Annotated in this window: 49 protein-coding genes, 1 tRNA gene and 2 pseudogenes (1 of these 52 cut by a window edge); 28 read left to right on the top strand and 24 right to left on the bottom strand. The window is 71.4% G+C overall.

Translation table 11 applies throughout. The features are described 5' to 3' along the window. Positions 1-18: 18 nt before the first annotated feature. From pth to OG242_RS12225, 5 genes are all read right to left on the bottom strand, one after another. The gene (gene pth, locus OG242_RS12245) at positions 19-612 is read right to left on the bottom strand and encodes an aminoacyl-tRNA hydrolase (RefSeq protein ID WP_405898184.1); all 594 of its coding nucleotides are present in this window, start codon (positions 610-612) and stop codon (positions 19-21) included. A 102-nt stretch (positions 613-714) separates the two neighbouring features. Further along, the gene (locus OG242_RS12240; protein ID WP_405898183.1) at positions 715-1,299 is read right to left on the bottom strand and encodes a 50S ribosomal protein L25/general stress protein Ctc; all 585 of its coding nucleotides are present in this window, start codon (positions 1,297-1,299) and stop codon (positions 715-717) included. Positions 1,300-1,492: 193 nt separating this feature from the next. Then, positions 1,493-2,467, bottom strand: a complete 975-nt coding sequence (locus OG242_RS12235; RefSeq protein WP_018524797.1) for a ribose-phosphate diphosphokinase — start codon at positions 2,465-2,467, stop codon at positions 1,493-1,495. A gap of 120 nt (positions 2,468-2,587) precedes the next feature. Continuing rightward, positions 2,588-4,036: a bifunctional UDP-N-acetylglucosamine diphosphorylase/glucosamine-1-phosphate N-acetyltransferase GlmU gene (gene glmU, locus OG242_RS12230; RefSeq protein ID WP_405898182.1), complete on the bottom strand. Its 1,449-nt coding sequence runs from the start codon at positions 4,034-4,036 to the stop codon at positions 2,588-2,590. Positions 4,037-4,145: 109 nt separating this feature from the next. Continuing rightward, positions 4,146-4,217: transfer RNA gene (locus tag OG242_RS12225), tRNA-Gln, on the bottom strand. A gap of 169 nt (positions 4,218-4,386) precedes the next feature. Here OG242_RS12225 and OG242_RS12220 point away from each other — a divergent pair. Then, entirely contained in the window at positions 4,387-5,727 is a 1,341-nt protein-coding gene (locus OG242_RS12220) for a sensor histidine kinase (protein WP_405898181.1), read from the top strand. A gap of 62 nt (positions 5,728-5,789) precedes the next feature. Here the strand turns inward: OG242_RS12220 and OG242_RS12215 are convergent, their stop codons facing one another. Together OG242_RS12215 and OG242_RS12210 are read right to left on the bottom strand one after the other, a co-directional pair. Next, positions 5,790-6,323, bottom strand: a complete 534-nt coding sequence (locus OG242_RS12215) for an SUKH-3 domain-containing protein (protein ID WP_405898180.1) — start codon at positions 6,321-6,323, stop codon at positions 5,790-5,792. An 8-nt stretch (positions 6,324-6,331) separates the two neighbouring features. Further along, positions 6,332-6,865: a YwqJ-related putative deaminase gene (locus OG242_RS12210; protein ID WP_405898179.1), complete on the bottom strand. Its 534-nt coding sequence runs from the start codon at positions 6,863-6,865 to the stop codon at positions 6,332-6,334. 311 nt (positions 6,866-7,176) lie between these two features. Between OG242_RS12210 and OG242_RS12205 the strand changes: the two genes are divergently transcribed. The 3 genes from OG242_RS12205 to OG242_RS12195 all read left to right on the top strand — a co-directional run bounded on the left by OG242_RS12205 (position 7,177) and on the right by OG242_RS12195 (position 11,711). Continuing rightward, on the top strand, positions 7,177-8,154 hold the full coding sequence (locus tag OG242_RS12205) for an SMI1/KNR4 family protein (protein ID WP_405898178.1): 978 nt from the start codon (positions 7,177-7,179) through the stop codon (positions 8,152-8,154). A 5-nt stretch (positions 8,155-8,159) separates the two neighbouring features. Further along, entirely contained in the window at positions 8,160-10,622 is a 2,463-nt protein-coding gene (locus OG242_RS12200; RefSeq protein WP_405901585.1) for an SUKH-4 family immunity protein, read from the top strand. Between the two features lie 195 nt (positions 10,623-10,817). Further along, positions 10,818-11,711, top strand: a complete 894-nt coding sequence (locus OG242_RS12195; protein ID WP_405898177.1) for a cellulose-binding protein — start codon at positions 10,818-10,820, stop codon at positions 11,709-11,711. Positions 11,712-11,721: 10 nt separating this feature from the next. Here OG242_RS12195 and OG242_RS12190 read toward each other — a convergent pair whose 3' ends face one another. Continuing rightward, positions 11,722-12,177, bottom strand: a complete 456-nt coding sequence (locus tag OG242_RS12190; protein WP_405898176.1) for a MarR family winged helix-turn-helix transcriptional regulator — start codon at positions 12,175-12,177, stop codon at positions 11,722-11,724. A gap of 149 nt (positions 12,178-12,326) precedes the next feature. On the opposite strand from OG242_RS12190, the gene OG242_RS12185 reads away from it, so the two are divergent. After that, a complete protein-coding gene (locus OG242_RS12185) occupies positions 12,327-13,781 on the top strand; it encodes an MFS transporter (protein WP_405898175.1) in 1,455 nt (484 codons plus the stop codon). Positions 13,782-13,805: 24 nt separating this feature from the next. On the opposite strand, the gene OG242_RS12180 is transcribed toward OG242_RS12185, so the two are convergent. Further along, positions 13,806-14,726 carry a LysR family transcriptional regulator gene (locus OG242_RS12180; protein WP_405898174.1) on the bottom strand — a complete coding sequence of 307 codons (921 nt, stop codon included), beginning with the start codon at positions 14,724-14,726 and terminating at the stop codon, positions 13,806-13,808. 70 nt (positions 14,727-14,796) lie between these two features. Here OG242_RS12180 and OG242_RS12175 point away from each other — a divergent pair, with 70 nt between their 5' ends. Together OG242_RS12175 and OG242_RS12170 are read left to right on the top strand one after the other, a co-directional pair. Further along, entirely contained in the window at positions 14,797-15,738 is a 942-nt protein-coding gene (locus tag OG242_RS12175) for an NAD-dependent epimerase/dehydratase family protein (RefSeq protein ID WP_405898173.1), read from the top strand. Positions 15,739-15,749: 11 nt separating this feature from the next. Further along, on the top strand, positions 15,750-16,643 hold the full coding sequence (locus tag OG242_RS12170) for an aldo/keto reductase (protein ID WP_405898172.1): 894 nt from the start codon (positions 15,750-15,752) through the stop codon (positions 16,641-16,643). On the opposite strand, the gene OG242_RS12165 is transcribed toward OG242_RS12170, so the two are convergent. The 3 genes from OG242_RS12165 to OG242_RS12155 are packed head-to-tail and all read right to left on the bottom strand — an operon-like array spanning position 16,633 to position 18,661. Continuing rightward, complete coding sequence (locus tag OG242_RS12165) at positions 16,633-17,517, bottom strand: haloalkane dehalogenase (RefSeq protein WP_405898171.1); 885 nt, start codon at positions 17,515-17,517, stop codon at positions 16,633-16,635. The genes OG242_RS12170 and OG242_RS12165 overlap by 11 nt on opposite strands. A gap of 50 nt (positions 17,518-17,567) precedes the next feature. Then, positions 17,568-17,972 carry a pyridoxamine 5'-phosphate oxidase family protein gene (locus OG242_RS12160; protein ID WP_405898170.1) on the bottom strand — a complete coding sequence of 135 codons (405 nt, stop codon included), beginning with the start codon at positions 17,970-17,972 and terminating at the stop codon, positions 17,568-17,570. Continuing rightward, entirely contained in the window at positions 17,969-18,661 is a 693-nt protein-coding gene (locus OG242_RS12155) for an NAD(P)-dependent oxidoreductase (RefSeq protein WP_405898169.1), read from the bottom strand. Before OG242_RS12155 ends, OG242_RS12160 begins: the two co-directional genes overlap by 4 nt. A 76-nt stretch (positions 18,662-18,737) precedes the next feature. Between OG242_RS12155 and OG242_RS12150 the strand changes: the two genes are divergently transcribed. The 6 genes from OG242_RS12150 to OG242_RS12125 all read left to right on the top strand — a co-directional run bounded on the left by OG242_RS12150 (position 18,738) and on the right by OG242_RS12125 (position 28,860). Next, positions 18,738-19,328: a TetR family transcriptional regulator gene (locus OG242_RS12150; protein ID WP_405898168.1), complete on the top strand. Its 591-nt coding sequence runs from the start codon at positions 18,738-18,740 to the stop codon at positions 19,326-19,328. Between the two features lie 348 nt (positions 19,329-19,676). Beyond that, a complete protein-coding gene (locus OG242_RS12145; RefSeq protein WP_405898167.1) occupies positions 19,677-20,465 on the top strand; it encodes an ABC transporter ATP-binding protein in 789 nt (262 codons plus the stop codon). Continuing rightward, a complete protein-coding gene (locus OG242_RS12140; RefSeq protein WP_405898166.1) occupies positions 20,462-23,041 on the top strand; it encodes an ABC transporter permease in 2,580 nt (859 codons plus the stop codon). The genes OG242_RS12145 and OG242_RS12140 overlap by 4 nt, the downstream gene beginning before the upstream one ends. Positions 23,042-23,278: 237 nt before the next feature. Next, the gene (gene mfd, locus OG242_RS12135; protein WP_405898165.1) at positions 23,279-26,809 is read left to right on the top strand and encodes a transcription-repair coupling factor; all 3,531 of its coding nucleotides are present in this window, start codon (positions 23,279-23,281) and stop codon (positions 26,807-26,809) included. A 72-nt stretch (positions 26,810-26,881) separates the two neighbouring features. Further along, positions 26,882-27,487, top strand: a complete 606-nt coding sequence (locus tag OG242_RS12130) for an ArsR/SmtB family transcription factor (RefSeq protein WP_405898164.1) — start codon at positions 26,882-26,884, stop codon at positions 27,485-27,487. Positions 27,488-27,558: 71 nt separating this feature from the next. Beyond that, a complete protein-coding gene (locus OG242_RS12125) occupies positions 27,559-28,860 on the top strand; it encodes an MFS transporter (RefSeq protein ID WP_405901584.1) in 1,302 nt (433 codons plus the stop codon). On the opposite strand, the gene OG242_RS12120 is transcribed toward OG242_RS12125, so the two are convergent. Then, positions 28,861-29,898, bottom strand: coding sequence for a methyltransferase domain-containing protein (locus tag OG242_RS12120; RefSeq protein WP_405898163.1), 1,038 nt, complete (start codon positions 29,896-29,898; stop codon positions 28,861-28,863). A gap of 124 nt (positions 29,899-30,022) precedes the next feature. Next, positions 30,023-30,472, bottom strand: a complete 450-nt coding sequence (locus OG242_RS12115) for an ATP-binding protein (protein WP_405898162.1) — start codon at positions 30,470-30,472, stop codon at positions 30,023-30,025. A gap of 161 nt (positions 30,473-30,633) precedes the next feature. On the opposite strand from OG242_RS12115, the gene OG242_RS12110 reads away from it, so the two are divergent. Both OG242_RS12110 and OG242_RS12105 read left to right on the top strand, forming a co-directional pair. Continuing rightward, entirely contained in the window at positions 30,634-31,176 is a 543-nt protein-coding gene (locus OG242_RS12110) for a GntR family transcriptional regulator (RefSeq protein ID WP_405901583.1), read from the top strand. Beyond that, complete coding sequence (locus OG242_RS12105) at positions 31,173-31,952, top strand: GntR family transcriptional regulator (RefSeq protein ID WP_405898161.1); 780 nt, start codon at positions 31,173-31,175, stop codon at positions 31,950-31,952. The genes OG242_RS12110 and OG242_RS12105 overlap by 4 nt, the downstream gene beginning before the upstream one ends. 3 nt (positions 31,953-31,955) lie before the next feature. On the opposite strand, the gene OG242_RS12100 is transcribed toward OG242_RS12105, so the two are convergent. Then, the gene (locus tag OG242_RS12100; protein ID WP_405898160.1) at positions 31,956-32,528 is read right to left on the bottom strand and encodes a TetR/AcrR family transcriptional regulator; all 573 of its coding nucleotides are present in this window, start codon (positions 32,526-32,528) and stop codon (positions 31,956-31,958) included. A gap of 108 nt (positions 32,529-32,636) precedes the next feature. Between OG242_RS12100 and OG242_RS12095 the strand changes: the two genes are divergently transcribed. The 4 genes from OG242_RS12095 to OG242_RS12080 all read left to right on the top strand — a co-directional run bounded on the left by OG242_RS12095 (position 32,637) and on the right by OG242_RS12080 (position 36,282). Beyond that, a complete protein-coding gene (locus OG242_RS12095; RefSeq protein WP_405898159.1) occupies positions 32,637-33,503 on the top strand; it encodes an SCO6745 family protein in 867 nt (288 codons plus the stop codon). A gap of 147 nt (positions 33,504-33,650) precedes the next feature. Continuing rightward, on the top strand, positions 33,651-34,076 hold the full coding sequence (locus OG242_RS12090) for a hypothetical protein (RefSeq protein ID WP_405898158.1): 426 nt from the start codon (positions 33,651-33,653) through the stop codon (positions 34,074-34,076). 49 nt (positions 34,077-34,125) lie between these two features. Further along, on the top strand, positions 34,126-34,857 hold the full coding sequence (locus OG242_RS12085; protein WP_405898157.1) for an HNH endonuclease family protein: 732 nt from the start codon (positions 34,126-34,128) through the stop codon (positions 34,855-34,857). Between the two features lie 72 nt (positions 34,858-34,929). After that, complete coding sequence (locus OG242_RS12080; protein ID WP_405898156.1) at positions 34,930-36,282, top strand: hypothetical protein; 1,353 nt, start codon at positions 34,930-34,932, stop codon at positions 36,280-36,282. A gap of 67 nt (positions 36,283-36,349) precedes the next feature. On the opposite strand, the gene OG242_RS12075 is transcribed toward OG242_RS12080, so the two are convergent. The 3 genes from OG242_RS12075 to OG242_RS12065 all read right to left on the bottom strand — a co-directional run bounded on the left by OG242_RS12075 (position 36,350) and on the right by OG242_RS12065 (position 40,268). After that, positions 36,350-36,949, bottom strand: coding sequence for a DUF6262 family protein (locus tag OG242_RS12075; RefSeq protein WP_405898155.1), 600 nt, complete (start codon positions 36,947-36,949; stop codon positions 36,350-36,352). Beyond that, positions 36,946-38,973: a tyrosine-type recombinase/integrase gene (locus OG242_RS12070; RefSeq protein ID WP_405898154.1), complete on the bottom strand. Its 2,028-nt coding sequence runs from the start codon at positions 38,971-38,973 to the stop codon at positions 36,946-36,948. The genes OG242_RS12075 and OG242_RS12070 overlap by 4 nt, the downstream gene beginning before the upstream one ends. 173 nt (positions 38,974-39,146) lie before the next feature. Continuing rightward, positions 39,147-40,268: a tyrosine-type recombinase/integrase gene (locus tag OG242_RS12065; RefSeq protein ID WP_405898153.1), complete on the bottom strand. Its 1,122-nt coding sequence runs from the start codon at positions 40,266-40,268 to the stop codon at positions 39,147-39,149. Positions 40,269-40,390: 122 nt separating this feature from the next. Here OG242_RS12065 and OG242_RS12060 point away from each other — a divergent pair. From OG242_RS12060 to OG242_RS12050, 3 genes and pseudogenes are all read left to right on the top strand, one after another. After that, a pseudogene (locus tag OG242_RS12060) lies at positions 40,391-40,621 on the top strand (HNH endonuclease family protein); the annotation flags it as partial. Between the two features lie 18 nt (positions 40,622-40,639). Beyond that, positions 40,640-41,446 (top strand): HNH endonuclease family protein, encoded by an 807-nt coding sequence (locus tag OG242_RS12055; RefSeq protein ID WP_405898152.1) that lies wholly within the window; start codon positions 40,640-40,642, stop codon positions 41,444-41,446. A 66-nt stretch (positions 41,447-41,512) separates the two neighbouring features. Further along, positions 41,513-42,643, top strand: coding sequence for a DUF6183 family protein (locus OG242_RS12050; RefSeq protein WP_405898151.1), 1,131 nt, complete (start codon positions 41,513-41,515; stop codon positions 42,641-42,643). Positions 42,644-42,677: 34 nt separating this feature from the next. On the opposite strand, the gene OG242_RS12045 is transcribed toward OG242_RS12050, so the two are convergent. Genes OG242_RS12045 through OG242_RS12030 form a run of 4 tightly spaced genes read right to left on the bottom strand, consistent with a single transcriptional unit; the run spans position 42,678 to position 48,506 of the window. After that, on the bottom strand, positions 42,678-43,193 hold the full coding sequence (locus OG242_RS12045; RefSeq protein WP_405898150.1) for a hypothetical protein: 516 nt from the start codon (positions 43,191-43,193) through the stop codon (positions 42,678-42,680). Further along, positions 43,190-45,322, bottom strand: a complete 2,133-nt coding sequence (locus OG242_RS12040) for a hypothetical protein (protein ID WP_405898149.1) — start codon at positions 45,320-45,322, stop codon at positions 43,190-43,192. Before OG242_RS12040 ends, OG242_RS12045 begins: the two co-directional genes overlap by 4 nt. Next, positions 45,319-47,130 (bottom strand): hypothetical protein, encoded by a 1,812-nt coding sequence (locus OG242_RS12035; RefSeq protein ID WP_405898148.1) that lies wholly within the window; start codon positions 47,128-47,130, stop codon positions 45,319-45,321. The genes OG242_RS12040 and OG242_RS12035 overlap by 4 nt, the downstream gene beginning before the upstream one ends. Continuing rightward, the gene (locus tag OG242_RS12030; RefSeq protein WP_405898147.1) at positions 47,127-48,506 is read right to left on the bottom strand and encodes a tyrosine-type recombinase/integrase; all 1,380 of its coding nucleotides are present in this window, start codon (positions 48,504-48,506) and stop codon (positions 47,127-47,129) included. The genes OG242_RS12035 and OG242_RS12030 overlap by 4 nt, the downstream gene beginning before the upstream one ends. Positions 48,507-48,700: 194 nt before the next feature. On the opposite strand from OG242_RS12030, the pseudogene OG242_RS12025 reads away from it, so the two are divergent. Then, positions 48,701-48,898, top strand: a pseudogene (locus tag OG242_RS12025) (HNH endonuclease); the annotation flags it as partial. 62 nt (positions 48,899-48,960) lie between these two features. Here the strand turns inward: OG242_RS12025 and OG242_RS12020 are convergent. After that, positions 48,961-49,734: an SDR family oxidoreductase gene (locus tag OG242_RS12020; RefSeq protein WP_405898146.1), complete on the bottom strand. Its 774-nt coding sequence runs from the start codon at positions 49,732-49,734 to the stop codon at positions 48,961-48,963. Between the two features lie 78 nt (positions 49,735-49,812). On the opposite strand from OG242_RS12020, the gene OG242_RS12015 reads away from it, so the two are divergent. Then, the gene (locus OG242_RS12015) at positions 49,813-50,442 is read left to right on the top strand and encodes a TetR/AcrR family transcriptional regulator (RefSeq protein ID WP_405898145.1); all 630 of its coding nucleotides are present in this window, start codon (positions 49,813-49,815) and stop codon (positions 50,440-50,442) included. 62 nt (positions 50,443-50,504) lie between these two features. Here OG242_RS12015 and OG242_RS12010 read toward each other — a convergent pair whose 3' ends face one another. Beyond that, positions 50,505-51,356 (bottom strand): DUF4190 domain-containing protein, encoded by an 852-nt coding sequence (locus tag OG242_RS12010; protein WP_405898144.1) that lies wholly within the window; start codon positions 51,354-51,356, stop codon positions 50,505-50,507. Positions 51,357-51,611: 255 nt separating this feature from the next. On the opposite strand from OG242_RS12010, the gene OG242_RS12005 reads away from it, so the two are divergent. The 4 genes from OG242_RS12005 to OG242_RS11990 form a co-directional block, all read left to right on the top strand. Continuing rightward, the gene (locus OG242_RS12005) at positions 51,612-53,699 is read left to right on the top strand and encodes an N-6 DNA methylase (RefSeq protein WP_405898143.1); all 2,088 of its coding nucleotides are present in this window, start codon (positions 51,612-51,614) and stop codon (positions 53,697-53,699) included. 188 nt (positions 53,700-53,887) lie between these two features. Continuing rightward, a complete protein-coding gene (locus OG242_RS12000) occupies positions 53,888-54,433 on the top strand; it encodes a hypothetical protein (protein WP_405898142.1) in 546 nt (181 codons plus the stop codon). Beyond that, on the top strand, positions 54,430-55,962 hold the full coding sequence (locus OG242_RS11995; RefSeq protein ID WP_405898141.1) for a protein kinase domain-containing protein: 1,533 nt from the start codon (positions 54,430-54,432) through the stop codon (positions 55,960-55,962). The genes OG242_RS12000 and OG242_RS11995 overlap by 4 nt, the downstream gene beginning before the upstream one ends. Positions 55,963-56,066: 104 nt before the next feature. After that, positions 56,067-56,506, top strand: the 5' portion of a protein-coding gene (locus OG242_RS11990; RefSeq protein ID WP_405898140.1) for a glycosyltransferase family 2 protein. It continues 529 nt past the right edge of the window; the window shows 440 of its 969 coding nt (coding positions 1-440); it begins with the start codon at positions 56,067-56,069; its stop codon lies off the right edge, out of view.

Below are 56,506 nucleotides of genomic sequence, written 5' to 3'. Positions count from 1 at the left end.
AAGCCGGACCCGCGCCCCTCACGTGTTGTACGCGGACTGTGCCCGCTCCAGACCCTCGGCCAGCAGACACTCCACCGCGTCCGCCGCCCGGTCCACCTCGTACGCCAGCTCCTTGCGCTCCGCCGACGAGAAGTCCTTCAGCACGAAATCCGCCACCTGCATCCGCCCCGGCGGCCGCCCGATCCCGAACCGCACCCGGTGGTAGTCCGGACCCATCGCCTTCGTCATCGACTTCAGCCCGTTGTGCCCGTTGTCCCCGCCACCCAGCTTCAGCCGCAGCGTCCCGTAGTCGATGTCCAACTCGTCATGGACCGCCACCACATGGCCGAGCGGCACCTTGTAGAAGTCCCGCAGCGCCGCCACCGGACCCCCGGACAGGTTCATGTACGACATCGGTTTCGCGACCACCACGCGCCGGCTCAGCGGCCCGGGCGGACCGATTCGCCCCTCCAGCACCTGCGCCTGCGCCTTCGGGGCACGCTTGAACCTCCCGCCGATCCGCTCGGCGAGCAGGTCGGCGACCATGAAACCGACGTTGTGCCGGTTCGCCGCGTACTCGGGGCCGGGATTGCCCAGCCCCACGATCAGCCAGGGGTCGGTGGCGTCGGACATCGCGCGAAGTCTCCTCGTACAGGGGAAGCGGACAGGAGAACGGGGCGGCGGCTCCCGGAAAGGGAGACCACCGCCCCGTCAGTCAAGCAGGCGGGAAGAGGCTCAGGCCTCCGCGCCCTCGGAGCCCTCGGCGGACGGCTCCTCGGCCTGCGCGGAGACGACCTGGAGCACGACGGAGTCCGGGTCGGCCTCGGCCAGCACCGAACCGGACGGCAGCGGGATGTCCTTGGCCAGGATCGACGCACCGGCGTCCAGGCCCTGCACGGAGACCGTGACGGACTCGGGGATGTGGGTGGCCTCGGCCTCGACGAGCAGCGTGTTCATCACGTACTCCAGCAGGTTGCCGCCCGGGGCCAGGTCGCCCTCGACGTGCACCGCGACCTCGACGTTGACCTTCTCGCCGCGCTTCACGGTCAGCAGGTCGACGTGCTCGATGTCGCCCTTGAGCGGGTTGCGCTGCACGGCCTTCGGGATGACCAGGGCGTCCTTGCCGTCGAGCTCCAGGCCGATCAGGACGTTGGCCGTGCGGAGCGCGAGCGACAGCTCGTGGGCCGGAAGCGTGATGTGGACGGACTCGGCGCCGTGGCCGTAGACGACCGCGGGGACCTGCTGGGCACGACGCGCGCGACGGGCTGCACCCTTGCCGAACTCGGTACGGATCTGGGCGGCGAGCTTGATCTCGGCCATGGTGGCACTCCTCGTGAGGTGACGGTACGAACGGACGGTCACCCGGCCCACTACAGGCCTGCTACGAAGAGCGCGCCGATAACGGAGCGCCGTACATGAGTACGGCCTCCCTCGCCGAGCAACTCGCTGAGTCTACCCGGCGGGGAGGCCGCACCCCAAAGTGGATCAACGGCGACGCGGTCGCCGTCCGGTCCTACTGCTCCTCGAACAGGCTCGTGACCGAGCCGTCCTCGAAGACCTCGCGCACGGCGCGGGCGATCGTCGGGGCGATCGACAGCACCTTGATCTTGTCGAGCTCCAGCTCACCCGGGGTCGGCAGAGTGTCCGTGAACACGAACTCACTGACCTTCGAGTTCTTCAGGCGGTCCGCGGCGGGGCCTGACAGCACACCGTGCGTCGCCGTCACTATGACGTCCTCGGCGCCGTGCGCGAACAGGGCGTCCGCGGCGGCGCAGATCGTGCCACCCGTGTCGATCATGTCGTCGACCAGGACACAGACCCGGCCCTTCACATTGCCGACGACCTCGTGGACCGTCACCTGGTTGGCGACGTCCTTGTCACGGCGCTTGTGCACGATCGCCAGCGGGGCGTCCAGACGGTCGCACCAGCGGTCGGCGACGCGCACCCGGCCGGCGTCCGGCGAGACGATCGTCAGCTTGGAACGGTCCACCTTCGCGCCCACGTAGTCCGCCAGGATCGGCAGCGCGAACAGGTGGTCGACCGGGCCGTCGAAGAAGCCCTGGATCTGGTCGGTGTGCAGGTCCACGGTGAGGATGCGGTCCGCACCCGCCGTCTTCATCAGGTCCGCGATCAGACGGGCCGAGATCGGCTCACGACCGCGGTGCTTCTTGTCCTGGCGGGCGTAACCGTAGAACGGCACGATCACCGTGATCGAACGGGCCGACGCGCGCTTCAGCGCGTCCAGCATGATGAGCTGCTCCATGATCCACTTGTTGATCGGAGCCGTGTGGCTCTGGATCAGGAAGCAGTCCGCGCCACGCGCCGACTCCTGGAAGCGGACGTAGATCTCACCGTTGGCGAAATCGAAGGCCTTCGTCGGCACGAGGCCCACACCCAGCTGGTGCGCGACCTCCTCGGCCAGCTCGGGGTGGGCGCGGCCGGAGAAGAGCATCAGCTTCTTCTCGCCGGTCGTCTTGATCCCGGTCACAGCACAGTCTCCTCAGACGTGTTCCTGGCGCCGCACGCAGATGTCCCGATGTGCAACGAGCCAGCCGAAATGGGGTGAGCATCTATCACGGTACGCGGTGCGCGACGCACCTGTTTCCGGTCAGCTTTCGCCGGCCGGCTCCTCCACTGCCGCCTGAGCCGCCTGCGCGGCGGCGCTTCCGGGACGCTTGCGCGCCACCCAGCCCTCGATATTCCTTTGCTGGCCCCGGGCCACGGCCAGCGAACCGGACGGTACGTCCTTCGTGATGACCGAGCCCGCGGCGGTGTAGACGCCGTCCCCGACCGTGACGGGCGCCACAAACATATTGTCCGACCCGGTACGGCAGTGAGACCCGATCGTCGTGTGGTGCTTGGCCACGCCGTCATAGTTCACGAAGACGCTCGCGGCGCCGATGTTGGTGTGGTCGCCGATGGTCGCGTCCCCCACGTACGACAGGTGCGGGACCTTCGTCCCCTCGCCGATCGTCGCGTTCTTCATCTCCACGTACGTACCGGCCTTGGCCTTCGGCCCGAGCTTCGTCCCCGGCCGCAGATAGGCGTACGGACCCACCAGCGCACCCGGGCCCACCTCGGCACCCTCCGCCACCGTGTTGTCCACCCGCGCGCCCGCGTGCACCACGGTGTCCGTGAGCCGCGAGTTCGGGCCGACCTCGGCGTCCTCCGCGAGGTGCGTGGCACCCAGCAGCTGCGTCCCGGGGTGCACGACCGCGTCCCGCTCGTACGTCACCGTCACGTCGATCAGCGTCGACGCCGGGTCCACCACGGTCACCCCGGCGGTCATCGCCCGCTCCAGCAGCCGCTGGTTCAGCAGCCGACGGGCCTCCGCGAGCTGCACCCGGTTGTTGATGCCCAGGATCTCCCGGTGGTCGCCCGCCACCGACGCGCCGACCCGGTGCCCGGCCCCGCGCAGGATCGACAGCACGTCGGTGAGGTACTCCTCGCCCTGGCTGTTGTCCGTCCGCACCTGCCCCAGCGCCCCGGCGAGGAGCTTCCCGTCGAACGCGAACACCCCGGAGTTGATCTCCCGGATCGCCCGCTGCTCGTCGCTCGCGTCCTTGTGCTCCACGATCTCGGTGACCGCACCGCTCGCCGCGTCGCGCACGATCCGCCCGTAGCCGGTGGAGTCGGGGACCTCGGCGCTGAGCACGGTGACCGCGTTGCCGTCGGCGGTGTGCGTCGCGGCCAGCGCGGCCAGCGTCTCCCCGGACAGCAGCGGGGTGTCCCCGCACACGACGACCACGGTGCCCTCGACGGCCCCGCCCAGCTCGTCGAGCGCGACCCGCACCGCGTTCCCGGTGCCCTTCTGCTCGGCCTGGTAGGCGGTACGCACCTGCGCGTCCGCGCCGGTGAGGTGAGCGGTGACCTGCTCGTGCGCGTGGCCCACGACCACGACGAGGTGCTGGGGGTCCAGCTCACGGGAGGCGGCGACGACGTGACCGACGAGCGAGCGCCCGGAGATCTCGTGCAGAACCTTGGGGGTCTTCGACTTCATGCGGGTGCCCTCACCCGCTGCGAGGACGACGACGGCTGCCGGGCGTACGGAGCTCACGGATAGGCCCTTCGGCTTCGGGTGGTGGACATCCGCAGGATACCGGGGGGCGTCGGGCCGGACATGGGCGCGGGCCCCGACCGGGGTGGTCGGGGCCCGCGTACGAAGGCTCCCCCGCCAGGACTCGAACCCGGACAGATGGCACCAAAAGCCACAGTGCTGCCAATTACACCACGGGGGAATAACTCCGGCCGAAACGGACATTGCGCCGGATCGCCGGAACGGCACCCAACACTATGCCGTACCAAGTGCCTTGTACGCGACGAGGATGCGGATGCCCCCGGTCGAACGTACGACGTGCTGTGCAGGTCACCCGAAAATGGGATGCGGGCGCCCGTACGCTGGATGCCATGACCGCAACGGGGGAAGACCGGGAAGCGGCGGGCCTGACCACCCGTGGCTACTGGTGGTGGGAACGGCGGCGGAGTGTCGCGCTGGATGTGGGGCTCGCGCTCGGTTCGGCGGTGGAGTGCGGGTTCGAGGGGGTCGCCTTCGCGGGGGACACCGGGCTGCCGGTGGCCTTCGGGGTGGTGTTCGGGGTGGTCGCGGGGGCCGTGCTGCTGGTGCGGCGGCAGTGGCCGATCGCCGTGGTGCTGGTCTCGATCGCGACGACGCCCGCCGAGATGGGCTTCCTGATGGGCCTGGTCGGCCTGTACACGCTGGCCGCGTCCGAGGTGCCCCGGCGGATCACCGCGGTGCTGATGAGCATGTCCCTGGTGGGGACGTTCATCGTGACGTACGTACGGCTGCGCCAGGGCGTCGACGAGAACGCCGACTTCGGGCCCGGCGACTGGTACGTGCCCATGCTGTCCCTCTTCATGGCCGTCGGGCTGACCGCCCCGCCCGTGCTGTTCGGGCTGTACATAGGGGCCCGGCGCCGGCTGATGGAGAGCCTGCGGGAGCGGGCGGACTCGCTGGAGCGGGAGCTGTCGCTGCTCGCGGACCGGGCCGAGGAGCGGGCCGAGTGGGCGCGTACGGAGGAGCGGACCCGGATCGCCCGCGAGATGCACGACGTGGTCGCCCACCGGGTGAGCCTGATGGTCGTGCACGCGGCGGCCCTCCAGGCGGTGGCGCCCAAGGACCCGGCGAAGGCCGTGCGCAACGCGGCCCTGGTCGGTGACATGGGGCGCCAGGCCCTCACCGAGCTGCGCGAGATGCTGGGCGTCCTGCGCACCGGCGATCCGGCGCCGCGCCGGGTGGAGCAGGTGCCGCTGGCCTCAGTGGGCCGGGCGGCCCAGGCCGCGGCGGAGGACGGGCCCCGGCTGGACGAGGTCGAGGCGCTGGTCGGGCAGTCGCGCGCCGCGGGCATGACCGTCGAGCTGTCGGTAGAGGGCTCCGCGCGGGCGTACGCCCCCGAGGTGGAGCAGACGGCGTACCGGGTGGTGCAGGAGGCCCTGACCAACGTGCACAAGCATGCGGCGGGTGCCAGGACGTGGGTGCGGCTGGCGCACCGGGGCGCCGAGGTCGCGATGCAGGTGGAGAACGGTCCGTCGGACGCGGCGACGGCCGACGCGGGCCTGCCCAGCGGCGGCAACGGCCTGGTCGGCATGCGGGAGCGGGTGCTCGGCCTGGGCGGTGTCTTCGTCTCGGGCCCGACCGACAAGGGCGGCTTCCGGGTGTCGGCGGTCCTGCCGGACGAGAGCGGCAACCCCAGCCCGTCCGGCGACACCCCCAGCCCGTCCGGCGTTTGAGGACGGAACCCTCGCGGTGGTGACCGCCCGCCCGGCGTGAACCGGCGCGCCGGAGACCCCGATCAGCCCGAGACCAGCCGCTCCGGCTGCAGCCCCGTCACCAGCGTCGCGAGCGCCGCGTCGATGTCGTGGCCCAGGTACCAGTCCCCGGTGTGGTCGATGGAGTACACCCGTCCGGTCAGGTCGATCGCGAGGACGGCCTGGCCGTCCCCCTCCTCGCCGAGCGGCGCGACCTCGGTCGCCAGCGCGCGGCCGAGGTCGCCCAGCGTGCGGGCCAGGTGGAGTCCGCTCAGGGGGTCGATGCGGATGGCCGGCGGTGCGATCTGGCGGCCGGGTGCGGTGGCGGTGATGTGGAGGCCGCCGAATTCGGCCCAGGCCTCGACGGCGGCCGGGAAGACGGCGTGCTGGTGGCCGGCGGGGGAGGCGTGCGAGCGCAGGGCGTCGGCCCATTCCTCGGCCTGGCGGATGTCCCAGCGTCCGGGCTGCCAGCCGGCGGCGCGCAGGGCGGCGTCGACGGCGATGGGGAAGCGGGTGGCGGACTGGCGGTCGCGGCCCGCTGGCCCGGCCTGGGCGGGGAGGTCGGTGGGATCGTGCATGGGCGCGGTCAGCTCTTCTCTGCGGTGGTGGCCGCGCCGTTCGGGGTGAGGTCGACGGGGCGTACGCCGAAGTGGGCGAGCATGACGGCGCAGGAGCGGCAGGGTGCCGCGTAGGTGCCGTGCAGGGGGTCGCCGTCCTCGCGGATGCGGCGGGTGGTGAGCCGGGCGTGCTTGAGGGCGCGGCGGGCCTCGCCGTTGGTGAGGGGCTTGCGCTGGGCGCGCTTGGAGCGGTCGGCCTCGGCGGCGGTGAGGTGGCGGGAGAGCAGTATGGCCTCGGGGCAGCGGCCGGTGAACCGTTCGCGCTGGCCGCTGGGGAGGGTGTCGAGGAAGTCCTGGACGAGGTGGTGCAGGACGGGTGGCTGGTCGCCCTTGCCCGCGGTGCAGGTGAGTGTCTCGCCGCGGACGGAGAGGGCGGCGGCGACGGCGGGCAGGATGCCGTCCCGGCGCTGGCCGAGGCGGGGCGCGGGGCCCTTGTCGGTGGTGCTCCAGTTGAGTCGTGGGTCCCCGGTGGTGACGGTCTGTGCAGAGTGTGCGGTGTGCATGGTGCTGTGTCCCTCCCGTGCCCGCAGCGGCCGCTGCCTTCTGTGCACGCCCCCGTGTATGCGGGTGACAGCCTGCCAAATGTGTCGGGTCCTGTGAAAGCTGGGTCGGTGAAACGTGTCTGCGTGTCGCGGTTCGGTGGCCTTCTCGTAGCTCGTCCGTCACATGGGTGTGACGGTTGGTGACGGTTGTGGTCCGGGTTGGCGGGGCCGGTCCTCGTACGGGTGACACCGCTTAGGCTGTGCCTGGACCGCCGGACACGCCCTTGGGCGGATCGGTCCTCATCAGCCAGACGCAGCAGGGGGCAACCGCCATGACGACAGGTCGGCTCGGGCAGCAAGCCGCGCCACCGAACGCGGCCTACGCCGGGCAGCTCGTGCACTTCCCGGACCCGGTCCGGGCGTCCCGTCATCCCAGAGGGGTGCGGATGGACGGGAACGGCTGTCCGGATTTCTCGCCGTACGCGCGTGCGGCGGCGGAGATCGCGGAGCCTCCGCAGGGTTTCGGCGTGGACGAGTTGAGGCTCACGGACTATGTGTCGGCGAACGCGGCGCTGGCCGCGGCCGGGCACGAGCTGTGGGACACGATCCCGGCGGTGGCGACGCCGCACGGCTGGACCTGGCACCACGTGCCGGGTGGCCGGCGGATGGAGCTGGTGCCGGTCGAGGTGAAGGCGCTGCTGCGCCACCACGGGGGTCTCGCGTCGACGGAGGTCGATCACGACAAGCGGGGTACGCGTCCGTTGCAGGAGACGCGGCCGGCGCATTTCCGGCTGCCCAAGGGGGCTGTGGCGGTGAGTGAGCAGCAGGTCCTGGGTGTCGAGGAGGACCTGGGTTACCGGCTGCCGGGTGCGTACCGTTCGTTCCTGAAGGCGGCCGGTGGTTCGGCCCCGGTGGGTGCGGTGCTGGACGCGGAGCTGGGTCTTCTGATCGACCAGCCGTTCTTCACGGTGCGCGAGGAGGCCGCCGTGAACGATCTGGTGTACGTCAACAAGTGTCTGCGGGACCACCTGACGAAGGATTACCTCGGGGTGGCGTTCGTCCAGGGCGGTCTGCTCGCGGTGAAGGTGCGGGGCGAGTCTCTGGGTTCGGTGTGGTTCTGCGCGTACGACGACGCGCGGGACCGGGACGGCTGGACGGTGCGGGAGCGGGTGGACCGGTTGCTGTTGCCGTGCGGTGAGGACTTCGACGTGTTCCTGCAGCGGCTGGCGGGCAATCCGCCGGAGCTGGAGACGGTGGCGAACCTGATGGTGGACGGCGGCTTCGCGCAGGCCGTCCCGGTGGAGGGGTGAGCGCGGTGGTGACCTTCGCGCAGGCGCAGGAGCGCGCGGACGAGTGGGTGAACGGTGACGTTCCGGCGTATCAGCACCGCGAGGTCCGGGTCCGTGAATTCGAACTCGGATTCGTGGTGTGGGCCGAGGACCGTGTGGATGGTCCGGTGTCGGACGGGGGCCGTCAGCGGCTGGTGATCGCGCGGGACAGCGGTGAGGCGACGCTGTGGCCCGGGCTGCCGGTGGGTGAGGTGATCCGGCGGTACGAGGAGGAGTACGGGGCGCAGGACGTGGAGCCGGCGGCTCCGGCGCCGCCCGAGCGGGTGGACCTGAATCAGACGTCGTTCCTGTTGAGTCCGCCGGAGTGGCTGCAGGAGGCGGCGGACAAGCTGGGTATCCCGGACCGGCGTGCGGCGCGGGAGGAGACCCCGCCGCCGGCTCCGGAGGCCCCGTCGTCCTTCCCGCCGCCGGCCCCGATCCCGTCGCCGTCGTCGTCGTCGCAGGGCGGTTCGGTGGCGTACGAGCCGACCGCGTCGGACGGCGTACCGGCGTCCTCGCTCCAGCCGCCGGTGGGTGCCACGCCGTGGGCGGGGACCGATGTGAACGCGGATTCGGACGACGCGGAGGTGGCGTTGCCGGCGACGGTGTTCGCGCCGCCGCTGTCGGGCGCCGATGACGAGGAGGAGCTGCCCCCGGTCGTTCCGGCGGACGCGCCGACGGCGTTGATGTCGGGCGGCAGCCAGCTTCCGAAGACGGCGATCGCGCCGAGCCTGGGCGGCCGCCGGGAGGAGCCGGCACCGCCGGTGCCCGGTCCGCCGGTGCCCGGGACCGGTGTGCCCGGTCCGCCGCCGGTGCCCGGTACGGGTGTGCCCGGTCCGGTGCCTCCGGGGCAGCGCACCCCGCCGCCCGGTCCGCCCGGCGGGCCCGGGGACATCGCCGACGCCGCGACGAGCAAGGCGGCCGTCACGCCGCGTGCCCAGCGGGGGAGTCCGCCTCCGCCGCCGCCCGGTGCCCCCGGCACGCCGGGTGCCCGGCCGGGTGGACCGGTGCCGCCGCCGTCCGGCCCGGGTGCGCCCGGTGCTCCGGCGGGCGGCTATGTGCCGACGCAGCTCGTCTCGCAGCTGGGCCCGCCCGGGGCCCCGCAGCCGCCCGGTCCGCCGACGCCGCCGCCTCCCGGTGGCGGGGTGCACCAGGCGGCCACGATGTTCGCCGACCCGAACGCGTCGGGTCCGGGTGTCCCGCAGCCGCCCGGCCCGCCGGGTGTTCCGGGTGCGCCGCAGCCGCCCGGGCCTCCCGGGGTCCCCGGTGCGCCCGTCGGGCAGCAGCCGCCTCCGCCGCCGGGTGCGACGCCTCCGCCCGGTCCGGGCGGGGTGCATCACGCGGCGACGATGCTCGCGGGGCCGGCGCAGGCCGGTCCGGGGGCGCCGCAGCCGCCGGGTCCGCCGATGGGCGCGCCGCCCGCCGGGCACGTCCCGCCGCCGGCGTACGGCTATCCGCAGGCGCCGCCGGCCGGTCAGCCGACCGTGGGTCCGGGCTACCAGGCGGTGCTGCGCTTCCGGGCGCCGGACGGCAGCGAGCAGCAGCTGATCCGCCGCTCGGCGCCGGGTACGCCGCACCCGGAGTGGCAGATGCTGCACGAGCTGCGGGCGATGAACGTAGCGCCGCAGCAGGTGATCGAGCTGCACACGGAGCTGGAGTCGTGTGAGCTGCCCGGTGGTTACTGTGCCCGGATGATCCGGGAGACCTGGCCGCAGGTGCGGATCACGTCGGTCGCCCCGTACGGGACGGATCATGCGAGCCGGCAGCAGGGGATGCAGCATCTGCTGACGCATCAGGGTGAGTTGCACCAGGTGGCGGACGGTCCGGCGCGGCCGGCGCCGGTGCGGGCTGCGCTGCCGCAGATGCAGCCGGTGCCGCCGGTGCCGCCGGAGGCGCTGGCCGAGGAGATGATGCAGACCTTCGGTCCGCAGGGTGTGCTGCGCTTCGATCAGCGCGCGGTGTCCCGTCAGGGTGTGCCGGAGGTCGTGGCGCGGACGCTGGTGTGGGCGGGTCTGCCCGCCGACTTCGGGCCGTTCTTCTGGGCGCAGCCGGGTCAGCCGGTGGTGCCGACGCTGGCGGAGCTCGCGGCTCAGCGGCAGGTGCAGCCGGCGTCGGACGCGGGGTCGTACCTGGTGATGGGTTCGGACTTCGGCCGGGCGATCTGTGTCCAGTACGGGACGGCGCACATCGTGGCGGTGCCGGTGGAGGCGGGTCCGGGCGGTGCGCCGGTGCCGCCGCAGTTCGTGAACACGGGCCTGCCGGAGTTCGTGCGGTGCGTGGCGTTGCTGGGCCGGATGTGGCGGCTGCGGTACGGGTTGAACCCGGAGCAGGCGGGGCGCTGGACGGTGGACTTCCAGGCGCAGCTGGTGGCGCTGGACGCGGCGGCGCTGGCGTCGCCGGAGAGCTGGTGGTCGGTGTTGCTGGAGCAGATGTGGGACGGGCTGATCTGACCGTTCCGTTCGCGAGGCGTGGTGCGCGGTCCCTTTCGGGGGCCGGGCGCCACGCCTTTCCTGTGTGTGATGCCGGTCGCTTCCGTCCGGAAAGCGCCGCTGGGATTCAGACTTCCCGGCCAATTGCCGCATCCTTGACGTATTGCTCGGTGGTCGGAGCAGCGCAGTCGGGATGATCGGAAAGAGGCGTCAGGGATGAGTTCTGCACCGGGGTCCGCGTACGGGTTCGTCGGTGTACGGGGCCGTGGGTACCGTCCGGAGCAGGTGGACCGGGTGGTGGCGGGGCTGTCGGCGGAGCGGGACGAGGCCGTGGCGCGGGTGGCCCGGCTGACCGGGCTGGCGGAGGAGCTGGCGGCGGAGTCGGCCCGGCTGGACGAGGTCGTGGCGCGGCTGGCCCCGCAGGACTACGCGTCGCTGGGGGAGCGGGCGCAGCGGATTCTGGCGCTGGCCGACGAGGAGGCCGGCGCGCTCCGGGGTGCGGCGGGGGAGGGGGCGCAGGCGCTGCGGGACGAGGCGGACGCCGCGGCCCGGGCCCTGCGGGAGGCTGCGCGCGCGGACGCGGAGGCGGTGCGGGCGGCGGCGGTGCGCGCGGCCGGCGTGGTGGTGGGGGTCGCGGAGGCGGCGGCCGGTGAGGCGCTGGAGGCGGCTCGTACGGAAGGGGCCGGGCTGCGCGCGGAGGCGGAGTCCGGGATGGCGGCGACCCGTGAGCGTACCGCGAGTGTGCTGGCGCATCAGGAGCAGGAGCACGCCGAGCGGTGGAAGGCGGCGGAGCGGGAGATCGCGGAGGCGCAGGCGGCGCTGGCCGCGGAGCACGACGGTCTTCTTGAGCGCGCGGAGGCGGATCTCGCGGCCGCGCGGCGGGCGCGGGCGGAGGCGGAGGAGGCGGCGCGGCACGGGCAGGAGGATGCCGAGGCGCGTGCGGCGGAGCTGATCGCGGCGGCGCGGGTGCGTGAGGAGCGGGTGGTGCGGGAGACCGAGCGGATACTGCGGGAGCACGAGGAGGGCCGCGAGGAGGTCCAGGCCCACATGGCGCATGTGCGCAGTTCGCTCGCGGCGCTCACGGGGCGGGTGTCTCCCTCGGAGGGCTGACGGCGGGGCTTCAGGGGCGGGGCCAGGGGCGTCTGCTGAGTTGTTCGATGCTGCTGTTGAAGCGTTTGAGGTAGTCGGCGAAGGCGGCGATGTCGTCGTCCGGCCAGTCGTGCATGACCTGGTCCAGGGAGCGCACGACGCGTTCGCGTTCCGCGTCGAGGAGTTGCGCGCCCTCGGCGGTGATGCGGAATTTGCGGGCCATGCCGCCGTCGGGGTCGGGGATGCGTTCGGCGAGCCCGGCGCGGGTCACGGCGGCGGTCTGGCGGTTGAGGGTGGAGGCGTCGAGGCCGAAGGCGTCGCTGAGTTCGCCGTTGGACATGGGGCCCTGGACGCGCAGCCGGCTCAGCAGGATGTACGCGCTCCGGTCGAGCAGGGCGTACTTGTGGCGTCCGCCTCGGTGGTCGGCGAGGCTGTGGCGGCCGAGCAGCATCTGCTCGTACTCCACTTCTTCGGTGGGTCTGGGCATGGGCGGCCTCCTGCTTCTTCCGCTTCCGGGCTGCGGCTCATTCTCGCATGGAGTGTGTACGGGGCACATAATGTGTATGACACATTGGACATGTACGATGCATGTTGCTGTCCCGGCAGGCGGGACCTCGATCTCCAAGGAGCCCCCTGGTGGAAGCCACCCAGCCGCCGGCGAGGACGGGCGGCGTCGTCGCCACCCTCGCCTTCGCCGGCACCGTGGCAGCGATCATGCAGACGCTGGTCACGCCGCTCATCGCGGAACTGCCCAAGATCCTGGACACCACGTCCTCCAACGCCGCCTGGGTCATCACCGTGACCCTGCTGGTCTCCGCGGTGTGCGTGCCGGTCTCCGGCCGGCTGGGCGACCTGCTGGGCAAGCGGCGGATGCTGCTCGCCTGCTCGGTGCCGCTGATCGTCGGTTCGGTGGTCTGCGCGCTCTCGTCCTCCGTCGTGCCGATGATCGTCGGGCGCGGACTCCAGGGCATGGGCATGGGCATGATCCCGCTCGGCATCGCCCTGCTGCGCGACGTGGTGCCGCCCGAGAAGATGAGCTCGTCCATCGCCCTGGTCAGCGCCTCGCTCGGCATCGGCGGCGCGCTCGGCCTGCCGGTCGCCTCGGCGGTCGCCCAGTACGCCAGCTGGCGCGTGCTGTTCTGGGGCTCGGCCGTGCTGGCCGCCGCGATCTGCGCGCTGGTCTGGTTCGTGATCCCGGACGTCCCGGCCGGCGCCAAGGGGCAGCGCTTCGACGTGCCCGGCGCGCTCGGTCTGGCCGTCGGGCTGGTCTGCCTGCTCCTCGCCGTCTCCAAGGGCGCCGACTGGGGCTGGGCGTCCGCGACGACCATCGGCCTGTTCGTGGCCGCCGTCGTGGTGCTCCTCGCCTGGGGCGTCTGGGAGCTGCGCACCACGGACCCGCTGGTGGACCTGCGCACCACGGCCCGTCCCCGGGTGCTCATCACCAACATCGCGTCGCTCTTCGTCGGCTTCGGCATGTACGCCGGCATGCTGATCGCGCCGCAGCTGCTGCAGTTCCCCGAGGCCACCGGCTACGGGCTCGGCCAGACGATGCTCCAGGCCGGCCTGTGGATGGCGCCCGGCGGCATCATGATGATGGTCGTCTCCCCGTTCGGCGGGAAGCTCACCGACGCCCGCGGCCCCAAGTTCACCCTGATCTCCGGCGTCCTGGTCATCGCCGCCGCCTACGGCATCGGCATCCTGCTGATGGGCTCCGCCTGGGGCCTGATGCTCTTCCTCATGGTCAGCAGCAGCGGAGTGGGCCTCGCCTACGGTGCGATGCCGGCCCTCATCATGAGCGCGGTCCCGGCCTCCGAGACCGCCGCCGCCAACGGCTTCAACACCCTGATGCGCGCCCTCGGCACCTCGGTCGGCGCCGCCGTCATCGGCGCCGTCCTCGCCCAGATGAACACCGAGACGGCCGGCTACACCTTCACCTCCGAGGCCGGCTTCCGCATGGGCCTGATCCTCGGCTGCGGTGTCGCGCTCGTCGCGGTCGCCATCTCCGCGTTCATCCCGGCGGTGCGTGCCGCCGTCACGGGCGGCGAGTCCGACGCCCCCGCGGCCCCGGAGGTCGCCGCGGCCAAGGGCTGAGCGGTGCGAAACGGGAGCGGTCCGTCAGCCGGCGGGCCGCTCCCGCCATGGGGCGGCCTGTTTCCGCAGCGCCCGGATCAGGGCGGCGACCTGGGGGCGGGCGTGGGGATGGCCGAGGGTCGCGGCGCCGATGTGCCGTGCCGGGGCCGGACGGCTCACCGGGACGGTGCGCAGGCCGGGGATGTCCGGGGTCAGCGCGACGGACGGGATCAGCGAGACGCCCATGCCCGCGGCGACGAGCGAGCGGGCGAAGAAGTAGTCGGTCGTCGTGGCGCGGATGTCCGGGGCGAACCCGGCCCGCCCGGCGTAGCGGCGCAGGTACGCCTCCGTCTTCAGGCAGCCGAGCACCCAGGGCTCACCGGCCAGTTCGGCGATGTCGAGGGTGTCGCGGGCAGCGAGGCGGTGGCGGCTCTCCAGCACGACGTGCAGTGGGTCGTCCATGAGCGCGGTCCACTCCGGGGCGCGGCCCGGCCCCGGCCCGCCGGGCAGCGGGCCGTCGAAGTGGTAGGCGAGTGCGAGGTCCACGGCACCCTGGCGGACCAGCGGGAGGCTGTCCTCGGGCTCGTACTCCCGGATGTGGACGACCGTGCCGGGGTGGTCCGCCGTCAGTTCGGTGAGGGCGCCGGGGAGCAGCAGCCTGCCCCCGCTGGTGAAGGTGGCGACGGTGAGCTGGGTCCGGCCCGTGGCGAGTTCGCCGACCTGCCTTGTCGCGTGGGCGAGTTCGGCGGCGACCGACTCGGCGGCGCCGACCATGATCCGGCCCGCCCGGGTCAGGGTGACCCCGCGCGTGCTGCGCGAGACGACCTGGGTGCCGAGGCCGCGCTCCAGGGCGGCCACCTGCTGGGAGACGGCCGAGGGGGTCAGCCGCAGGGCGGCGGCCGCCCGGTTGAAGCTGCCGTGCTCGGCCACGGCCCGCAGCACGCGGAGCCGCTGCACATCGATCAACAGTTTTCCTTCATACGGGTTCAGCAAGCCGGTACTTCTGCTGCTGACGGTACGTCTCCAGGATGGAGGCATGCAAAGGATCTGCGTCGTCGGCGGAAGCCGGTACTTCGGAAAGCTCCTGGTCCAACGGTCGCTGGAGGCCGGGCACCGGGTCACGGTCGTGAACCGCGGCTCCGCCCCGCCGCCCCCGGGAGCCGAGCACCTCGTCGTGGACCGCGACGACGAGGCCGCCCTCACCGCCGCGCTCGGCGGCCGCACCTTCGACGTGGTCGTCGACCAGGTCTGCTACACCCCGGTCCAGGCCGCGAGCGCGGTCCGCGTCTTCGGGGACCGCGCCGCGCGGTACGTCATGACCTCCACCATCGAGGTCTACGATCCGGCGACGGCCGCGCTGCCGCCCGTCACCCCCGGCGTCCCCGTGGCGGAGGAGCGCGTGGACCCGGCCGGCTGGCGGGTACGTCCTGACCTGCCGTGGCACGACGCGGCGTACCTGGAGGACCACTACGCCGAGGGCAAGCGGCAGGCCGAGGCGGTGTTCACCCGGGAGGGCCCGTTCGCCTTCGCCTCCGTACGCAGCGCCCACGTACTCGGCGGCGGCGCGCAGGAGTTCACCGGCCGCCTGGCGCACTACGTGGAGCGCGTCGGCCGGGGCGAGCCGATCGCCGTACACCGCGAGGAGCAGCCCAGCGTCTTCATCCACTACGCGGAGCTGGCCGGCCTGCTCTGCTGGGCCGCCACGGCCACCGGCTTCACCGGTCCGCTGAACGCCTGCTCCGACGGCCTGCTCGACGTGACCGCCCTGACCGCCCTCGTGGCGGCGGAGAGCGGTGGGCGCCCCGTGCACCGGACCGTCGGCCCGGGTGAGCCGACGAGCCCGTTCTCCTTCGACCGGTTCTACGCGATGAGCAACCGCCGTGCGAAGGAGCTGGGTTTCGTCTTCTCCCGTACCGCCGACTGGCTGCCCGCCGCCGTCGCCGAAGCATCCGCCGCGGCCGCCGCCCCCGCCTCCTGAGGAGTACGCCCATGCGTTACCGCACCGTCGGAGAGCTGAAGGTCAGTGCCATCGGGCTCGGGGCCATGCCGCTCTCCATCGAAGGACGCCCCGACGAACGGCGGGCCCTGGCCACCGTCCACGCCGCGCTCGACGCGGGCATCACCCTCATCGACACCGCCGACAGCTACCACTGGCACGCCGGCGAGCAGGGCCACAACGAGCGCCTCGTCGCCCGCGCGCTGCGGAGCTACGGCGGTGACACCTCCGGCGTGCTGGTCGCCACCAAGGGCGGGCGCGGGCGGCCCGGCGACGGCAGCTGGACCGTCACCGGCACCCCCGAGCACCTCCGGCGGGCCGCCGAGGAGTCCGCCGGACGCCTGGGCGTCGAGGCCATCGGCCTCTACCAGCTGCACAAGCCGGACCCCGAGGTGCCATGGGCGGACTCCGTCGGCGCGCTGCGCGATCTGGTGGACGCCGGCACGATCCGCGCCGCCGGGATCTCCAATGTGACCACCGGGCAGATCCGCGCGGCGCGGGTCATCCTCGGCGACGCCCTGGTCTCCGTACAGAACCAGTACTCGCCCGCCGTGCGGGGCAGCGAGGCCGAGCTCCGGCTCAGCGAACGCGCGGGCCTCGCCTTCCTGCCGTGGAGCCCGCTGGGCGGCATCTCCCGCAGTGCGCTCGACGGCCCGTCGGGGCCGGCCTCCGAAGGCACCGCGTTCCACCGCGTCGCCGCCGCGCGCGGAGTGAGCCCCCAACAGGTCGCGCTGGCCTGGCTGCTGGCCCGGTCCCCGGCGATGGTCCCCGTGCCGGGAGCCAGCCGCCCGGCATCCGTGCGGGACTCGGCGCGGGCGGCCGAACTCGACCTGGGCGAGGAGGAGACGGCGCTGCTGGACGAGGCCGCGGACCGCCTCAGCCGGTGACCGGCCGCCGCCCGAGCCCGTGGCGGTCCGCCCAGTCGGCGATGGTCGACGCCAGCTCCCCGGGGCGGTCCTCCGGGGTGTGGTGCCCGGCGACGCCGTGCCGGGAGACCTCCAGGCCCGCGATGTTCGCCTCGCACCAGGCCACCGCTCCCGCGTCGGTCATGGCTCCGGGCCCCGGTTCGAACGCGGCCAGCAGCTTGGGGACTTCGGGGGTGGCGGCCAGCCAGGCGTCGTAGCGCTCGATCCGGGCCACGACACCGGCCGGCTCGCCGTCCAGCGGCATCATGCGCGTCCACGCCAGGACGGGCCGGCGGCTCTTTGGGGTGGGGAAGGGGCGGCGGTAGGCGTCGAGATCGGCCGGGGCGAGCGGGGTGGCGAGCGTGGCCGGCAGCCCGTCGATGAACGCGTCCTGTTCCAGGATCATGCTCTCGCCCACGCCCGGTGTACGCAGGAGAGTGAACAACTCGCGTCCCTCCGCCGGGAACTCGTCACCGTACAGCGGCTTCACGATCGTCTCCGTGAAGGCGAGCGCGCGGACGGCCCCGGGGAGGCGCGCGGCCCGGTCGAAGGCGAGCGCGCCGCCCCAGTCGTGGCCGACGAGCACGGCCTCGGTCAGGCCGAGCGTGTCGAACCAGGCGTCGAGGTGGCGGGCGTGGTCGTCGAAGGAGTACGCGAGGTCGGGTTTGCCGGACTCGCCCATGCCGATGAGGTCGGGGGCCAGCAGCCGGCGGCCGGGCGCGGCCACCCCCGGCAGGACGTTGCGCCACAGGTGGGAGGAGGTCGGATTGCCGTGGAGGAAGACGAACGGCAGGCCGTCGGGGTCGCCGGACTCGCGGTAGTGGACGGTGGTGCCGAGGACGGGAACGGTGGGCATGGTCTTGCGTCACATCACTTTCGGGACGGTGGATCTCGTGGCGTGCGGTCTCAGACGTTGAGGCTCAGGACCCGGTCGACGGCGATCTCGATGACCGCCAGGTCCGGCGGGCCGGGCGGGGCCGCCCCGTAGCGGGCGGTGTAGCGGCGCACGGCCTCCGCCAGGCGTACGGGATCGCCGGCCACCGAGGCCCGGCCTTCGAGGGTGATCCAGCGGAAGACGTCGGCCTGGCAGAGCGCGACCCGGGCCGCCGGGCCGCCCGCCGACACGTTGCGCGCCTTGCGGGCGCCGGCCCTGGTGGTCACCCGGGCCAGGCCCGTGGACGCGTCGAAGGTGAAGCGGACCGGGGTCACGTGCGGGGTGCCGTCGGGGCGCAGCGTGGTGAGGGTGGCCGTGCGGCCGAGGGCGAGGAAGTCGCGGGCGGTGGCGGTGAGCCGGGGGCGGTCGCGGCTCACTTCTTCTTCACACCCTCGTTCCAGATCAGCTTGGCGATGTTCGGCTTCACGGCGGTCGTGACGACGCCCATGGCCGTACGCACATGGCGCCGTTCCTCCAGTTCGCGCAGCATGCTCGCGGCAAGGTCGGAGCGGGCCGTGAAGACGCCGTCGGCGCTGGACGGGGCGGTGCGGTAGTCGGTGACGACGGGGTGCTCGAAGAGGCCCGACGGGCGCACCAGGGTCCAGTTGAGGGCCGTGCGGCCGACGACGTCCTCCATGCGGCGCATGTCCGCGTGCAGGGTGCGGCCCAGGCGCCGGTTCACCAGTGGGTCGAGCACATGGTTGAAGAAGTGCGCCCCGGTCGGCCGCCACTCGGGGTCGGCGATGCTGGAGCTGACGACCAGCAGCCGCCCCACGCCGTGCCGGCTCATGGCCCGGGTGATGGCCGTGGCGCTTTCCGAGTACAGGGTGACGGGCTGCTTGCTGAAGCGGGCGCCGAGCGCGGACAGGACCGCGTCCGCCCCCTCGACCGCGGCGTCCACGGCCGCCGGGTCGGTGGCATCGGCGACGGCCGGGGTGACCCCGGGGCGGGCCGGCAGCGAACCGGGGCGGCGGATGACGGCGGTGACCTCGTGACCGGCGGCGACGGCCTGCTCGGTGAGGTGGCGTCCGGTCGGGCCGGTGGCGCCGAAGAGCGTGATGCGCATGGTGTGGGCTGCTTCCTTCGGGGTGCGGTGGGAACGCCCTTGACTGTGCGGATCACGCGACGCAGGCTCAACGCTGATGAATAACGCCGTGGCCGCTCCCGCCCGGACCCGTGGCCGCCCCCGGGGCAATCCGCCGATCCGTGAGTCGCTCGTGGTGGCGGCGCGTGCGCTGTTCCTGGAGCGCGGCTACCGGGCGACCACGCTGCGCGCGGTGGCCGGTGCCGCCGGGGTGGACCCGGCCCTGATCTCGTATCACTTCGGGTCCAAGAAGGGCCTGTTCGCGGACGTGATGCAGTTCCAGTGCGCCAGTGCGCTCTCGGTGGACGAGGTGCTGGGCGGTGACCCGGCCACCCTGCCCGGCCGGCTGATCGACGCGGTGACGGACCTGTGGGAGGACGCCGACTTCCGGCGCCTGTCGACCCGGGGCGGGACCGCCGCCGAGGTCGTCCGCGAATACCTGGAACAGGAGCTGCTCGGGCCGCTCGTTGAATTTCTCGGCGGCCGGGACGCGACCGCCCGCGCCACCGCGGCCGTGACCGTGCTCGGCGGGATCATCTACACCCGCTACCTGAACCCGCTGCCGACCCCTGCCGCTCTCACCCCGGCGGAGACCCGCGCCGCCCTCACCCCCGCCCTGAGCGCCGCCCTCGCCCCGCGCCGCCGGTAGGGCCTCTTCCGGTTACGCCGGTCTCCGCCGGGCGGTGTGGACCCCTGGGTGCAGTCCCTGAGACGGGGGTCAACCCAGGGGTCCAGCCCCCTAGGGGGAGCTCCTTACTCCGGGCCAGGGGCCGTTCCTCCCGCCGGAGGACGTGCCCGGGCGGCCCCTTTCCGTAGCGTGTTCGACGTACCGCGGACGCACCGCGAACCCGCCGCCGAAGGGCGGACCGCAGGGGACGGGGTGGGGAAAACCCCACCGGAAGACTGCGCTGGGCACCAGCGCGCCGGACCCCCTCCAGCCAGCAGACTTCACAGCAGACGGCGACAACCCGTCGCTGACCGACATAGGAGAAAAACCGTGACAACGGCTGTAACCATTCCCAGGCACGGGGGCACTGGAGGGCGTACGGCCGTGGCTGCGCGGGCGCGGCAGGTCGTCAAGGCGTACGGGACCGGCGAGACCCGGGTCATGGCGCTCGACCACGTCGACGTGGACATCGCCCGCGGGCAGTTCACGGCGATCATGGGCCCGTCCGGCTCCGGCAAGTCGACGCTGATGCACTGCCTGGCCGGCCTGGACACCGTGACGTCCGGTCAGATCCACCTGGCCGAGACCGAGATCACCGGCCTGAAGGACAAGAAGCTCACCCAGCTCCGCCGCGACCGGATCGGGTTCATCTTCCAGGCGTTCAACCTCCTGCCGACGCTGAACGCGCTGGAGAACATCACGCTGCCGATGGACATCGCGGGCCGCAAGCCCGACGCCGGGTGGCTCAACCAGGTCGTGGAGACCGTCGGCCTGGCCGGCCGGCTCAAGCACCGGCCGACCCAGCTCTCCGGCGGCCAGCAGCAGCGCGTCGCCGTGGCACGGGCCCTCGCCGCGCAGCCGGAGATCATCTTCGGTGACGAGCCGACCGGGAACCTGGACTCGCGGGCCGGCGCCGAGGTGCTGACGTTCCTGCGCAAGTCCGTGGACGAGCTGGGCCAGACCATCGTCATGGTCACCCACGACCCGGTCGCCGCCTCGTACGCGGACCGGGTGCTCTACCTCGCCGACGGACGCATCGTCGACGAGATGCACAACCCCACCGCCGACCAGGTGCTGGACCGCATGAAGGACTTCGACGCGCGCGGGCGGACGTCATGACCGTGTGGAAGACCTCGATGCGCAACTTCTTCGCGCACAAGGGACGCATGGCGCTCTCCGCCGTCGCCGTCCTGCTGTCGGTGGCGTTCGTCTGCGGGACGCTCGTCTTCACCGACACCATGAACACCACGTTCGACAAGCTCTTCGCCGCGACCTCCGCCGATGTCACCGTCAGCCCGAAGAACGCCAAGGTCGACGACATCCCGCAGAACGGCAAGCCGGAGTCGCTGTCCGCCTCGGTCCTCGCCCGGGTGGCGAAGGCCGACGGCGTGAAGAAGGCCGAGGGCGGGGTCTCCAGCCCGGCCGTCACCGTCGTCGACAGCCACAACAAGAACATGGGCTCCGAGACCGGCGCCCCGACCATCGCCGGCAACTGGACGCAGAACGACCTGCGGTCCATGGAGATCACCTCCGGTCACGCCCCGCGCGGCCCGACCGAGGTCATGGTCGACGCCGACACCGCGGAGAAGCACCACCTGAAGCTCGGCGACGAGCTGCGCACCATCGCGGCCACCGGCGACATCACCGGGAAGATCAGCGGCATCGCCACCTTCAAGGTGACCAACCCCGGCGCGGCGATCGTCTACCTCGACACCGCCACCGCCCAGCGCGCGCTGCTCGGCGCCCCCGACGTCTTCACGCACCTCTCCCTCACCGCCGAACCCGGCGTCAGCGACGCCCGGTTGAAGCAGAACGTGGCCGAGGCGCTCGCCGGCTCGGCCGCGTACAAGATCCAGACCCAGCAGGAAGCGGCCGACGCCAACAAGGACTCCATGGGGTCGTTCCTCGACGTCATGAAGTACGCGATGCTCGGCTTCGCCGGGATCGCCTTCCTCGTCGGCATCTTCCTCATCGTCAACACCTTCTCGATGCTGGTCGCCCAGCGCACCCGCGAGATCGGCCTGATGCGGGCCATCGGCTCCAGCCGCAAGCAGGTCAACCGCTCGGTGCTGCTGGAGGCGGTGCTCCTGGGCATCTTCGGATCGATCCTCGGCGTCGGCGCCGGAATCGGGATCGCCGTCGGGCTCATGAAGGTCATGGGCGCCATCGGCATGGAGCTGTCCACCGACGACCTCACCATCGCCTGGACGACCCCCGTGACCGGCCTCGCGCTCGGCATCATCGTCACGGTCCTCGCCGCGTACATCCCGGCCCGCCGGGCCGGCAAGATCTCGCCCATGGCCGCCCTGCGCGACGCCGGGACCCCCGCGGACGCCAAGTCCGGCTGGATCAGGGCCGGCCTCGGCCTGGTCGTCACCGTCGCCGGCGCCGCCGCCCTGTGGGCGACGACGCAGGCGGACAAGGCGAGCGACGGCTCCGGCCTCCTCGGCCTGGGCGTCCTGCTCACCCTCGTCGGCTTCATCGTGATCGGCCCGCTGCTCGCCGGAGTCGTCGTACGGGCGCTGAGCGCCGTCCTGCTGCGGTTCTTCGGCCCCGTCGGCCGGCTCGCCGAGCGCAACGCCCTGCGCAACCCGCGCCGCACCGGAGCGACCGGCGCGGCCCTGATGATCGGCCTGGCCCTGGTGGCCTGCCTGTCCGTGGTCGGCTCCTCCATGGTCGCCTCGGCCACCGAAGAGCTGGACAAGTCGGTCGGCGCGGACTTCATCGTCCAGGCGGGCAACGGCCAGCCGATCGTGCCGCAGGCCGCCGAGGCGCTGGCCTCCGTGCCCGGCATGGACCACCTCACGCACTACAAGGTCCTGGACGCGAAGCTGACCGGCCCGGACGGCACCACGAAGAACGAGGAGGTCACGGCGGCCGACCCGACGTACGCGCAGGACGTGCGGCGCGAGGTCCTCTCCGGTGACCTGGAGAAGGCGTACGGCAAGGACGCCATGTCCGTCGGCGACGACTACGCCACCGCGCACCACGTCGAGGTCGGCGACACGATCACCGTCGCGTTCAAGGGAGGCGACACGGCGAAGCTGAAGGTCGCCGCGATCACCTCGGACGACACCGCGCTCGACCAGGGCGCGATGTACATGAACACCTCGACCGCGCAGCGGTACGTCCCCGCCGGCAAGATGCCGCAGAACATGATCATGTTCGCCAAGGCGAAGGACGGCGAGGAGGACGCGGCCTACGCGGCGCTCAAGGACGCGCTCGCGCAGTACCCGACGTACAAGGTCCAGAACCAGGCCGACTTCAAGGAGGACCTGAAGGACCAGATCGGCCAGCTCCTGAACGTCGTGTACGGCCTGCTCGCCCTGGCGATCATCGTCGCGGTCCTCGGTGTGGTGAACACCCTGGCCCTGTCGGTCGTCGAGCGGACCCGCGAGATCGGCCTGATGCGCGCCATCGGCCTCTCCCGCCGCCAGCTGCGCCGGATGATCCGGCTGGAGTCCGTGGTCATCGCCCTCTTCGGCGCCCTGCTCGGCCTCGGCCTGGGCATGGGCTGGGGCACCTCGGCCCAGCAGCTGCTGGCCCTGGAGGGCCTCGGCACCCTGGACATCCCGTGGCCGACCATCATCACGGTGTTCGTCGCCTCCGCCTTCGTCGGACTGTTCGCCGCCCTGGTCCCGGCCTTCCGGGCGGGCCGGATGAACGTGCTGAACGCGATCGCCGCGGACGGGTGAGACACGACCACGGGACCGGCCCCGGCACGCTCCTCGGAGCGGGCCGGGGCCGGTCCCGTGTGTACGGCGGGGGCCCGCGTGTCCCCTGTCGCGCAAGCGGCTGTCCGCCCCGGGTCGTACGCTGGAACCCCCGGTGCGTTTCACGTGTCGGGCCCTTCGCGTTGCCCCCGGGGCAGCGCGCCCTGGCGGCAGCCGGCCGTCAGGCCACTCCTCACCACCCGGACGGAAGCCCCCTTCATGAGCCTGAACGGTCTGCTGGATGTCGTCGTACGTGATCCGGCGCTCGACGAAGCGGTGAAGGCCGCCGGTGACGGCCACCGGATGCACATCGACCTGGTGGGCCCGCCCGCCGCGCGGCCCTTCGCCGTCGCCGCGCTGGCCAGGGACGCCGGGCGCACGGTGCTCGCGGTCACCGCGACCGGCCGGGAGGCGGAGGACCTGGCGGCCGCGCTGCGCACCATGCTGCCGGCGGACACCATCGCGGAGTTCCCGTCCTGGGAGACCCTGCCGCACGAGCGCCTGTCGCCCCGCTCCGACACCGTGGGCCGCCGGCTGGCGGTGCTGCGGCGCCTCGCGCACCCGCGCGCGGACGACCCGGAGACCGGGCCGGTCTCGGTCGTCGTCGCGCCGATCCGGTCCGTGCTCCAGCCACAGGTCAAGGGGCTCGCCGACCTGGAGCCCGTGTCGCTGCGCACCGGGCAGAGCGCGGATCTCGGCGAGATCGTGGAGGCGCTGGCGGCAGCCGCGTACGCCCGGGTCGAACTGGTCGAGAAGCGCGGCGAGTTCGCGGTGCGCGGCGGCATCCTGGACGTGTTCCCGCCGACCGAGGAGCACCCGCTGCGGGTGGAGTTCTGGGGCGACGACGTCGAGGAGATCCGCTACTTCAAGATCGCCGACCAGCGGTCCCTGGAGGTCGCCGAGCACGGACTGTGGGCGCCCCCCTGCCGTGAGCTGCTGCTGACCGACGAGGTGCGCGAGCGGGCCGCCGCACTCGCCGAGGCCCACCCCGAGCTGGGCGAACTCCTCGACAAGATCGCCCAGGGCATCGCGGTGGAGGGCATGGAGTCCCTGGCCCCGGTCCTCGTCGACGACATGGAGCTGCTGCTCGACGTGCTGCCCGAGGGCGCGATGGCCCTCGTGTGCGACCCCGAGCGGGTGCGGACCCGGGCCGCCGACCTGGTCGCCACGAGCCAGGAGTTCCTGCAGGCGTCCTGGGCGGCGTCGGCGGGCGGCGGCGAGGCCCCGATCGACGTCGGCGCGGCCTCGCTGCGGGGCATCGCGGACGTGCGCGAGCGGGCCCGTGAGCTGGACATGATGTGGTGGTCGATCTCCCCGTTCGCCGCCGACGCCGAGCTGGACGCGGACACGCTGTCGCTCGGGATGCAGGCCCCGGAGACGTACCGGGGCGACACCGCGCGGGCGTTCGCCGACACCAAGGGCAGGCTGGCCGACGGCTGGCGCACGGTGTACGTCACGGAGGGCCAGGGGCTCGCCTCGCGTACCGTCGAGATGCTGGGCGGCGAGGGGATCGCGGCCCGGCTCGACCCGGACCTGGAGGAGATCACCCCGTCCGTGGTCCACGTCTCGTGCGGGGCCATCGACCACGGCTTCGTCCACCCCGGCCTGAAGCTCTCGGTCCTCACCGAGACGGACCTCACCGGCCAGCGCACCGCCACCAAGGACCTGGGCCGGATGCCGGTCAGGCGGCGCAAGACCATCGACCCGCTGACGCTGGAGACCGGCGACTACATCGTCCACGAGCAGCACGGCGTGGGCCGCTACATCGAGATGGTCCAGCGCACGGTCCAGGGCGCGACGCGCGAGTACCTGCTCGTCGAGTACGCCCCCGCCAAGCGCGGCCAGCCCGGCGACCGGCTGTACATCCCGACCGACCAGCTGGAGCAGGTCACCAAGTACGTCGGCGGCGAGGCCCCGACCCTGCACCGGCTCGGCGGCGCGGACTGGACGAAGACGAAGGCGCGCGCCAAGAAGGCCGTCAAGGAGATCGCCGCCGACCTGATCAAGCTGTACTCGGCCCGGATGGCGGCCCCCGGCCACACCTTCGGCCCGGACACCCCCTGGCAGCGCGAGCTGGAGGACGCCTTCCCGTACGCGGAGACGCCCGACCAGCTGACGACGATCGCCGAGGTCAAGGAGGACATGGAGAAGTCGGTCCCGATGGACCGGTTGATCTGCGGCGACGTCGGGTACGGCAAGACGGAGATCGCGGTCCGCGCCGCGTTCAAGGCGGTCCAGGACGGGAAGCAGGTCGCCGTCCTCGTCCCCACCACGCTCCTGGTGCAGCAGCACTACGGCACGTTCACCGAGCGCTATTCCCAGTTCCCCGTCAACGTACGCGCGCTGAGCCGCTTCCAGTCGGAGACCGAGTCCAAGGCGACGCTCGCGGGGCTGAAGGACGGCGCCGTCGACCTGGTCATCGGCACCCACCGCCTCTTCTCCTCCGAGACGAAGTTCAAGGACCTGGGCCTGGTCATCGTCGACGAGGAGCAGCGGTTCGGCGTCGAGCACAAGGAGCAGCTGAAGAAGCTCCGCGCCAACGTGGACGTGCTGACGATGTCCGCGACGCCCATCCCCCGTACGCTCGAAATGGCGGTCACCGGCATCCGTGAGATGTCGACCATCACCACCCCGCCCGAGGAGCGCCACCCGGTCCTGACCTTCGTCGGCCCGTACGAGGAGAAGCAGATCGGCGCCGCGATCCGGCGTGAACTGCTGCGTGAGGGCCAGGCGTTCTACATCCACAACCGGGTCGAGTCGATCGACCGGGCGGCGGCGCGGCTGCGCGAGATCGTGCCCGAGGCGCGGATCGCCACGGCGCACGGCCAGATGTCCGAACAGGCCCTGGAACAGGTCGTGGTGGACTTCTGGGAGAAGAAGTTCGACGTGCTGGTCTCCACGACGATCGTCGAGTCCGGCATCGACATCTCCAACGCCAACACGCTGATCGTGGAACGCGGCGACAACTTCGGTCTCTCCCAGCTGCACCAGCTGCGCGGCCGCGTCGGCCGCGGCCGCGACCGGGGTTACGCGTACTTCCTGTACCCGCCGGAGAAGCCGCTGACCGAGACCGCCCACGAGCGCCTCGCCACGATCGCCCAGCACACCGAGATGGGCGCCGGCATGTACGTGGCCATGAAGGACCTGGAGATCCGCGGCGCGGGCAACCTCCTCGGCGGCGAACAGTCCGGCCACATCGCGGGCGTCGGCTTCGACCTGTACGTACGCATGGTGGGCGAGGCGGTCGCGGACTACCGGGCGTCCCTGGAGGGCGGCGTGGAGGAGGAGCCGCCGCTGGAGGTCAAGATCGAGCTCCCGGTCGACGCGCACGTCCCGCACGACTACGCCCCCGGCGAGCGGCTGCGCCTCCAGGCGTACCGGTCGATCGCATCGGCGACCTCGGAGGACGACATCAAGGCGGTCCGCGAGGAGCTGACCGACCGCTACGGCAAGCTGCCCGAGCCGGTCGAGAACCTCCTCCTGGTGGCCGGCCTGCGCATGCTGGCCCGCGCCTGCGGGGTCGGCGACATCGTGCTCCAGGGCCCGAACATCCGCTTCGCGCCGGTGGAGCTGCGCGAGTCGCAGGAGCTGCGGCTGAAGCGGCTGTACCCGAAGACGGTCATCAAACCGGCCGTCCACCAGATCCTGGTGCCGCGCCCGACCACGGGCAAGATCGGCGGCAAGCCGGTGGTGGGACGCGAACTGCTGGCGTGGACGGGGGAGTTCCTGACGACGATCCTCGGGTCGTAGAGCCCCGGAAGGCTGCTGGAGTCCAGTTGTGAGAGTTGACTCTCACAATATGTGAGAGCACACTCTCACGTCATGGACTCCAGCAACCGCATGGGCGACCTCGAAATCACCGACCCGCAGACGATGCGCGCCCTGGCGCACCCCGTGCGCCTCGCGATCCTCGAACGGCTGGGCCGGGACGGCCCGGCGACCGCCACCGAACTGGCGCCGGACGTCGGGGCGACCCCCTCGGTGACCAGCTGGCATCTGCGCCACCTCGCGACGTTCGGCCTGGTCCGCGACAGCGCCCCCGGCCCCGACCGCCGCAGCCGCCGCTGGGAGGCGGTCGCGCGCGGCTTCCGCTTCGACGCGCCGCAGGACCCGGCGGACGGCGAGGGCCACTCGGCCGCGCGGGAGCTCTCGCGCCAGATGTTCCTGCGCACCGCGGACCTCCCGGCCCGCTGGGCCGCCGAGGTCGAGCCCGGCCTCGACCCGAAGTGGCGGGCGGCCGCGGGTCTTGCCCACACCCGGGTCACGGTGACCGACGAGGAACTCGCCGCGATCGAGGACGGGATCGAGCAGGTGCTCGCCCCGTACGTCACCCGCGACGCGGCGGACCACCCCGAGGGAAGCCGGGGCGTGGCGCTGCTGCGGTACGCGCTGCCGGAGGGCGGGACCGAGGGGGGTTCGGAGTCGTGAGCACCGAATCCGGGCAGGCGCCGACGGCCTCCGACGCATCCGCAGCCTCCGACACGCCCCCGGCCACCGAGATATCCCCGCCCGCGAATGCGCCGTCGTTAGGACGGGACCGGCGGTTCACCCGCTTCTGGGCGGGGAACACCGTCTCCCAGTTCGGCGACCGGATCACCGAACTGGCCCTGCCGCTGATCGCCGTCAGCACCCTGGGCGCCTCCGCCAACCAGGTCGCCTGGCTGACCGCCCTCGTCTGGGCGCCCAACCTGCTCGGGATATTCGTGGGCGCGTGGGTGGACCGGCGCCCCCGCAAGCGCCGTCTGATGGTCCTGGCCGACATCCAGCGCGCGGCGGTCCTGCTGAGCCTGCCGGCCGCGTACGTCCTGGGGTCGGTGACGCTGACCCAGCTGTACGTGGTGGCGGTCCTGGCGGGCGCGGGCGAGCTGCTGTTCAACACCGCGTACCCGCCGTTCTTCGTACAGCTCGTGCCGAGGGCGTCGTACGTGGACGCCAACAGCAGGATCAGCACCAGCCGTTCCGCCTCCTACGTGGCCGGCCCCGCGGTCGGCGGCGCGCTGGTCCAGGCGCTGACCGCACCCGTGGCGATCGTGGTGGACGCGCTGTCGTTCCTGGCGTCGGCGGCGCTGATCGGCCGCATTCCGGTCGACGAGCCGCCCGCCACCGGCCCGGCGGCGCCCCCGCTGCTGCGCAGCGCCCGCGAGGGCCTGGCGTTCGTGGTGCGCCACCCGGTGCTGCGGGCCTCGCTGGGCTGCGCGACGACGGTCAACTTCTTCACCTTCGTCGGCGGCAGCGGTCTGCTCGTCCTGTTCGCGACGCGCGACCTCGGCCTGTCGGCCGGCGCGATCGGCCTCGCGCTGGGCCTCGGCGCGACCGGCGCGCTGCTCGGCGCGGTGTGCGCCCCGGCGATCTCCCGCCGCCTGGGCGTGGGCCGGGGCATCCTCGTGGGCGCGGTCCTCTTCCCCGCCCCGATCGCCCTCGCGGCCGCCGCGAACGGCCCGCTCTGGCTCCGCGCCACCACGTTGGCCGGGGCGGAGTTCCTCTCGGGCTTCGGCGTCATGCTGTTCGACGTCAACCTCAACTCCCTCCAGGCGGCGGTGATCCCGGACGGGATGCGCAGCCGCGTGGCGGGAGCCTTCGGCACGGTCAACTACGGCGTACGCCCGGTGGGCGCGGTAGCCGGAGGCGCCCTGGCCACGCTCCTCGGCCTGCGCCCCACGCTCCTGACGGCGGCGGTGGGCGGGTGCCTCTCCTTGCTGTGGCTCCTGCCGTCACCGATTCCGCGCATCCGGGATCTGGAGTCGGACACGGAGGTGTACGGGGGTTCAGTGGGGGGTGGGTCCGAAGCGGATGCCCGGTGACTACGCGGTGGCCTCCGCGACGACGACGTACAGGGTCACCGCGGCGAAGAAGGGCTCCGTGGCGAGACGCTCGAGCCACCCCTGCGAGGCCGAGGCGGGCAGGTAGCCCGCGGACACGGCGCGCTCGGTGTTGCGCTGGAGGCCGAGGATCTGGTCCGCGGCCTGGACGTCACGGAAGACGGAGACGACCGGGACGACGGCCGGTACGGTGAATCCCGCGTCCAGGGCGAGGCGGGCCAGTTGACGGCCGATGACCCCGTTGCGTACGACCTTGTCCGTCACGTGGCGGGTGTAGGCCCGGGAGACCTCAAGGTCGGGGTAGTCGATGGTCAGCGAATCCCAGTCCGGTTCGCCCATGACGAGCCTGCCGCCCGGGCGCAGGACGCGGCGGGCCTCCGCGAGTGCCCGGGCGGGGTCGGCCACATGCTGGAGCATGCGGTCGGTCCGGGCGCGGTCGATGCCGCCGTCCTCGAACGGGAGCGCGTGGATGTCACCCAGCTCGACCGCGACGGTGGACGAGCCGTGCATACGTGTACGCGCTCGCTCGACCATCCTCTGACTGGAGTCAAGGCCGATCACCCTGCCCGAGGGTCCGACCGCCTCGGCGAGGGTGTGGAGATCGGTGCCAGGCCCGCACCCCAGATCGAGCGCGGTCTCGCCGGGCCGGATGTCCAACGCGTCGAGCATGACGCTCTTGTAGGAACGCGCCGCGCTCGTCGCGGCCAGTCGGTCCAGGTAGCCGACCTCGTCGGGAACAGCGCTCTCGAACACGCGCCCGGACAGGCGGGCCATGGAGTCCGCCTCCCGTTCGAGCAGCTCCCGCCCCGCGGCCGTGAGCCGGAACGGACGCTGCCGGCCCTTCTCCTCCAGGGGCTCCACCAACCGCTTGGCCTCAAGCCGGGCCAAGGCCCCGTACAGGCTCCCGGGCCCGAGGCGCTGACCGGAGACCTGCTCGATGGCCGCGTTGACGGCGTACCCGTGCAGCGGCCCGTCGGCCAGTGCGCACAGCACGAGCATCTGGGCGTCGTTGGTGCGCATGGACTCTCCAGCCGTGGTCGTCCTTCGGGGCGTTCCCGGATGCTACACGGTGCGTAGTACGCGGTGCGTAGCATCTCGCATGCGACTCCCCTCGGCGGCCTGCCTGGCTCCACGGTCCGCAGCCTCAAGGGAGGGGTGGGCGCGACCCCTCGCGCTGGTATTGGTGGGCCCCGAGTGGCATCTCGGCGGTGGGTGACGTCTTGAAGATCAGCCACACGGTCTTGCCGACGACATGGTCATCGACTCCGAAGTCGTCGGCGAGTTCCCGCACGAGGTGCAGGCCGCGCCCGGAGCAGGCGTCGTCGGCGGCCTGCTGGACGCTGGGCTGACCGGGTCCGCTGTCGCGGACCTCCAGTCGTACCTGGTCCTCGGCTCGGTGGAGGACGACGCTGAACTCCCGGTCGGGCGGCACGCCGTGCAGCAATGCGTTGGTTGCGAGTTCCGAGACGCACAGCCTTATGTCCTCGATCAAGGTGTGAAGCTGCCACTCGGCGAGGACGCCGGTAACGAATTCGCGTGAGGCACCGGCAGAGGTGCGCCTGCGGGTGAAGCGTCGTTGCTGCACCAGGGACACGGTGGTTCACCGCCTTGCTTGCGGGTTGTAACGTGGCGATGACCTTACTGCCTTTCGCGAAAGGCGGCAAGATCGTCTCTGGTGGGCACGCGACTGCGCCTCCCGTCTGGAGATGAGGCACGCTGGGTGTCGTGTCGGTGGGAGCTGTGGAGGAGAAGGACATGGGCGGTAATGAATGGGTCAGTACGTCGACGCCCTACCTCGCCGCGTCCTCCGGCGCCCCGGGTGACACCTGGGCGGCCGAGGCTGCGGCCGAGGGGCGTCGGGGGAGCCAGCGCATCGTCCGGGCGGGCGAGATGGAGGCTCCGGAAGCGGTCGCGGAGCTGCTCGGGGTGGCGGCCGGGGAGAACGTGGTCGCCCGGCGCAGGATCATGTACCTCGACGGCGTGCCCTGCGAGTTGACGGACACGTACTACCCGCTGGGCATCGCGGGCGGCACCGGCCTCGCCGGTACGGCCAAGATCCCCGGTGGCGCGGTCAGGCTCCTGGCGGAGCTGGGCCATGTCGGCGTACGCGTACGTGAAGAGGTGACCGCGCGGCGCGCGACCGGCCCCGAGGCCGAGCAGCTGGCGATGGCGGAGGGCGACCCCGTCCTCCAGCTCACACGACTCACCCTGGACGAGGCGGATCGGCCCATTCAGGTCGACGTCATGGCCATGCCCCCGCGACGCCAGAAGCTGCGCTACGACATCAGGATCGGATGACCGTGCCCAAACCCGAAGCCGACGCCGCCGACCGACGTTCCCTGCATGAGCGGATCGCGGCCGATCTCAGGGACCAGATCATGGGCGGAGACCTCGCGCCCGGCGCGAACCTGCCCTCGACGGCCCACCTCAAGGAGCGGTTCGACGCCTCGAACGCGACGATCCAGAAGGCGGTGCAGCTACTCAAGGACGAGGAGCTGGTGATCGGCAGGGCGGGCGCGTCGGTGACCGTCCGCGAGCACCGCCAGCGGACGGTCCGCCCGGCTGCTTCCATGGCCCCGGCGGGCGCGGGGGAACCGTACCGCTGGCTGACCGAAGCGGCGAAGGACGGCTCCCGGGCTCACAGTACGTTGCTCGAAGTGGCCGAGGTCCCGCCGCCGGCGGATGTCGCGGAGGCGTTGGGGCTTCCGAAGGGTGAGCCGGCGCTGCTGCGGCGGCAGTTGCTCGTGATCGACGACGAACCCGCCGAACTCGTGGCCTCGTACTACCCGCTGGACATCGTCAGCGGTACGGCGATGACAAGTCGCCGCAAGATCCCGGGCGGGACCCCGACGCTGCTCGCGGAGCTGGGGCACCCGCCACGGTTCAGCGTCGACCGCGTGTCCGCACGGGTGCCCACCCAGGAGCAGTACCAGGCGCTGCGCCTGCCCGGAGGGCTGCCGGTGCTGCGTACGCTGCGCGTCGTCTATACCGATGACCGGCGGCCCATCGAGGCGACGGTCATGGTGAAGGCGGGGCATCTGTACGAGGTCCAGTACGAGTTCACCGCCGAATAGGCCTCACCGGCCGGGCGCCCCACCCGGTGTGAACAGCAGCCGCCCCACCTCGCGGAACACCTCCTCCGGGTCGCGGTCGCCCACCGCGTCGGTCAGGTTGCCGCTGAGGAGCAGGGTGGCGAAGCCGTGGGCGAGGGACCAGGCGGCGATGCCCGTGAGGCGGGGGGCGTCGGTGGGGGCCAGGGTGGCGACGCCCGCGCGCAGTTCCGCCGTGGCGCGGTCCTTCGCGGCGAGGAGGTCCGGGTCGTCCGTGCGGTAGAGGTCCGGCTGGAACATCACCTGGAAGTGGGCCGGGTGCGTCGTCGCGAACCGTACGTACGCCACGCCCCGTTCGCGCAGGTCCGGGGCGGCGGCCAGGGTGTCCGCGAACAGGGCGTAGCCCTCGGCGGCGACGGCGGTGAGCAGGCCCGTGCGGTCCTTGAAGTGGTGGGCGGGTGCGGCGTGGGAGACGCCGGCCCGGCGGGCCAGATCGCGGAGGCTGAGCGCGGCGGGGCCCTCGGTGCGGATGACGTCGAGGGCGGCGGTGAGGACGGCCCGCCGCAGGTCGCCGTGGTGGTAGGCGCGGTCGCTGGTCATGGACAGCAGGTTACGCGGGATCTAGTCGTTGACAAGTTCGCGGATCGCGCGCACTCTTGAGATCTAGGCAGTGGCTAGATGGCCGGTGCGTGGCGGAAGGTGTGGGGCATGTCCGAGGAACTGGGTCGCGTACGGCAGTTGTGGCACCTGCTGGAGCCCGTGCACGCCGTCCTGTACTACGCGCCGGAGGCGTTCGAGGAGGCCGCGGCCCTCGGGTACGGCGTCGACGAGCGGTGGCCGAGCTACTTCGCCTGGCGGGCGGCGCCGCTCGGGGACGCGGGGGCGGACCGGGTCGCGGAGACGTTCTACAGCTTCAGCCCGGGCACGGTCGGCGCGTACGTCCCGGGCATCTGGTCCGTCGCCGAGCCGGGCGCCGTGCTGGCCGCGCGGGGCCGGGCCGTCGACCGCGCGTACCGGGCGCTGCTGGGGGAGGAGACCGCCGCACCGGGCACGGCCGAGGCCGCCGCGCTACTGCGGCGCGTCGCGGAGGCCGCCGACACGGCGGGCCGGCCGCTGGCCGCCGCGAACGCCGCGCTGCCCTGGCCGGACGAACCCCACCTCGCCCTCTGGCACGCGGCGACCGTCCTGCGCGAACACCGGGGCGACGGCCACCTCGCGGCGCTGACCGACGCGGAACTGGACCCCGTCGAGGCGCTGGTGTCCTTCGCGGCGATCGGGGCCGCCCGGCCCGAGGTGTTCGCGAGCCGGGGCTGGGGCGACGAGGAGTGGCAGGCGGCGCTCGAACGGCTGGCGAAGCGGGGCCTGGTGGCCGGCGACGGCTCGGCGACCGAGGCGGGCCGGGCGCTTCGGGCCGAGGTCGAACGGCGTACGGACGAGGCGGCGGCGGGACCGTGGCGGGTGCTCACTGACGTGGAGCGCGAACGGCTCGTCGCGCTGCTGGGCCCGCTGTGGGTCGCGGCGATCGGGTCCGGGCTGCTGCCGTCGGAGAACACGCTGGGCATCGGGAAGGTGTGACGGGGCGGCTCCCCGACGGGTGGCCCGCCCCGCACGCGGGAACACGTCGCTGCCATGAAATTCTTCCGGCAGGGAAGAAGTCCATAGGATTCCCGGGTTGGTTCGGCTTTCTCCCCGTCAGGACGGCTACGAGTGATATCTCCCCGCGTGTGTCGAGTACTGGTCCCCGCCCTGGCCGCGACGGCCGCGTTGGCGCTGAGCGCCTGCGACCCCGAGCAACTGCCCAAGGACATCGACACCACCACCGGCGGCGGCGCGGACGGCGGCGGCCAGTCCGTCACCGGCTTCGGCGCCAGTCCGCTGGAGAACGAGGACGGTACGAAGCCCGGCCTCGCACCCCTCACCTCGGACAAGGACCGCGCGGCTGCCCGCAAGGTCATCGAGAAGGTCGCCACCAAGGGGCGCGGCCCGAAGACCGGGTACGAACGGGACAAGTTCGGGTACGCCTGGAAGGACTCCGTGGACGACGTCCCGCTGTCCCACAACGGCTGCGACACCCGCATTATCTCTATGCTTCGCGCCATGATGGATCTGTTCTCGCAGCGTATGCAGGGTGTGGTCGGCTGTGCGTAGTGAGAGGCACGTGAGTCACAGGCTCCTGCGGACAGGCGGGAAGAAGGCCATGATTACGGCCGCCATTTCCGCTGTGCTTGTCACCGGCTGTGATGACCTGGAGTCGGGTGCCACTGCCACAGGATCTGGGCCGGACGCCGCTCCCGGCCGCGTGGTGAGCCCATTGGCGAATCCCGACGGGACGAAGCCGGGGCTCGCCGAGCTCACCTCGGAAGCGGACAAGGCCGACGCACGCAAGCTCATCCAAGGGCTCACCACGAAGGGCCGTGGGCCGAAGACGGGCTACGAGCGGGACAAGTTCGGCTACGCGTGGATGGACACGGCGGATGGGGTGCCGCTGGCGAGGAATGGTTGTGACACGCGGAACGACTTGTTGAAACTCCATGGGCAACACGTGAAGTTCCGTTCAGGTTCCGACTGCGTGGTCGTTGCGATGGACCTGTACGACCCGTACACCGGCAAGGACATCGTCTGGAAGAAGGCCAAGGCCACCGAGGTGCAGATAGACCACGTGGTCCCGCTCTCCTACAGCTGGCAGATGGGCGCCGCCCGATGGCCGGAGAGCAAGCGCAAGCAGTTGGCGAACGACGTGCTCAATCTGCTTCCTGTCGAAGGGCGCGCCAACTCGGCGAAGAGGGACTCGGGACCGGCGTCCTGGCTGCCGCCGAACAAGAAGATCCGGTGCTCGTACTCGGTCCGGTTCGCGCAGGTCGCCGAGAAGTACGAGCTGGCGGTGACGACGGCGGACAAGGCGATGATGCTGAAACAGTGCCAGGGCTGACCGGACCCCCATGGTTGCCCCGGTTTCGGGGCGCGGGGCCCCTCTCGGACGTGGTGGCTAAGGTTCGCAGTCATGGACGCTGCCGATCTCGACCGTCAGGCCCGGACTTTGTCCGGTTGCATTCCTCTACACCTGGTCTCCCGGCTTCTTGAGCTCGGCCACAGTGACGAGGTGGAGGCCCAAGCCCGACGCGGGGAATGGTTCTGCGCGCGGGCCTGGGCACAGCTGCTCAGTGACCAGGGTCGGCAAGCCGAGGCGCTGGAGGTGCTCGCTCCGTACGTTGGCACTGGCTGGTGGCCGGCAGCACGGACCCAGGCGGAGCTGCTGGAGAGCTGGGGGCGGGCAGAGGAAGCGATTGCGCTGGCCCTGCCGTACGCGAGCACGGGAAGGCTCCCGTTGGAGTATTTCGCGCGCCTGCTGGCGCGACACGGTCGTGCGGACGAGGCAGTTACTCGGCTGAGCGCAGGAATTGAGGACCGGCTTCTTGCCGCCGCTCTGGTCGACATCGCCGAGGGAGCAGGACGGGGCGAAGACGTCGCCGCGCTGCTGGCTGCCTGTATCCCGGACCAGCACCGCTGTGACAGTCCATGGTGCTGCCGCGGTCTCGACCCCGACGACGCCATCGGACTTCTTGCAACGATCCGCGAACGCCAGGGCCGCGTCGACGAAGCGATCGCCCTGCTGCGCACCCGGTACATCACCTCGGTCAACAACCGGGATCAGCTGGCCGACCTGCTGGCGAGACACGGTCGGATCGAGGAACTGCGCGCGTACGCGGTGACCGATCGTCTCGGTCACGCCGCGCAGCGTCTGGCTGAGGCACTGGAGGAGCGCGGTGACGTGGAAGGCGCGATCGCTGTGTACCGGAGGTCGGGCGATTCGCAGGACTTCCGGTGCCACGGCACGGTGCGACTGGCGGAGCTCCTGGCACGGCATGGCCGAGGGGGCGAAGCGGTCGATGTGATGCGAGACCTGGCCGAGGCCCACAACGGGGACGACTGGATCCTGCATACGTGGTCCAACCTATGTCTCGCACAGGGGCGCCCCGAGGACGGCCTGGCGCACCTCGACGCCCTCGCCGCCGCCCGCGGGGGCGAGGAGGACTGGGACCTGTACTGGATACGGTTGCCGCTCATCGCCGCCCGCGACGGCGTCGATGAAGCGGTCGCACAGGCCTGCTCCCACCCCGAGGGCGCCGCCTCGTACGCGGCGCCGCACATCGCTGAACTGCTCGCCGGCGCCGGACGCACCGAGGAGGCTGTTGCCGTTCTCGAACAGCACGCCTCCGCGAACAGCAACGAACTTGCCGGCCACCTCATCGACCTGGGGCGCGTCAACGACGCCGTCCTACTCCTTCAGCAGCGCGATTCCGAACCGGTCTCACCTGTCTGGACCGGCTCGCTCCTCAACGATCCCCCATTCTGATTCCGCCTCTCACGGCTGCCCGGCAGACAACACTCAAGGTGGACAGCCGCAGGTGGTGGAACGCGAGCTACGGGGACGGAACAGCCCGCATGGCGCGGCGCAGACTGGCTCGCGCGGCGGTGAGGTCGTCCTCCGCCGCACGCAGTTGACCCTCCAGGGCGGCGATCTGATCCCTGGCCTCTGACAACGCATGCTCCAGCGCGGTATTCCGCTGCTCGATCTGCTGTACCCGCTCGATCAGCTCATGCTGGTTCACACCCTCCAACTCGGCGCCGAGAGAGAGACTGACCCGGTTACGGAGCCGATCGCGCTCCTTCTTGAGGTCCTTGATCTCTTCGCGGGCCAGTGCGAGATCCGTTCGCAACCCGGCCGGAGACACCTGGGACGCCTCCGGAGCGTGGGGGTTCTGGCGACCCCGCGTTCGCTGGGCGGTGATGCCGTCCTGAACGGCTTGGTGCACCCGAGGCTGGTTGTAGACGAACCATGTGGACACCGAGGCATCCCGGGCCACTTGGGCGACGGTGATCCGTCGTCCTGAGCGGAGAAGGCCGTCCACAGTGTCGAGTGCACGCCGGGTCTTGTCCTCGCTGTCCTTGGCGCGGCTGACGCGCAGGCGCTCGACCCGGGCGTTCCGGTCGTTGCCGCCGGAAGCGGCGGGGTGTTTCATTTCGGGCTCCGCGTGGTCAGAGCCTGTAGGGGAACGAACGCCGCTGCCGAACGCGCTTTGCGCAGCTCGCGCGAGGCGGATTCGACGGCGGCCCGTTCCTCGGCGGGCAGCGCGTCGAGCTTCCGCCGCATCTCGTCGGACGACTTCGAGAAGGCGCGGATCTGATCGTCGAGGTTCCGCACGACCCAGTCTGCGGCCTGCATCGCCAGTGCGGCCTCCTTGTCAGCCCGCAGGTCCGCGATCTGCTGCTCCAGAGCAGGTAGGTAGGAGGGGTCGGGCCGGTAGAAGTCGCATCCGGAGCACTGGAAGCGGATGCGGCAGTGCCCGCCCCCGGCCTTGACGTTGCTCGGCTCGGTGCAGCCGCCGTAGGGAACCCCGACGCTCTCCACTTCGTAGGCGAGGGGATCGCCGAATCCGCGGGCTGCTCCGTGCCGGTCGACGGCGAGTGCCGAGACCGTTCGCACGGCCTCCTGCTTTCGGCTGAGGGAGACCTTGTAATACCCCATGGTCACGTCCAGTGAACGGTGGTCCATGAGTTCCCGCAGGACGTCGGGGCGAGTGCCCGCGTCCGCATGGCGCTGGGCGTAAGCGTGACGGAACCCGTACGGGACGACCTGGGTCCGGTCGTAAGCGACCGGGGCGCCGTCCTCGTCGAGCCGGTCGTCCGAGAGGTTCGGGATCAGCTCGTCGACCCAGTCGCGGAAGATCCGGTTGCAGAACTGTGCGGCCTTCAGATGCCCGCGGCGCGGACGGTTGCGCTGTCCGGGCGAGGGGAACAGCCACTGGGCACAGGCCGGCACGGCCGGTAGCGCATCAAGCTCCTTCTGCCAGGTTTCGATCAGCTGGGCGGTGCTCTCCGAGATCGGCAGCCGACGGCCGTGGCGTCGCCGCTTGTGGTTGTCGTAGATCAGCGTCGGTTTGCCGTCGATTCGCTCCAGGCAGTCGCGGTGCAGGCTGGTGACCTCGCCCGGACGGCGGCCGGTATCCCGGAGGACCGCGTAGACGATCTGGTACATCCGCGCGAAGTCGGCCGCCGTCCAGCCGCCGCTCGCGTATCCCGTGGAGGTGCCCAGCAGACCGAGGTGCGCGTCGAGCTGGGCGATCACGTGCTCGGGAATCGCACGGCCGAGATCGTCCTCGGTGACTTCCACGGCAGCGATGCTGTGGAAGCGGGGGGTGAGCGCGAACCCGCCGGGCACGTGGTCCATCATCCCGGCCTGCCGTGCGTACTCCAGGAACGTGCGCCAGTGGCGGAGCAGGGCTCTGCGGTGGCTGGTGGAGTAGTCGCGACCGTCCTCGGGCCGCTTGGTGATGCGGAACATGTCCACCACCGCGTTCATGTCAGCCATGGCGAGGCCCTGCGGCTCATCCCCGTGGGGGCGGCCTGCCAGCGCGGAGGACGCGATGGTCGCCGCGTAGACGGTCTGCCGCAGGTCCATGACGTTGGGGCGGGTCGTGCGGCCGTACTCCTTGACCAGCTCCCGCAGCCAACGCTGCCGTACCGGACGGAAGTCGATGTCGCCGTGGACAGCGGTGTACTTGCGACCGCGCCCTGCCGTCAGCCCGATGAGAGCGCACTCCCATACGTCGCCCGAGGTCGGATCGGTGCCCTCGAACTCGATGCGTGCGCGTCGGACGTGCTGGAGAACACCGTTCAGGACGCCGGAGGTCGCGGCTGGAAGCCCGGAGGAGAAGGAGGCGTCCAGGTCGAGGAGCGAGCCGAGTCCGGTGGGGAGACCGGCCACGATGCGGCGTACCCGCTGGGGGACCAGGCTGATTCCGGCATCGTCGCGCTGCTGGATCCCGTACAAGAGCTCCTGGCGGACCGCGGGGCGCACACCCGCGAGCGAGAACTGGGAGACGCCGGGCATCGCCCCGTTCGCGGAGGTGTTGGGCCTACGGCGAGACGGATCCGGGGTGTGCGTGGTGTCGAAGTCCGCAGGGTTCCCCAGGAGGTATCGGGCCTTCCGGCAGGCGTCGCAGCGGGAGCCGTTGCTCGCCACATGGGTGGTGCAGGAGGCCACGGAGCAGACGAACACGCTGGTCGTCGGGTTACCGGGATCGGCAGTGAATAGTGCCTGAACGGGGTCCCACTCATCTGACCGCCAGCCTGACGGAAGGCGCGCCGCGAGCCATGACGGCCACTCCGGTTCAACGGAGACGGAGGCAACGACAGCCGAGCGGAGAGGTGCAATGGTCATCGCAGCAGCTCCGAAGCGAGGCTGTCGACGGCCGCGCGGAGATCCTCGTCCTGGGCGTGCACGTACACGGCTGTGCTCGCCGACGAGGCATGGCCCAGGAGTGTCTGCACGACGTCCGGAGCGACCCCGTTGCGAATCCAGCGGGTGGCGGCCGTGTGCCGCATCATGTGCGGCCGGGCGGTCAGACTGCAGCGCCTCCCGATCCGTTCGACCACTTGCTTGGCGTTGGAGTACGACAGGGGGCGTCCCGCGTGGATGCCGACGAGGTTGACGAAGACGTAGTCACAGTCGGCGGAGCCGGCCACCTGCTCACGCTCACCGAGATGATCGCGATACCGATGCACCACCTCTGGCGTCAGCGGAACCATGCGAGGGCGCCCGGCTTTGGCCCGTGCCCCGTTGACGTTGTCCTGTCGAGGCCTGACGTGCAGGTGCGCGCCACCGGTCCGGCAGCCGAGATGGGTGGAGTCGGGGAGCAGATGCATGTCCTCGCGCCGCAGCCCAAGGGCTTCGCCGATGCGGAGGCCAGCTTCCAGGAGGACGGTCAGCAGCAGCCGGTCACGCGCGGTGCGAGCGGCCTCGAGGATCTGATCCGTCTGGGCTCGGGTGAGCGTCTGCGGTGCCCGCTCGATCTCCGGCGCCTTCAGGACGCGGGCTTTTACCATCAGGTGTTGGCCGCCCTCGCCGGGATCGAAGCCGACCGGGGCGTGGACGAGGAAGCGCGGCTCGCTGAGACGCGCGGCGACTTCGTGGGCCACGTGTCCCTGGACGGCGCAGAAGCGGAAGAACTCGCAGACCGCGGTAAGCGTGACGTTGACCGTCTTGCCGGTCGGAGGCCGCCCGTACTGGGTCAGTGTCCGCTCGACGTGGAACTTGAACAGGCTCATGTCCCCGAGCCGGGCGGTCCTCCAGTCGGTACCCCGCTCTGCGCACCAATTGAGGAAGCGGCCGATTCTGGGGATGTACGCGCGCTGTGTCTGCGGTGACCGCCCGGCTCCGCGCAGGTACAGGGAGAACTCACGGGCTTCGGGGTGGGGCGCGTACGTCTCCTCATCGACCAGGAGCCAGGTGGTCTCGCCGGTGGTGGGCGAGACGGCCTTCTCCGTGCATAACGTCATGGATCTGCTTCCTGTCTCCGTTGTCACTCATGTGCCTCATGGCATGACTGATAACGGCGAGGGACAGGAGTGGGTTACGGCTGTGCCTCACGTGCATCGAGATCGGGAGAGCGATAGAGATAACCCGCAACGACCTGCTCGCCCGCGACGGCAAGGACGTCGAGCTGCGATCCGGCTCGAAGTGCGTGGTCGTCTCGATGACGCTCAAGGACCCGTACACCGGCAAGACCATCGAGTGGCGCAAGCAGCAGGCGACCAAGGTGCAGATCGACCACGTCATGCCGCTGTCGTACGACTGGCAGATGGGCGCCGCCCACTGGAACGAGTCCAAGCGCCAGCAGATCGCCAACGACCTTATGTTGGCGGCCTAGATGTCTCACGCTGATGTGTCTCAGGGGCGGGGTGGCCACGTGTCCGTGCGGTGTCTCACGAGCGGCGTGCTGCATGTCGGCGCTGTACTGGTTGTCGGGACGGTCCTGGCGGGCTGTACGGGAGGCGGACTCTCCGGCGAGCGCGGTTCATCAGGCGGCGGCACGTCCACCAGGTACGAGACGAGTCCCTTGGCCGATCCTGACGGAACAAAGCCAGGACTGGCCCCGATCTCGGCAGAGAAGGACGAGGCGACAGCGCGTGCGCTGATCTCCAAGGTGACGACCAAGGGGCGGGGGCCGAAGACGGGATACGACCGGGACGAGTTCGGCTACGCGTGGATGGACACGGCGGACGGGGTGCCGCTGGCGCGAAACGGTTGTGACACACGAAACGACCTGCTGAAACTTCACGGCCGGAACGTCGAGTTCCGTACGGGTTCCGACTGCGTTGTCGTGTCGATGGACCTGTACGACCCGTACACCGGCAAGGAAATCGCCTGGAAGAAGGCCAAGGCCACCGAGGTGCAGATAGACCACGTGGTGCCGCTGTCGTACGCCTGGCAGATGGGCGCCGCGCGCTGGAGCAAGGAGAAACGGCGGCAGCTGGCCAACGACGTGCTGAACCTCTTGCCGGTCTCGGGCTCCACGAACTCCGCCAAGCGGGACTCCGGTCCGGCATCCTGGCTGCCGTCGAACAAGGCGATCCGCTGCTCGTACACGGTGCGGTTCGCGCAGGTCGCGGAAAAGTATGAGCTCCCAGTGACAGCCCCGGACAAGGAAATGATGCTCAAGCAGTGCGGGGACTGAGAGGGCTGCGGTGATCAGGCGAAGTGCCGTCGCCTGCGCGCTGCGGAACGCCTATGCTCCATCGCTGTGGCTGACCGCATACAGAAGATCGTGACGAAACTGCCGGGCCTGAAGAGCGTCACCGACGTTTGGAAGACGGCTGACAGCAGTCTTGAGCGAGGGGACGCTGCCTTCGTCACAGATCTCGCTATCGCGCTCGCCGGAGCTTATGCAACCGACGCGGGGCGGATGTGGCAGTACAGGAGCGTCTTCGACTACCTGCTCCGGCTGCTGGCCACCACGCCCGGCCCCGGCAACGTCGTCCAAGCACTGCGTCTGGTCTCTTCTGTGGAGGCCGCTGATCGCAAGATCGACCGCCATACCGCCTCCCTGCTGGCCTCCAGCCAACCGGCCGAGGACCTCGCAGTGGCGTTCACCGGACACGCCACCGAGGAACTGCGCGCGTGTCTTGTCCATGAACTGGTGCTCAGGGGCGTTGACGTCTCGGAGTCACCGGGGATCGCCGGGTGGGCGACGTCGACGCACTGGAGTCATCATCCGCTGGGGGAGCTGCCGTTGGCGCTGTCGGAGCTGGAAGGTCAGCCGGATCTGCCGAGCTACAGCGTGCGCGGAGGCAGCCACTCGATACCGTACGGCCCGTCGGCGAACCGTGAGGTGCAGAGGGATGCCCGGGCGCACGTGCCGTCAGCTGAGGAAACGACGACCGAAGCCGTTGCCAAGGGCACCGGCGCTGCTGTGACGAACTGGGCCGACGAGTCGAACGGCCGGATCGAAGCACGCGTCTTCGATCTGGCAGCTCCTCTGGCAGCCGAGTCGGTACCGAGCACGCTGTTGGCACTCGGGCTGGCGTGCCTGGAAGGCGCGGGGACGAAGAAGACCGCCTTTTCGGTCGAGGCCTGCCCGCCGGAGCACGCTTGGCGGATTCTCTTCGCCGCCGCGTCCACGGGCGGCGCGTACAACTCTGGCGCCGGTGGCGCCTACGGCCGCCTGGCCGCGTGGCAGTCCATGGCCGGCCTCTCCGGTATGGCGCAGGGCAGCCTTGCGGAGGAGGTCGAGGCGTGCGCCCGGGCGTGCGCTTGGTATGCCTTCGGCGCCGAAACCAAGTGGTTCGAGCGTGTGGCCTGGGACATCGGCCTCGTCGCGGTCTCTCCAGAACGCCGACGGCTGGCGATGTTGGCCGCGACGGACACCGACTGAGCACGGTCCTGAATGCTGCATGCGGCTTGGGCCGTCAAGTGGAAGCCGGCTCCTGTGATCGCCTCAGTTGTTTGACCACGTCTTCCCGGCCTCCGTCGAGCTGGGCCTGAAGTCGCCGGGTGTCTGCCTCCAGTTCCGCATTCCTGAGTGCCAGGACCTGGATCTGGTTCGCGTACGCCGCAAGGGTCGCCCGCAGCTCCCTGATCTCGTCCGCCTTCTCCCGGCGCAATTTCCGCTCGGACTGCTTAAGGCGCGCGGTCTCCTGCCTGAGTTCGTCGGACTCCGGACGCCTGGACTCGGGGGCACTGAGAATCCCCTTGATCACTGCCGCGACAGGAGAGCGGTAGTACGAGGCCCGGGAGACTCCGGCCTCGGTGCAGATGTTCACCGCCGAGATCCTGCCGTCGGTAATCTCGGGTCGTCCCAGCATGAGCTGCTCGAAGGCGCGCATGATCTTGTGGTCGATGTCGGTCAGGCTGAGGTTCTCCCGGGCCAGACATGCGAAGACGGTGCGGACGGCTTGGAGGGTCTCGTCCGTGGAGTCGGTCATCGTCGGGCGTCCTCGTGGTCGATCTCGGCAATCAGGTGAGTGAGAGTGGCCAAGTGCTCGCTGATGGCCAGTTGCTGGAGCCACGGGAGGCCGGTGGCCCCGCCGAGTTCGGACTCGGCCATGTCATGGGCTCGTTCCAGTCGTGGCAGATGGACGGCGGCACGACGCGAGTTGGGGCAGCGCATGCACATGTCGAGCATGGGGACGGGGCGGCCCAGAGGCTTGGCCCGCTTGCGGCACACGGCTGTCTCCGCCTGGTAGAAGCAGTCGTTCAGCACGCCGGGGTGCAGGGTCTTCGTCAGGTGGTGCAGGAGCGTTCGTAGGCGGGAGGGGCTGGCCACCACGCCTGCCAGATCGCCGAGTTCGCCGCGGATGCGGTCGAACTCGGCCTCGATGCGCTGGGTGGCACCGCCCGCGGAACGCCCGCCCTCGTTCCAGTCGTGGTAGAGGTCCTCGACATAATCGAGCTTGGCGACGGCCTCCTCGGCGGCGACCTCGTCGGCGAAGCCGGAGGCGGAGGTGCCCGCGTATCCCTCGAACATGGTGATCGCGGCGTGCTTGTACTGACGGGCGCCCGCGACCACCCCGAAGGGCTGGTGGGCGATGTGCCACGCGAGGGTGCGCCGGAACTGCCTGGTGTCGAAGGCCCAGGGAAGCGCCGTGGGCGCCGGCGCATCTTCCTCGACCTCGTCCTCCACCGTCGGGGAGCGCTCGTCCGTCGCCGGCAGCGGGATGTAGAGCTCATCCGTCGTGCTGAAGAGCTCGTTGAGGTGGTCGCGGAAGGCTCTGATGCGCCGGGGCATGTTGCTGAGGAGCACGTATCCGTTGCGGCCGCCGCCGTCGTAGCCGAAGAGGTGGCCGGGGTCGTCGTTGATCTCCCTGAGAACGGCGACGGCCCGGTGCACGACGTCCAGGACCACCCACTCGGCTTCGTCACCGCTGAGCTTGCGGTCCTTCCCCTTGTAGACCCGGCCACGGACCTTGTACCGGGCACGCCCGTCGGCTCCGGTCTCGATGATGGCGCAGTGGCGATCCAGCTCACGAACTTCCGTGTCCCGCATCCCGGACAGATAGGCGATGACGATCCAGCATGCCGTTCGCAGGAAGGACAACTCGTTGGCCAACGTGAAGGGGCTGAGCCGTGGGCGCCACGGCCTGCCAGTGGCCGGCCACTCGGACATCGGGGTGTCCAGGCCACCTTCCTCGTAGCCGATGTCCCGGCCGGCTTCTGCGATCAGCGGTCGAAGGTGTGCGGCGTTGCCGCAGCCGGCCAGGAGGGAGACGAGGCGGTGATTGGGGCTCTGCGGTACGCCGCCGACGGTGACGGCGTCAGGCACGGTGTGCGCGGTCTCGAGGGGGAGTGCGGGGATGCCTCGGCCGGCCTCTCGGCGCTCGGCGATGAAGGCCAGCACCCGTTCGTGTGCCTGGCCATGGCCGAGATTCCGGCCCTTGCGTGCTGCTTCGAGCGCGGCGATCTCCCGCTGGGCGGCGAGGATGTCGCCGCCGACCGTCTCCACGTAGAAGACCGCTGCCCGCAGCAGCGGCGCGAGGACCTCCTCGGGAATGCGAGGGGTGGCGTTCTCTCCCCTGACCCGCCGCACCCCGGCGACGGCGTAGGCGCTGCGGCCGTTCCAAGGCAGGAGGTTCAGCCGGTCCTGGGACAGGAACGGCCCGTGGGCCGCCAGGTGCTTAAGCAGCGTGATGTTACGGACGGCGTTGCCCGGGCTGGGCTTCCACCGCGTCAACACGGCGTCCAGGTGGGTGCGGCCGACGGCGGACAACCGTGCGGCACCCACCTCTCGCAGGTCGCACATCACGGCGATGAAGACGCGCAGCTCTCCGGCCGCCACCGTGGCCTTCATGGGGCCGAGGCCCAGGGAGCCTCGGTGGAGGCGGGAGGCGACGTACTCCTTCGCTGTACGCCGTGTCATCGGATCGCCGATCTGCCTGAAGTCGAGCCGCCATGTCCGCCAGGTGCGGGGCAGCACACACCGCAGATCCCAGACGTCCTCGGACAGAAGCGGACCCCGGCTCGGCATGCCTCGCGTGAGCCGCTCCAGGAGCGCGTACTCCGATGCCGCCGGGGACAGGTCGTGATCAGCGGTACGTGGCTTGGGGACGGCAGTCATGCGATGACCTCCAGGAACGACGGGGGTAGCAGCAGGCGATCGCTGCCGCCCTCGGCAATGGCCTGCGCCGTGGCGATCTGGCGCGTGCTGAAGCGCGCGCGGACACCGTGGACGATGCGATCCCACGCGAGACCGAACCGCGCGGTCCACTCGGCGGCGGGGTATTCCTCACGCTGTCGCTCCAGAAAGTCCAGGAAGGACAGCAGGCTCGGCAGGTGCCGGCTGGTGAACACCGCGTTCGGGCACTCCAGACAGCCCCAGGCCGGAACGGGGCAGGCAGCACCGGGCTTGCGGGCGAACGGCGATGCGAAGAAGTCGCGGCAGGAGGCGAGCCATACGTCCTGCTCGCCAGCGAGCGCCGACTCGATCTCCCGCGCGGTCAGCGCGGCCTGGCTGTCGTCGAGTCGGTCTCCGTCGTCCGACAGCACCACCGGTGGGGCCAGAGCCACGCCCAGCGCCCGTGCAAGGCCCGCCTCCACCGCCTGGTCGTGGGTCTCTTCGTGGGCGCCGATGTCCGCGTAGTGCTTGGCGGCGACCGGCCGGGTGTGGCCGGAGGCGAAGTCCTCAAGCACTCCGCCGGCTCGCAGATACTGGCGGGACTTGACGGTCTTGCGCACTCGCCGCAGGTCGAGGGTGACTGGACTGCCGTCGCGGTCGGCGAGACGGTCCAGCCCATGCTCGGACATCCACCGGCGGGTCACATCCGACCGGCCCCGAGGACCTTCGTCGAAGGACGCACGAGCTCGTCCATGGCCACCGACGTCGCACCACAGCGCGTCGCTGCCGATCAGCTCGCGACTCCGTTTCGTCAGGCGCAGGGCCAGCCGGATCACACCACCGGGGAAGCGCAGCGAGCCGCCGTCGGTGACCCTGGCCGTCTTGTGTGCAGAACCGGGGGCACGCTTCTTGATGTACGCGATGCTGACATAACCACGTGCAGGACTCGCCAGGCAGTCGGACCGCAGCTGCCGGACGCACTCGGGTTCCATGCCTGTCTGGCAGGCGAGCAGGAGCAGGAAGGGCACCAGGTCCCGTGCGGTGAGGTGGAGACGACCGTTGAGTTCCTCTCTGCCGCCCCAGGGGCGCAGGATCTTGTACGAGGCGTCGTCGGCAGTCAGCGGGCCGTGGTGTTCGATGTACCAGAGGATGTTCTCCAGCCGGTCCCACCCGTGTTGGCGCGGGTCGCGGCCCGTGGACGCCAGCTTCTCGCCCTCCAGGATTCGGTCGCGGATGCGGGCGACATCGTCCCGGGCGGTGGCCTCCAACGCGTCGAGCACCGGGAACGGATACGCGTCGAGCGGCGTCGACGCTCGGTGGGCCGACGCCGATGTGAAGCCCAGGCGGGCGTGAAAGGCGGCCCCGAAGGCTTCGGGGTGTGCCTCGTGCACCAGCTTCAGCAGCCTCACGAGGTAGGTCATGGTGAGGTACGGCTCCTTGCTCGTCTCTCCGTACCGAGCGATCAGCCGTGTCTCGAAGGCGTCCAGAAGGCCGGACTCCAGGTCGCTCAGACGCAGCTCGGCAGCCGAGTCGGGCAGGGCGGCGGCAGTGAACTCGACGAACTCCCGGATGCGTTTGACGACGTAGCGGACGCCACTGCGGTCGCGCAGAGTGCCGGGGCTGCCGATGACGTCGACGAGGGCGTTGGACAGGGCTCGGACGAGGCGCGGGCACGGAAGCCCCGACAGATCGATTTCCTCAGGACTTCCGTTCAGATCCACCGTGAAGATCACGGGACCGATCGTCGGCACAGGCTCGGCCGCGGCAGGGGGCTCGACGGCGGCAGGGAAGCGGACACGGCGCGGGCTCACTGGTCCTCCTCCGCATCCAGGCGGATCCGCTCGAAGGCGGCGGCCTGCTCGTCCCACTCGCTCAGCGCCGCGAGCACGATCTCCTGGGCCTCGTCCAGCACGTCGAGGTACGTGTAGACGGTCGCCTCGTGGCGGTGACCGAGCAGGAGCTGGAGTTTGCGCAGAGGGTTGCCGATGAGCAGGCGCTTCACCTCCGCGTGGGTGAAGCGGCGGTCTTCACGCATGCCGAGGGCCCGGACGGTCTGTCGCAGCAGCAGGCCGAGCATGTGCACCGCGAACGTGTGCCGCAGGGTGTGGGGGTGGACGTCGAAGTCGAGCCCGAAGGCGGCACACCGCTCGTTCGCCCGCTGGAAGACCGACTGCCAGGTACTGCGTCTCAGCGGCATCCCGTTCTCCCCGAGCCACAGCGACAGAGGACCGAGTGCGCTTCCTCGGCCGTCGACCTGGATGAGCCGCGCCCGGTCCGCCGCGCCGATGCGCGAGTACGACCAGCTCGTTCCGTTCTCGACGACCAACGCGTGCCGACTCGCCCGGCGTACCGGCAGCTGCTCCGCATCCGCTTCGTATGTGCCTCGGACGCGCCTCCGCTGCACCAGCTCGTCGCGCTCCATCCCGACGTAGTGGTGCAGGTCGCGGGTCACCCGGGGGCGGACGTACACCGTGCGCGCCCTGTCGCGCTTCGCCACGGCGGCCGAGACAGTGATGTCGCCGATCAGGCGTCTGCCGTTCACCGGCGGCAGCTCCGTCGTCAGCAGACTCGCGGCCTCGCCCAGCCGCATTCCTGTGCAGACCAGGAGATCGGCGAAGAGAGCGTTGCGTTCGCCGTTGCGCCCACGCCACTTGGCATCTGGGGCACCGTCGGGCAACAGCCCGCGCAACCCGACGTCCCGCCAGAGCATGAAGTCCTCGTGCGACAGGAACCGAATCGGCTGCCTGGGTACCTCGGGCTCAGCGTCCGCATTGACCCGTACGCGCTTCGGTCCCTGCGGCGACACCACGGTCTTGTCGACGTACCGGAACGGCGCGGCCGACAACAACTCCTCGTACAGCGACCACTGCACCCACTTGTCGAGTGCGGCGATGGAACGGTTCCAGGTCGCCGCGGACACCTTGCCCGGACCGTCGCCGTGCAGCCGTACGGACTTGTACGCGCGAAGATCGGCGCCGTCCGTGTCCCAGATCGACTTGCCGCCGCGGGACTCGTGGAGGAAGCGGCAGTAGAGCATGACGTCGGTGCTGTACGCGATCCGGCTGTTCTCCGCCCGCACGCCCCAGCTCTCCAGGTCGCGCAGGAAGCGGTTCAGGTCGCGGTCGTAGCTGCCGTCCGGGCCGAGGATGAAGGGCCTGCCTTCGTCAGCACCGGCTCGTCGGAGCACTGAGCGTCCGTCGAAGGGGAGTGGATCGACCGAGGACGTCCCGCCTGCTCTGGTCCTGTGCAGTAGCACCATCGCTTCCGAATCGGCGTCGGCTTCTCCAGAGTCCGTCACGCGCACGCCACCCTCCCCGTATGAGACAAGCTGAACGCCTACATAACTGAGAGCTCGGTGAGACGGTTACGGGTGCCGACATAAATGACCCGCTCAACCTCATCCCCGTGGACGGCCCCGCCAACAACGCCAAGCGCGATGCGGGCCCCGCGACCTGGCTCCCCCCGTACAAGCCGATCCGCTGCGCGTACGTGCTGCGCTTCGCCCAGGTCTCGCTGAAGTACGACCTGCCGGTGACGAGCGCGGACAAGGACATGATGCTGAAGCAGTGCGGCGGCTGACGCGGTAGTCACGAGGGGCGGCGGGCTCGGTCCGCCGCCCTGCGCGTGCCCCGCCCGCCCCCTCAGAGCCCCGAGCCCCCCGTCGCGTCGACCACCGTGCCCGTCACCCAGCGGGAGTCGTCCGAGGCGAGGAACGCGACGACGTCCGCGACGTCCTCCGGCTGTCCGACCCGGCCCAGTGCGGCCAGGGATGCGGCACCCTTCTCCGCCTCGGCGTCTCCGCGCAGCCAGTCCGCGTTGATGTCGGTGTCGATGATGCCGGGGGCCACCGAGTTGACCGTGATGCCGCGCGGCCCCAGCTCCTTGGCGAGGGTCAGGGTGAAGTTGTCCAGGGCGCCCTTCGTCGCGCTGTAGGCGATGATGTTCGGCATCGCGAGCCTGGCCGCGCCGCTGGATATGTTGATGATCCGGCCGCCGTCGCGGAGCCGGCCGAGCCCGTGGTGGACGATGAAGAACGGCGCTCGTACGTTGACGGCGAAGACCGCGTCGAACGCCTCCTCGGTGAGCGAGGACAGCTCGGAGTAGAGCCCGGCGCCGGCGTTGTTCACGATGATGTCCACCTCGCCGCCGGGCGCGTACGCGGTGATCTGCTCGTCGAACGCCTCCCACAGGGCGGCCGCGTCGCCGTGCGTCCCCAGCTCGGCGCGGAGGGCGAACGCCGTGCCGCCGTTCTTCCGGATGACCTCGACCACCTCATCGGCCGCCGCGGAGTCCCGGGCGTAGACCACGGCGACGACGGCCCCGTCCCGCCCCAGACGCTCCGCGATGCCGCGCCCGATGCCCCGGCTGCCGCCGGTGACGAGTGCGACCTTGCCCTCAAGTGCGTGCGCAGACATGACTGTTGCACCTCAGCTATTTGTTGAGTGATCGTTCCAGAAAGAACGTAGCACGACTTCTTGAGTGGGCGCTCTAGAATGTGGGGCATGACTGGCAAAGGTGCGGCGCGCGGACGGCCGCGCTCCTTCGACCGGGACGCGGCCCTCGCGGCCGCCGTCCGGCTGTTCTGGGAGCGGGGCTACGGGGCGACCTCGATCGGGGAGCTGACGGAGGCGATGGGCATCCGGCCGGCGAGCCTCTACGCCGCGTTCGGTGACAAGCGGTCGCTGTTCGAGGAGGCGGTCGCCGCGTACGGGACGACGCCCGTCGGGACCTTCATGCGTGACGCCCTGGAGCAGGAGCCCACGGCCTACCGCGCGTTCGCGCGCCTCCTGCGGGAGGCCGCCCGGATCTATGCGGACCCGTCGCACCCGTCGGGCTGCATGGTGATCAAGGCGGCCGTCAACATCTCCCCGCAGGACGCCGGGGTGGCCGACCGCCTTCGGGGGGCGCGCAACGGCAACGTCGAGGCCTGGGAGGCGCGGCTGCGGGACGCGCAGCGCGCGGGCGAACTGCCGGAGCGGGTCAACCCGCGCACGCTCGCCGGGTACTTCGCCACGATCGTCCAGGGCATGTCGCAGCGGTCCTGCGACGGGGCGAGCCCGGAGGAGCTGGCCGAGATCGCCGAACTGGCGCTGGCCGCCTGGCCGGGGGAGCGCGAGGGCTGAGCCGACGCGGAAAACCCGCCCTGGGGCGGGTTCCACGGGTGTGAGCGGGAGCGCTGTGCGGGTCAGAGCCCGAGGTCCCACTGCGTCGAGTCGTACGTGAAGTTGGGGCCGACCTCCACGGTCAGGTTCTTCGCGTCGGCCGGTGCGTCGAACGCGTACAGCACGGTGACCTTCTTGCCCGGCAGGATCGTGCCGGTGAAGCCCGTGCCGACCTTGTCGTCGAAGATCTGCTCGGCGTCGACGCCGTCCTCCCCGGCCCGGCCCTCGACGGTGACCAGTGCGGCGTCGAACTTCTCCTTGCCCGCGTTCTCGATGACGACGGCGACCTGGTAGGCCTTGTTGCCCTTGGTGTGACCGGCCGCGTACTCGGTGGGGGAGTACTTCGTCGCGTCGCCGACCGTGACCGTGAGGTCGTCGTCGTACACGGCCGAGTCGCCGGCCTCCAGCGCCTCGCCGGTGGGCTTCTCCTCCTTGCCCGCCTTGTCGTCGCCGGACTTCCCCTTCTCCCCGCCCGCCTTCGGCTTCGCGGACGCCGTCGTGTCCGACACCGACTTGTTCAGGTCGTCCACCGCGTCGTCGACCGCCTTGAAGGTGATCACCGCGCCGACCACCGACATGATCAGCGCGATCAGCGCGAGGACGGTGCCGAAGGTGGCCATGTTCTTGTTCGTCGCCTCGCCCCTCTTGGCGCGGCCCCGGCCGACGAGCCCCAGGATCAGCGCGATCGTGCCGAGGATGCCCGCCAGCCAGAACAGGAGCGGGATCAGACCCGACACCGCGCCGATGAGCCCGAGGATCAGGGCGGCGATGCCCAGTCCGTTGCGCGCGGGGCGCATCCCGGGAGTGTGGTCGGGGCCGTACGGCTGCTGGGGCTGGGAGTACGGGGACTGCGGCGGCTGCGTGAACTGGGACATGGCTGTGCCCTTCGGCAAGTACGGGATGAAGTGGTGAGCGGATCCACCTGTCGCACTCGTTCAGCGACGGGTCAATCACAGCATCATCTGTGAACCGAGTCAACACGGTTCACGCGAAACGACTTGGCGCACGCCGTGAATCGCTGTGAGTGGACCGCTGTGTACGGGTCGGTATGCTCGCCCCACCCCAGCGCATGCCGGAGTGCGCTGGCGTGGGGCCGATCCGTCAGCGGTACAGCACAGGGGAGACAGCAAGTGCCGGAGAACGCGACAGAGGTGACCGCCGCCGGGATCGCCCGCCTGGCCGGCGTGGGGCGCGCCGCCGTCAGCAACTGGCGCCGCCGGCACGCCGACTTCCCCCAGCCCGTCGGCGGCACCGAGACCAGCCCGTCCTTCGCCCTGCCCGAAGTCGAGCGGTGGCTGCGCGACCAGGGCAAGCTCGCCGAGGTCCCGCTCCGCGAACGCGTCTGGCAGCAGCTGTCCGGCCACCCGGCGGGCGCAGTCACCGCCCTCGCCCACGTCGGCTGCGCCCTGCTCCTGGTGGACCGGAGCCCCGCCGCCTGGCGCGAGATCACCGGCGTCTCCGACGAACGGATGGCCGGCGTGCTCTCCCTCGCGCTGAACGACGCCCTCGCCGACCGCTTCGGGCCCGCAGGCAACGGGCGCGCCGTGCACACCCCGGACCGCGCCGAACTCCTGCCCTCCGTACCGCTCCTGCGCGGCGCCGCCGAACTGGCCGCCGAATCCGGCACCCGGGAGACGTACGAGTTCCTGCTCGGCCGCCAGCTCGACGCCAACCCGCGCCAGTACACGCTGACCCCGCCCGGACTCGCCGAGCTGATGGCGGAGCTGGCCGGAACCGGCGGACCCGGGGTGCTCACCGTCCTCGACCCGGCCGCGGGCACCGGCGCCCTGCTGGCCGCCGCCCCAGGGCCGGCCGGGCTGTACGGGCAGGAGGGCGACCCCGCTCTCGCCGCCGTCACCGCGCTCCGCCTGGCCCTGCGCACCGCGCCCGCCGACTGCGCGGTCGACGTGCGGACCGGGGACACCCTGCGCACCGACGCCTTCCCGGACCTGACCGCCGACGCCGTGCTCTGCCACCCGCCGTTCAACGAACGCAACTGGGGCCACGACGAACTCGCCTACGACCCCCGCTGGGAGTACGGCTTCCCCGCCCGCACCGAGTCCGAACTCGCCTGGGTGCAGCACGCGCTGGCCCGGCTGCGCGAAGGCGGCACCGCCGTCCTCCTGATGCCGCCCGCCGCCGCCTCCCGTCGCTCCGGCCGCCGCATCCGCGCCGACCTCCTGCGCCGGGGCGCACTGCGCGCCGTCATCGCCCTCCCGGCCGGCGCCGCACCCCCGTACGGCATCCCGCTGCACCTGTGGGTGCTGCGCAGGCCCGGCGCCGAACCGCATCCCACGCCCGAACTGCTGCTGGTCGACACCGCCGAGCCCGCCGAGCAGACCACCGGGGGCGGCCGCGACCGCCTCGACCTCACCGCCCTGCGCCGCGCCGTGCTCGACGCCTGGCACGCGTACGACGGCCCCGGCGAAACCCCCGGGAGCGACCAGCACGAAGCCGCCCCCGGCGCCGCCTCCCGCACCGTCCCCGTCATCGAACTCCTCGACGACGACGTCGACCTCGCCCCCGCCCGCCACCTGCCGTCCCCCGCCGCCACCGGCGGACCCGCCGAGCTGGCCGGCGTACGGGAACGGCTGACCCGCACCCTGGGCCTCGCCACCGGGCTCACCCCGCCGCCTCCCGCCCTCACCACCCCCGCGCACCGCCCGCTCACCACCATCGGCGAACTCGCCCGCGCCGGCGCGCTCCAGCTCCGGCACGGCGGCACCGGCACCGGGACGGGCCCCGTCCTCACCGAGCACGACGTGCTCGCGGGCACCGCACCCTCGCGCAGCCTGCCCGTCGACGGGACCCCCGAGGAGCCGGTGCTCGTAGCGGCCGGTGACGTCGTCGTGCCCGTGCTCGGCGGCGTCACCGTCGTCCGCGTCGTCGACGACGCCACCGCCGGCGCCGCCCTCGGGCGCAACCTCCAGCTGCTGCGGCCCGACCCGGGCGTGCTCGACCCCTGGTTCCTCGCCGGCTTCCTGCGCGGCACCACCAACAACCGGCAGGCCAGCAGCCACGCCTCCACCGCGACCCGGCTCGACGCCCGCCGCCTCCAACTGCCGCGCCTGCCCCTGGCGGAACAGCAGCGCTACGGCGAACGGTTCCGCGCCCTCGCCGAGTTCGAGGACGCGCTGCGGCTCGCCGGACGCCTCGGCGGGCAGCTCGTCCAGGGCCTGTACGACGGCCTGACGGACGGTACGGTCACGCCGGAGTGACCGGAACCACAACGGTTCCGCACAACCCCGGGCACGCTGTCGGTGTCGCCCCTTACGCTCGGATCCGCACGCACGTCCCCGTGCGCGCGGACGTTCCACGACCAGGCAATCCAGGAGCAGCCATGTACGCCCCGGGTCTTCCGCCCACGGCGCCGCGCCGAGTCCCCGGCAGGCCCTGGATCGTATCCATGCGCGTCCTGTTCACCCTGCTCGCGCTCTGCTCCCTCGGCATGCTGCTGTGGGCACCGCTGCTCAGGCTGGCGTTCGTCCGCCGCCGGGCCCTCGACTGGTGGATCGCCGGCGCCGGCTTCGTCTTCGTATGCGTGCTGCTGCCCATCCTCGGCAGGGACGAGCCGAACGTGGAGGCGCACGGCATCGACTACGTGCTCATACCGCTGCTGCTCCTGGTGCTGGCGGGTGCCTGCGTGTACTACCTCGTCGCCGACGTCCGCCACTACGCCCGCCTGACCGGCAAGGACGCCGCCTTCCCGCAGCCGGTCCCCGGCTACGGATACGTGACCACCGTGCCCATGCCGACACCCCCGTACGGGCAGCCGCAGACCTACCCGCCCCACGCCCAGCAGCAGCCCTACCCGCTTCCCCTCACGCGCTGCCCCCAACCGGAGGACGCCCGCCCAGCCCCGCAGCACCCCGCCCCGCCCCAGCGCATCAACCAGGTTCGCGCCGAGCTCGACGAGCTGAGCGACTACCTCCGCAAGGAGGAGGGCCGGTGAGCGGTCGCCTCATCGGCGGGCGGTACGAGCTGGCGACGATCCTCGGCCAGGGCGGCATGGGCCAGGTCTGGACGGCCTACGACCAGCGCCTGGACCGCCGGGTCGCCGTCAAGCTGCTGCGCCCCGACCGGGTCACCGGACCCATCGGCAGCGAGGCCGCCGACGAACTGCGCCGCCGCTTCGTCCGCGAGTGCCGGGTCACCGCGCAGGTGGACCACCCGGGCCTGGTCACCGTGCACGACGCGGGCAGCGACGGCGACGACCTGTTCCTCGTCATGCAGTACGTGGAGGGCGCCGACCTCGGCGACCACCTCGCCGAGCACGACCCCTACCCCTGGCCCTGGGCCGTCGCGGTCGCCGCGCAGCTGTGCGCCGTCCTCAGCGCCGTGCACGCCGTGCCGATCGTCCACCGCGACCTCAAGCCCCGCAACGTGATGGTCCGTCCGGACGGCACCGTCCTCGTCCTCGACCTGGGCGTCGCCACCGTCCTCGACACCGACACCACCCGCCTCACGCACACCGGCTCACCCATCGGCTCCCCGGCCTACATGGCCCCCGAACAGGCGATGGGCGGCGCCGTCGGCCCGTACACCGACCTCTACGCCCTCGGCGTCCTGCTGCACGAACTGCTCAGCGGCGACGTGCCGTTCGCCGGCTCAACCGCCCTCGGCGTGCTCCACCGCCACCTCTACGAACCACCGGTGCCCGTCCGGCAGATCCGGCCCGACATCCCCGAGGCCCTGGAGGCGCTCGTCCTGCGGCTGCTCGCCAAGGACCCGCAGCACCGCCCGGACAGCGCCCAGGAGGTGTACGAGCAGCTCGCCCCGCTGCTGCCCGCGCGCGGCTACCGGCCGCCCACCGGACCGCTCGACCCCACCCGCCCCTTCCTCCGGCCGCACGCCCCCTGGCCCGACCGCCCCACGGTCCCGCCGCCCCCCAGGCCCGCCGCCGCGCCCGCCCGGACGGACGTCGCCGCGGCCGTCGACGAGGTCAAGAAGCTGCTCGGCGAGGGCCGCATCACCCAGGCCGTCGACATGCTCGGCGGGCTCCTGCCCGTCGCCGCCGAACAGCACGGCCCCGGCTCCCCGGTCGTCCGCATCCTGCGCAAGCAGTACGCGGCCACCCTCATGGACGACGGCCAGTACCGCCGCGCCCTGCCCGAACTGCGCCGGCTCGCCGACGACCGCGCGGCCGAGGCGGGCGCCGCCGACCCGCAGACCCTCGGCTACCGCTGCGACGTCGCCCAGTGCCTCGAACAGCTCGGGGAGCCCGCCGCCGCACTCGCCGAATACCGCGCCGTCCTGCCGTACTACGAGAACCAGTACGCCACGGGCAACGACCCGGCCCGCTCGTACGAGATCCGCCACCGCATCGGACAGCTGCTCCTCGCCCTCGGCGACCACGCGGGAGCGCGCTCCCAGCTCCAGGCGCTGCTGTACGACACCGAGCGCACCTACGGCCCGCACCACCCGCAGGCCGTCGAACTGCGCCGGCAGCTGGAGCGCCAGATGGAGGTCCGGGGCGGTTGAGTGCGCGGGCTCCGGGGAAGGCGCCCGGGGCCGTTCACCCGATGGCCGCCCGCCGGTCACACCGGGCTCCGGAGGGCGACACCTCGACCGGTTGATGTACATGGGTGCTGATCTCGCTGGTGGTGCCTTGTTTCAACGAGGAAGAGATCCTCGAACGCTTCCATGAACGCGTCACGGACGAGATGTCCCGTCTCGGCCACGCGTTCGAGGTCGTCTACATCGACGACGGAAGCGCCGACCGGACCCTCCCCCTCATCCAGGAACTGGCCGCCGCCGACCCCCGCGTCCGCTACGTCTCCTTCAGCCGCAACTTCGGCAAGGAGGCCGCCATGCTGGCCGGCCTCCAGCACGCCGGGGGAGACGCCGTCGTCCTGATGGACGCCGACCTCCAACACCCGCCGGAGCTCGTCGGCCGCATGCTCCAGGAGCACGCCAAGGGCCACGACCAGGTCATCGCCCGCCGCACCCGCACCGGCGACCGCGTCACCCGTACCCTCTCCGCACGCGCCTACTACTGGCTGATCAACCGCCTCGTCGACGTCGA

Origin of the sequence: Streptomyces sp. NBC_00727 (assembly GCF_045161745.1) — a bacterium.
In the GTDB taxonomy this organism is placed as follows: domain Bacteria; phylum Actinomycetota; class Actinomycetes; order Streptomycetales; family Streptomycetaceae; genus Streptomyces.
Note: the sequence above shows the minus strand (reverse complement) of the source record. Positions and strands in the feature narration are given on the sequence as shown.

Bases quoted from the DNA above. Each gene is read 5' to 3' on its own strand.
- pth (WP_405898184.1), bottom strand. From the start codon at position 612: ATGTCCGACGCCACCGACCCCTGGCTGATCGTGGGGCTGGGCAATCCC.
- OG242_RS12240 (WP_405898183.1), bottom strand. From the start codon at position 1,299: ATGGCCGAGATCAAGCTCGCCGCCCAGATCCGTACCGAGTTCGGCAAG.
- OG242_RS12220 (WP_405898181.1), top strand. From the start codon at position 4,387: ATGACCGCAACGGGGGAAGACCGGGAAGCGGCGGGCCTGACCACCCGT.
- OG242_RS12215 (WP_405898180.1), bottom strand. From the start codon at position 6,323: ATGCACGATCCCACCGACCTCCCCGCCCAGGCCGGGCCAGCGGGCCGC.
- OG242_RS12210 (WP_405898179.1), bottom strand. From the start codon at position 6,865: ATGCACACCGCACACTCTGCACAGACCGTCACCACCGGGGACCCACGA.
- OG242_RS12205 (WP_405898178.1), top strand. From the start codon at position 7,177: ATGACGACAGGTCGGCTCGGGCAGCAAGCCGCGCCACCGAACGCGGCC.
- OG242_RS12195 (WP_405898177.1), top strand. From the start codon at position 10,818: ATGAGTTCTGCACCGGGGTCCGCGTACGGGTTCGTCGGTGTACGGGGC.
- OG242_RS12190 (WP_405898176.1), bottom strand. From the start codon at position 12,177: ATGCCCAGACCCACCGAAGAAGTGGAGTACGAGCAGATGCTGCTCGGC.
- OG242_RS12175 (WP_405898173.1), top strand. From the start codon at position 14,797: ATGCAAAGGATCTGCGTCGTCGGCGGAAGCCGGTACTTCGGAAAGCTC.
- OG242_RS12170 (WP_405898172.1), top strand. From the start codon at position 15,750: ATGCGTTACCGCACCGTCGGAGAGCTGAAGGTCAGTGCCATCGGGCTC.
- OG242_RS12165 (WP_405898171.1), bottom strand. From the start codon at position 17,517: ATGCCCACCGTTCCCGTCCTCGGCACCACCGTCCACTACCGCGAGTCC.
- OG242_RS12155 (WP_405898169.1), bottom strand. From the start codon at position 18,661: ATGCGCATCACGCTCTTCGGCGCCACCGGCCCGACCGGACGCCACCTC.
- OG242_RS12150 (WP_405898168.1), top strand. From the start codon at position 18,738: ATGAATAACGCCGTGGCCGCTCCCGCCCGGACCCGTGGCCGCCCCCGG.
- OG242_RS12140 (WP_405898166.1), top strand. From the start codon at position 20,462: ATGACCGTGTGGAAGACCTCGATGCGCAACTTCTTCGCGCACAAGGGA.
- mfd (WP_405898165.1), top strand. From the start codon at position 23,279: ATGAGCCTGAACGGTCTGCTGGATGTCGTCGTACGTGATCCGGCGCTC.
- OG242_RS12130 (WP_405898164.1), top strand. From the start codon at position 26,882: ATGGACTCCAGCAACCGCATGGGCGACCTCGAAATCACCGACCCGCAG.
- OG242_RS12120 (WP_405898163.1), bottom strand. From the start codon at position 29,898: ATGCGCACCAACGACGCCCAGATGCTCGTGCTGTGCGCACTGGCCGAC.
- OG242_RS12110 (WP_405901583.1), top strand. From the start codon at position 30,634: ATGGGCGGTAATGAATGGGTCAGTACGTCGACGCCCTACCTCGCCGCG.
- OG242_RS12105 (WP_405898161.1), top strand. From the start codon at position 31,173: ATGACCGTGCCCAAACCCGAAGCCGACGCCGCCGACCGACGTTCCCTG.
- OG242_RS12100 (WP_405898160.1), bottom strand. From the start codon at position 32,528: ATGACCAGCGACCGCGCCTACCACCACGGCGACCTGCGGCGGGCCGTC.
- OG242_RS12095 (WP_405898159.1), top strand. From the start codon at position 32,637: ATGTCCGAGGAACTGGGTCGCGTACGGCAGTTGTGGCACCTGCTGGAG.
- OG242_RS12085 (WP_405898157.1), top strand. From the start codon at position 34,126: ATGATTACGGCCGCCATTTCCGCTGTGCTTGTCACCGGCTGTGATGAC.
- OG242_RS12080 (WP_405898156.1), top strand. From the start codon at position 34,930: ATGGACGCTGCCGATCTCGACCGTCAGGCCCGGACTTTGTCCGGTTGC.
- OG242_RS12075 (WP_405898155.1), bottom strand. From the start codon at position 36,949: ATGAAACACCCCGCCGCTTCCGGCGGCAACGACCGGAACGCCCGGGTC.
- OG242_RS12065 (WP_405898153.1), bottom strand. From the start codon at position 40,268: ATGACGTTATGCACGGAGAAGGCCGTCTCGCCCACCACCGGCGAGACC.
- OG242_RS12055 (WP_405898152.1), top strand. From the start codon at position 40,640: ATGTCTCACGCTGATGTGTCTCAGGGGCGGGGTGGCCACGTGTCCGTG.
- OG242_RS12045 (WP_405898150.1), bottom strand. From the start codon at position 43,193: ATGACCGACTCCACGGACGAGACCCTCCAAGCCGTCCGCACCGTCTTC.
- OG242_RS12040 (WP_405898149.1), bottom strand. From the start codon at position 45,322: ATGACTGCCGTCCCCAAGCCACGTACCGCTGATCACGACCTGTCCCCG.
- OG242_RS12020 (WP_405898146.1), bottom strand. From the start codon at position 49,734: ATGTCTGCGCACGCACTTGAGGGCAAGGTCGCACTCGTCACCGGCGGC.
- OG242_RS12015 (WP_405898145.1), top strand. From the start codon at position 49,813: ATGTGGGGCATGACTGGCAAAGGTGCGGCGCGCGGACGGCCGCGCTCC.
- OG242_RS12010 (WP_405898144.1), bottom strand. From the start codon at position 51,356: ATGTCCCAGTTCACGCAGCCGCCGCAGTCCCCGTACTCCCAGCCCCAG.
- OG242_RS12000 (WP_405898142.1), top strand. From the start codon at position 53,888: ATGCGCGTCCTGTTCACCCTGCTCGCGCTCTGCTCCCTCGGCATGCTG.